This window comes from Kocuria sp. (assembly GCF_030530945.1).
Lineage (GTDB): Bacteria > Actinomycetota > Actinomycetes > Actinomycetales > Micrococcaceae > Kocuria.
The window spans coordinates 1-57,103 of the sequence record NZ_JAUMTZ010000008.1; the positions used below are offsets into that span (position 1 = coordinate 1).

The following is a 57,103-nucleotide window of genomic DNA, read 5'->3' on the forward strand; positions in this document are numbered from 1 at the left end:
TGACAAACAACACACCACATCCAGGCGCCCCTCACAGGACCACCACGATCGGTTGTCAGACCAGACCGTCTCCGGCTGATCACATCTTGTGGTCGCTCGCGGTCTTCACCGTTCCGGCTTCTTCCCGAAGCGACTCAGTAATCTTAGTTCCTGTCTCTTCGGCGTGTCAACTTGACTTCTCAAGCTGCCCGCGCCGTTCGAACGGGAACCAGGTAACCATAGCATGAACAAGGTCCGAACTTTCGGGCTGATCTTTGCCGGTCACCCTCGCGGCCTGCCACCTTCTCGGTGGCCCGCCGCGACGACTCGGAACACACTACACACGAGCCGGGAACGGCGCAAAGACCGCTCCCGGCTCGGGTGGCACGCGTGGATCGCATGGGCTGACTTACCCCGCCCTCCCTCAACCACCACCTGGCTCAAGGCCGGGCGGGGAGGTACTCGTCAGGCGGTGACGGTGACCGCCGCGAGGTTCTTCTTGCCCCGCCGGATAAGCGCGAAGCGACCGTGGAGCAGATCCGCGGCACTGAGCTCCGCATCCTCACCGGCGATCTTGCGGTTGTTGACCGACACCCCACCCTCCTTGAGAGTGCGCCGCGCAGCGGACTTCGACTCGGAGAGACCCGTGGCCACCAGCAGGTCCACCACGTCGAACGACGTGGCCGCCGGTACCTCCGTGCCGGGAAGTGCCTGAGCGACAGCCGCGAGCGTGGCCTCGTCCAGTTCCTCGAAGGAACCCCTGCCGAACACGGCGGCGGACGCTTCCGCCGCCTGCCGGGTGGCCGCCTCCCCATGGACGAGGGTGTTGACGTCCTCCGCCAGCACGCGCTGCGCCTGCCTGCGGTGCGGTTCCTCCTCCGTGAGCCGCCCCAGCTCTGCGATCTCCTCACGCGTGCGGAAGGTGAAGACCTTGAGCCGGTCCACCACGTCTGCATCGGCGGTGTTGAGCCAGAACTGGTAGAACGCGTACGGCGAGGTCAGCTCGGGATCCAGCCAGACGGCGTTGCCCTCCGACTTGCCGAACTTGGTCCCGTCCGAGTTGGTGATCAGCGGCGTGCCGATGGCGTGGACCGCCGCGCCCTCCGTCTTGCGCACGAGGTCCGTGCCGGAGGTGAGGTTTCCCCACTGGTCCGAACCACCGGTCTGGAGCACGCAGTTGTACTGGCGGTAGAGGTTCAGGAAGTCCAGGCCCTGCAGGATCTGGTAGCTGAACTCGGTGTAGGAGATCCCCTCCTCCGAGTTCAGGCGCTTGGCCACGATGTCCTTCTTGACCATGGTGCCCACGCGGAAGTTCTTGCCGATGTCCCGGAGGAAGTCGATGGCGGACAGCTGCGAGGTCCAGTCCAGGTTGTTGACCATCCGGGCGGGGTTGGCCCCTTCGAAGGAGAGGAAGCGCTCCACCTGCTCGCGCAGCAGGTCCACCCACTTCGCCACGGTCTCCCGGGGGTTGAGAACGCGCTCGGTGCTCTGGCGGGGGTCCCCGATCAGACCGGTGGAGCCGCCCACCAGGCCGATGGGGTGGTGGCCGGCGAGCTGGAGCCGGCGCAGTAGCAGCAGCTGCACCAGGTGCCCCAGGTGCAACGAGGACGCAGTGGGGTCGAAGCCGCAGTAGTAGGTGATGGGCTCACCGTCCAGCGCACGCTGCAACGCCTCCGGATCCGTGGAGACCTGGACCAGGCCCCGCCAGTTCAGCTCCTCCCACAGGGAGGAGAAGGACGGATCGTTGTGCTGGGCGCTGAGATCGGTGGTTGACACGCGCACCAATTTATCAGGCCGGTTCGCCGTCCAGGCCGTCCTGGACCGCCAGCCCTGCGGGCATGCCGTGGGCCGCCACCAGGTGCAGTCGCTGCGTGGGCCGGGTCATGGCCACGTAGAGGTTGCCCGCGCCGCCGGCGGGGTTCGCGGCCACCTCGGCGGGCTCCACCACCACCACGGAGTCGAACTCCAGACCCTTGGCGTCCCAGGGGGTGAGGACCATGATCCTGCGGTCCAGACTGCGCATTCCCGCCGCGACCAGGCCGGGGAACGCGCGGTCCAGCGCGGACCCGACCTCGCCGATGCGACGCCCCGGGCACACCACTCCCACGAGTCCTCCGGCCAGCCGGTCCAGCTCCCCGCCCACGCGGGCGACGACCTCGGCCACCGCCTCCGCGTCCGTGCCGACGACGGCGAGCGCGGGCGGCTCCCCGTCCCGCACGGCCGTGGGGTCCGAGACGCTGAGGCCCGCCGCGCGCGCGACCCGCACGGCGGCGTCGGCGATGGGCTGCGGCGTGCGGTAGTTGACGGTGAGCTCCTCGACCTCGAAGCGCTCCCCCACGAACGGCTCGAGCGCCTCACGCCAGGTGCGGGACGCACCGGCGTTGCCCGCCTGCGCGATGTCCCCCACCACGGTGAACGACTTCATGGGGCACCGGCGCATGAGCACGCGCCACTGCATGGCAGAGAGCTCCTGCGCCTCGTCCACCACCACGTGCCCGTACGCCCACGTGCGGTCCGACGACGCCGCCTCCGCCGCCGTCATGCGGTGCGGCGCCTCCGCGTTGAACGCCGTGAGCTGCTCGACCGTGACCACGCCCTGCGCCCCGATGTCCTCGAAACCCTCGGCCATGGCCTCCAGGGCCTTCTGCGCCGACTCCTGGGCCTTGCGCTCCTCCAGGTTGCGGTCCCCGCGCACCTTGATCCCGGCGGACTCGAAGTCACCCAGCAGCTCGGCGGCCTCGTCCAGCAGGGCGACGTCCGCCACGGTGAGCGGGGCGTCGACGGGCCGCAGGAGGCGGGCCACCTGGGCGTCGTCGAGCTCGGGCGCGGCGGAGCGCAGGTACCGCTCCTTGCCGAAGAGCTGGGAGACCAGCTGCTGCGGTGTGAGCGGCAGCCACAGGAGGTTGAGAGCCACCCGCACCTCGCGCGACTGACGGAGGTCCTCCTTGAGGTACGAGCGGTCCATGGTGGAGCCGGCCTTCTCGTTCAGCTCCTCCCCCAGCTTCTGGGCGAGCTCCTTGATGACCACCTTCACGAACGTCTCACGGGCCTCGTTGTGCGGCTTGCCCGTGGCGCGGGCCCGCTCGCGGGCTCGGCGGACCAGGGAGCGCGAGAGCTTGACCCTGTGGCCGTCCACCGTGAGCCACTGCGAGCGCTCCGGGACCTTCTGCCGGTCCGCGACCGCGCGGGCCACGACGTCCACCATGTGCAGCCCGGACTTCCAGCGGGTGACCCATGGATCCGTCTCCACGGCGCCGTGCACACCCGGGTAGAGGTCCGCGAGCGAGGACATGACCACCCCCGTCTCCCCGAGCGCGGGCAGGACCCGTTCGATGTACCAGAGGAAGGAGGACGAGGGCCCCACGATGAGCACCCCGGACTTCGCGAGCCGCTCACGGTGCTCGTAGAGCAGGAAGGCGGCACGGTGCAGGGCCACGGCGGTCTTGCCCGTGCCGGGTCCGCCCTGGACCACGCGCACGCCGGAGAGCGGGGCGCGGATGATGCGGTCCTGCTCGGCCTGGATGGTGGCGACGATGTCGGTCATGCGCCCGGTGCGCTCGGAGTTCAGCGCGGCGATCAGCGCGCCCTCGCCGTGGACCACGTCCGCGTCCGTGACGGCCTCGGGATCGAAGACGTCGTCCTCGAGGGCCGTGACCTCCCGCCCGTCCATGATCAGGTGGCGCCTGCGCACGAGGTCCATGGGAGTGGCGGCGGTCGCCTGGTAGAACGCGGCGGCCTCACGGGCACGCCAGTCCAGCACGAGCCGCCGGTGGTCCTCGGTGGCCAGCCCGAGCCGCCCCACGTAGTGGCGCTCGTCGCCCCGGGTGTCCAGGCGGCCGAACACGAGGCGCTCGTCCACGGAGTTCAGCTGCGCCAGGCGGTCCTCGTAGTGGGTGGCGAAGGCGTCACGCTCGGAGCGCGCCTGGTGGCCACCCCCGAACTGGGTGGTCCTGACCCTGCTCAGCTCACGGTCGCTGAGCGCTCGCAGCTCGTCCAGCCGGGCGTAGGCCCCGGCCACGTAGCGCCGCTCCAGCTCGAGCTGCCGGGACACTCCCACGGATGCGGAATCCTCCACGCACTTCACCTCATGCACACTGCCGACGGAGCCGGTCGCTCAACCGGCGATCGACCATCCTACCGGCCGCCCGGGACAGGCGGGTGCCTCAGACGCGCAGCAGCGCGCGGATCCGGTGCCCGCCCAGCTGGGCACGGCCCCGCAGCGCGGTGAGCTCCATGATCACGCCGAAGCCGGTGACGTTGTACCCGCCGCGGGTCAGCAGGGACGCGGCCGCCCCCAGGGTGCCGCCGGTGGCGAGGACGTCGTCCAGCACGAGCACGCGCGAACCCCGGGGGGCGTCGTCCGTGTGGATCTCCAGAGTCCCGGTCCCGTACTCCAGCGCGTAGGACTGCGAGATGGTCTCGCGAGGCAGCTTCCCGGCCTTGCGCACGGGGATGATGCCCGCGCCGGAGGCGTAGGCGACGGCCGCGGCGATCATGAAGCCCCGCGCCTCCACACCGGCCACGCAGTCGTACTGGCCGTCGAAGGCGTCCACGAGGGCGTCCACGGTGCGCCGGAAGCCCGGCCCGTCCGCGAAGAGCGGTGTGAGGTCACGGAACAGCACCCCCGGTTCGGGGTGGTCGGGGATCTTGGCGCACAACCGGTCGATCATCTGTTCCACGGATTCAGTCACCCACCCATGGTATCCGCCGCGCCACGAGCCGGGCTCCGCGGCGCTACCGCGTGCGACGCCGCTTCACGGCCGCCCTGCGGTACGGCGAGACCGTGGGCTCCCCGCACAGCGCGAAGCGCCACGGGAACGCGTCCGTGCCGCCCTCCCCCGAGACACCGGTGCGCGGGGTCGCGAGCAGCTCTTTCGGGGCCTGCTCCGCCAGCACCAGACCCGTCCAGGGTGCGGGCCCCCGCGCCGCGACCTCCTCGCGTGCCCGGGCCACCGGATCGGGTGCGGTCCCGAGGTCGGCGAGCGCGGCGCCGTCGTCCCCCCGGTCCAGGCCGAGGGCCTGCGCGAGGTTGCCGGGACCGCGCGCCAGGGCCGCGGCGGTGGGTTCCGAGCTGCGGTGCGCGAGCCGACGGCGCACGGCCGCCTCGGCGCCCAGCACCACCTCGCCCGAGCGCAGCAGGATCCCCCCGCCCGTGCCCTCGGGCCGGCACACGAAGTTCACCGCGTGGTGCAGCCCGTAGGTGAAGTAGACGTAGAGGTGGCCCGGCGGGCCGAACATGGAGGCGTTGCGCGCCGTGCGGCCCCGGTAGGTGTGCGCGCCGGGGTCCGGGAGGTCCGAGTCCGCCGGCCCGCCGTAGGCCTCCACCTCCGTGAGGCGCAGCGCCACCGTGCCCCCGGGCCGGTTGCAGACCAGCACGGCCCCGAGGAGCCGGGGAGCGACGTCGGGCGCGGGGGCCAGGAGCAGCTCCGTCAGGGGTGCCGTCACGAGACGACGGGCTCGCGGTCCGCGAAGGCGCGCACCTCCGCGAGCCGGTCCTCGAGCTCCTCCAGCTGACGGGCGACGGCCTCGGGGGCGGTGCCGCCCTGGGAGCTGCGGGAGGCCAGCGAACCGGCCACGGTGAGCACCTCGCGCACCCCCGGCGTGAGGTGGGCCGAGATGGCGGCGAACTGCTCGTCGGTGAGGTCCCACAGCTCGATCCCCCGCTCCTCGCAGACCCGCACGGCCTCGCCCGAGATCTCGTGCGCCTCGCGGAAGGGCACGCCCTGGCGAACGAGCCACTCGGCCACGTCCGTGGCGAGCGCGAAGCCCTGCGGGGCGAGCTCGGCCAGGCGCTCCGTGTGGAACTGCAGGGTGGCCATCATCCCCGCCACGGCGGGCAGCAGCACCTCGAGCTGGTCGATCGCGTCGAAGACCGGCTCCTTGTCCTCCTGCAGGTCCCGGTTGTACGCGAGCGGCAGTCCCTTGAGCGTGGCGAGCAGGCCCGTGAGGTCCCCGATGAGCCGACCCGCCTTGCCGCGCGCGAGCTCCGCGACGTCCGGGTTCTTCTTCTGGGGCATGATCGAGGAGCCCGTGGAGAAGGCGTCGTCCAGGGTGACGAACGAGAACTCCTTGGTGGCCCACGTGGTCACCTCCTCGCTCATGCGGGAGACGTCCACCGCGGCCATCGCGCACACCCACGCGAACTCGGCGTAGACGTCGCGGGACGCGGTGCCGTCGATCGAGTTGAACACCGCCGAGTCGAAGCCGAGCTCCGCCGCCACCGCGTTCGGGTCCAGGCACAGGGAGGAGCCGGCGAGCGCGCCGGAGCCGTACGGCGAGACCGCTGCACGCCGGTCCCAGTCCACGAACCGCTGCACGTCCCGCAGCACCGCCCACGCGTGCGCGAGCAGGTGGTGGGACAGCAGCACGGGCTGCGCGTGCTGGAGGTGGGTCCGCCCCGGCATGGGGGCGTCCGGGTGCCGGCGCGCCTGGGCCACGAGCGCGGCCACGACCTCCAGCAGGTTGCGGGCGATGACCGAGGCGTGGTCGCGCAGGTACATGCGGCCCAGCGTGGCGATCTGGTCGTTGCGGGAGCGGCCCGCGCGCAGCTTCCCGCCCAACTGGGCACCGGCGCGCTCGATGAGTCCGCGCTCGAGGCACCCGTGGACGTCCTCGTCCGACGGTGCGGGCGCGTAGGCTCCGCTGCGCACGTCCGCCTCAAGGCGGTCCAGGGCGTCCAGCATGCCCGCGAGCTCGGTCTCGTCCAGCAGCCCCGCGGTGTGCAGGACCCTCGCGTGGGCGCGGGAACCCGCGATGTCGTACGGCGCGAGCCGCCAGTCGAACTGGGTGGAGCGGCTCAGCTCCGCGAGCGCGTCCGCCGGTCCCCCGGCGAAGCGGCCGCCCCAGAGGGCACCCTCGTTGGTTCCGTGCTGTGCGTGCTGGGCCATGGTGCTCCTCGGTGACGTGTGCTGGGTGGTGCGCGCGGCCGGTGACGACGGCGCCCGGCGCAGTGGACGGCCGGGCCCCAGTCTAGGAGCCCGGCCGTCGTGGTCCGCCGCGGGGGCGGTGTGGCCGCGGTGCGCCGCAGCCGTGGGTGCTCAGTTCCCGGCGAGCCCCTGCTCCCGGCGGGAGGCGACCTTCGAGGACATCCCGAACAGCTCGATGAAGCCGCGGGCGTTGGACTGGTCGAAGGAGTCCCCCTCGTCATAGGTGGCGAGGTTGAAGTCGTACAGCCCGGTGTCCGAGCGCCGCCCGGTGACGGTGGCCCGCCCGGCGTGCAGCTCCATGCGGATGTCGCCGTTGACGTAGGTCTGGGTGTCCTCGATGAAGACGTCCAGGGACTTCTTCAGCGGGGAGAACCACTGGCCGTCGTACACGAGCTCGGTCCAGCGCTGGCCCACGGTCCGCTTGAAGCGTGCCTGCTCGCGCTCGATCGTGACGTTCTCCAGCTCCCGGTGCGCGGCGATCAGGGCCATGGCACCCGGGGCCTCGTAGATCTCGCGGGACTTGATGCCCACGAGCCGGTCCTCCACGATGTCGATCCGGCCCACGCCCTGGGCGCCCGCGCGGCGGTTCATCTCCTGGATGGCCTGCAGCGGGGTCACGGGGGCGCCGTCCAGCGCCACGGGGACGCCCTTCTCGAACGTGATCACGACCTCGTCCGCGGCGGGCGGGAACGTGGGGTCGTCGGTGTAGTCGTAGACGTCCTTGGTGGGCCCGTTCCAGATGTTCTCCAGGAAGCCGGTCTCCACGGCGCGACCCCACACGTTCTGGTCGATCGAGAAGGGGTTCTTCTTGGTGGTCACGATGGGAAGGTCGTTCTTCTCCGCGTAGGAGATGGCCTTCTCCCGGGTCAGCGCGAGGTCCCGGACCGGTGCGATGCACTTGAGGTCCGGGCCGAGCGTCTGGATGCCCACCTCGAAGCGGACCTGGTCGTTGCCCTTGCCCGTGCAGCCGTGCGCCACGGTGGTGGCGCCGAACTGCTGCGCGGCCGCCACCAGGTGCTTGACGATCACCGGGCGGGACACCGCCGAGACGAGAGGGTACGAGTCCATGTAGAGGCCGTTGGCCTTGAGCGCGGGCATGCAGTACTCGCTCGCGAACTCGTCCCGCGCGTCCGCCACGTATGCCTCCACGGCACCGCAGTCCAGCGCGCGCTGGCGGATGGTCTCCAGATCCTCCCCGCCCTGCCCGACGTCCACCGCCACGGCGATGACCTCGGCACCGGTGGCCTCACCGATCCAGCCGATGGCCACGGACGTGTCCAGTCCGCCCGAGTAGGCCAATACAACGCGATCACTCACGGCGCTCTCCTCACACACTGCTCAACGACGACACTGCCTGCGCGGGTCGTGCCCGCGCCTCATGCATGACTATACACAACTGTCAGTATTTATGCATCGAGGGTGAGCTCGCGCTTGAGGATCTTGCCCGTGGGCCCCTTGGGCAGCTCGTCCACCAGGCGGTAGATGCGGGGGTACTTGTACTTGGCCACCCGCTCCTGCACGAAGGCGTCCAGCTCTCGCGTGAGCTCCTCCCGGTCCCGGGAGTCCAGCACACCCGACTCGAAGACGACGACGGCGCCCACCTCCTCACCGTGCTTCTCGCTCGGTGCGCCCACCACGGCGGCCTCCACCACGCCCGGGAACTGGTAGATGACCTCCTCGATCTCCCGCGGGTACACGTTGTACCCGCCGCGCAGGATCATGTCCTTCTTGCGGTCCACGATGAAGAAGGCGCCGTCCTCGTCCTGGCGCGCCATGTCACCGGTGTGGAACCAGCCGCCGCGCATGGCCTCCTCCGTGGCCTCCGGCTTGTTCCAGTACCCCTTCATGACGTACTGCCCGCGCACCACGAGCTCCCCGACCTCACCCGTGGGCACCTCACGGTCCTCGCCGTCCACGACCCGCAGCTCGGCGCCGCGCACGGCCGTGCCGATCGAGCCGGGCTTGCGCGGCGTCCCGGGCTGGTTGAAACACACCACCGGGGACGTCTCCGACAGGCCGTAGCCCTCGAAGACCGTGGTGTGGAAAACCTTCTCGAACGTGGCCATGACCTCCACGGGCATGGCGGACCCGCCCGAGACACCGGCTCGCAGATCGATCCCCGCCGCGGCGTCCTCCCCCCTGCCCACCTGGTGCAGCAGGGCCACGTACATGGTGGGCACACCCGCGAAGATGTTCACGCGGTCCCGGCGCAGGACCTCCAGCGCCTCGGCCGGGTGGAAGCGCGGCAGCAGAGTGACCGCGGCACCGCGGCCCACCACCCCGTTGAGGGCCACGGTCTGGCCGAACACGTGGAAGAACGGCAGCCCGCCGAACATCACGTCCCCGTTCTTCAGGTCGAACAGCTCACCGGCGATCTCCGCGTTGGTGCGCAGGTTGCTGTGGGTCAGCTCCGCCCCCTTGGGACGCCCCGTGGTCCCGGAGGTGTAGAGCAGCACCGCCGTGTCCGAGTCCTGGCGCTCGGCCACCTCGGTGCGCGGCTCGACGGACTGCAGGTGCTCCACCGTGCCGCGGGCACTGATGGGCAGCACGCTCAGGCCCTCGACGTCCGCCGCGGCCCGGCGACTGGCCTCCGCCATGTCCTCCCACGCGAGCACGAACGAGACACCCGCGTCCTGGAAGTGGTAGCTCAGCTCGCGGGGGGTCAGCAGCGGGTTCAGCGGCACCACGATGCCCCCGGCGCGCAGCACGGCGTAGTAGAGCACGGCCATGTGCGGCACGTTCGGCAGCACCAGGGCCACACGGTCCCCCGGACGGATGCCGTTGGATGCGAGCAGCGCACAGGCCCGGGCGGAGAGGTCGTCCAGCTGCGCGTAGCTCAGGTGGAGATCGCCCAGGATGACAGCGGGGTCCGAGCCGTACTTCGCGGCCGACGAGGTGAGCAGGGTGGCCAGGTTGGTCATGGGTCCTCCGGGAGAAGTGTGAGTTCTACCACGTGATACTGCCCGTATCGGATATCCCAGTCAAACGTCCCGGCGGGCCCCGGCGGAGCGTGGGAGACTGGAGGGCGCCCGTCCGCGCGCCCCCACCGCGGGACCCGGATCGGCGCCCTCTCACCCCGCATCCGGGCCACGGGAGCGTGGCCCACACGTGTCGAAGGACGTTCCGTGACCAATCCGCAGCACGAAGCCCAGACCCCCCGGTTCACCGACGAGGAGCTCGCCTACGTGGCCTCCCTGTTCGACGCCGCCCGCAGCGGCGACACGCAGCTGTTGAGCTCCGCGATCGACGCCGGCGTGCCGGTGAACCTCACCAACGACAGGGGCGACACCCTGCTGAACCTCGCCGCGTACCTGGAGCAGGAGGAGACGGTGGCCATGCTGCTGGCCCGGGGGGCGGACACCGAGCGCGTGAGCGACATGGGCTTCACCGCGCTGGTCTGCGCCGTGTTCCGCGGCAACGAGACGATCACCCGCGCCCTGCTGGAGGCGGGCGCCGGGCAGGCGAGCGGCCACCAGCACGCGCAGGACGTGGCCCGGGTCTTCGGGCGGGAGCACCTGCTGCCCCTGCTCGAGGAGTACGAGGCGCGTCAGGCCTGACGCCCGGGCCGCTCAGCGGGCGAGGTCGAGGAACCGCCGGGCGAGCTCCTCGCCGCCCCGCGGATCGCGGCTGACCACCATGATGGTGTCGTCCCCGGCAATGGTCCCCAGGATCTCGGGGGTGACCGAGCGGTCGATCGCGGAGGCGAAGTACTGGGCGGCTCCCGGCGGTGTCCGCAGGATCACGAGGTTCGCGCTGCCCTCGGCCGTGACCAGCAGCTCCCGGCACAGGGCCGCGAGCTTGGCCTCCGAGCTCTCGCTCGTGATTCCGCTCGCCGGGGACCTGTCCGCCCCGGCCCGGGGCATCGCGTAGACTGTTCCACCGCGCGCGGAGCGCACCCGGACGGCCTCCAGCTCCACGAGGTCCCGGGACAGCGTGGCCTGCGTCACCTGGATGCCGTCCGCGGCGAGCAGCTCCGCGAGCTCCGCCTGCGAGTGGACGTCTCCACCGGTCACGAGCTCCAGGATCCGCGCCTGCCGGGCCGTCTTGGTGGTGGGGATGCCGCTCACCGGGTCTCCTCCCTCCGCAGGGCGGCGGGCAGATCCGCGGAGAGCCCCGAGGAGTCCAGCAGGAACGTGAGCAGGGCCTTCTGGGCGTGCAGCCGGTTCTCGGCCTCGTCCCACACCAGGGAGGCGGGCCCGTCGATGACCTCCGCGGCGACCTCCAGGCCGCGGTACGCCGGCAGGCAGTGCAGGAACACCGCGTGCTCCGCCGCGAGCGCCATGGCGTCGGCGGTCACGGCGTAGGGCCGGAAGATCTCCGCGCGCTCGGCCTTCTCGGCCTCCTGCCCCATGGACACCCAGGTGTCGGTGACGACGGCGTCCGCACCCGCGAGCGCCTCCGGGGCGTCCGCGGTGACCAGCACGGAGCCGCCCGTGCGCGCGGCGCGCTCGCGGGCCGCGCGCACCACGTCCTCCCTGGGCAGGTACCCCTGCGGTCCTGCCACGCGCACGTGCATCCCTGCGGTGGCGCACCCCAGCAGGTAGGAGTTCGCCATGTTGTTGGCGGCGTCCCCCACGTAGGTGAGGGTGCGCCCGGCCAGCTCCCCGAAGTGCTCGCGCAGCGTGAGCAGGTCCGCGAGGATCTGGCACGGGTGGTAGTCGTCGGACAGGGCGTTGACCACGGGCACCGTGCTGTGCTCGGCCATCTCCTCGAGCCCGGACTGCGCGTAGGTGCGCCACACCACGGCGGCCAGCATCCGGGAGAGCACGCGCGCGCTGTCCGCGACGCTCTCCTTGTGCCCCAGCTGGGACTCGCCGGGGTTGATGATCAGCGGGTTGCCGCCGAGGTCCGCCACGCCGGTGGCGAAGGACACCCGGGTGCGTGTGGAGGTCTTGTCGAAGACGACGCCCACCGTGCGGGGCCCGGCCAGCGGACGGCGTGAGAACCTGTCCGCCTTCAGGGCGAGGGCGAGGTCCAGCACCTCCGCCTGCTCCTCGGGGGTGAGATCGGTGTCGACCAGGAAGTGACGCAGCACGCGGGGTTCTCCTTCGGTGGCGGGGCCGGTTTCGGCGGGAACGGACGGTGGACAGGGTGGGTGGGCTCAGGTGGCCTGGACCTCGGACAGCAGCCCCGGCAGTGCCGCGGTGAAGGTGTCGGTCTCCTGCGCGGTGATGATCAGCGGCGGGGCGAGCCGCACGGTCGCGGGGCCGGTGGCGTTGACGATGAACCCCGCGCGGCGGGCGGCGGCCACGAGACGCGGGGCCACGGCGTCGTCGGGGTCGCGCTGGACGAGGTCCACGCCGAGCAGCAGCCCGTGCTGGCGCACCCCGGTGACCCCGGGGACCTCGCGCAGCTGCCCGGCGAGCCGGGAGCCGACCCGGCGCGCGTTGCCGAGCAGGTCCTCGTCCCGGATGGTCGTGACGGTGGCGAGCGCCGCCGCCATGGCCAGGGGGTTGCCGCCGAACGTGGTGCCGTGCTGGCCGGCGGTGAGCAGTCCCGAGACCTCGGGGCCCGCGGTGAGCAGCGCTCCCACCGGGAAGCCGCCGCCGAGGCCCTTGGCCAGGGTCACCGCGTCCGGGAACTCCCCGGCCGGCAGCTGCGCGGTGGCAGCGAGCCAGGCGCCGGTGCGGCCCATCCCGGACTGCACCTCGTCCACGACCAGCAGAGCGCCGCGCTCACGGGTCAGCTGCCGGGCGCGGGCGAGGAAGCCCTCCGGCAGCCCGCGCACGCCGGCCTCCCCCTGGACGGGTTCCACGAAGACGGCGGACACGGTGTCGTCCAGGGCGGCGTCGAGCGCCTCGACCGTGGCCGGGACGTGAGAGACGCCTGCGGGCAGCGGCTCGAAGGGCTCACGGTAGGCGGGCTTGGCCGTGAGCGCGAGGGAGCCCATGGTGCGGCCGTGGAACGCGTTTTCCAGGGCGATCACGCGCTCGCGCGGGCGGCCGCGGGAGTCGGGGTGGGCGAGGCCGTGGCGGCGCGCCAGCTTGAACGCCGCCTCGTTCGCCTCGGAGCCCGAGTTGGCGAAGAACACGTGCGAGCCCTCCGGGGCACCCGTGACCTCCGTGAGCAGCCGGGCGAGCTCCACGCCCCCGGGGGACGTGAACAGGTTCGAGATGTGCGCGAGCGTGCCCGCCTGCTCCGAGACCGCACGCACCCAGGCCGGGTGGGCGTGGCCCAGGGCGTTGACCGCGATGCCCGCCAGCAGGTCCAGGTAGCGGGTGCCGTTCGCGTCCGTGACGTGGCACCCCTCCCCCGAGACGAGCACGAGCGCGGGGTCCCCGAACACCCCCAGCAGGTTCTCCCGGTACTGCTGCAGCAGATCGTCCTGGTGGCTCATGCGTCCTCTCCGTCCGGTGTGACTTCCGTGCCGATGCCCGTGTCAGTGAAGATCTCCAGCAGCGACGAGTGCGGCGAGCGCCCGTCCACGATGCTCGCGCGCGGCACGCCGCCCTCCACGGCGCGCAGGGCCGCGCGCATCTTGGGGATCATCCCCGATTCCAGCGTGGGGAGCATCTCCCGCAGCTCGGACGCGCTGAGCGAGGAGATCAGCGAGAACCGGTCCGGCCAGTCCGCGTAGAGACCCTCCACGTCCGTGAGGGCCACGAACTTCTCCGCCCCCAGGGCCACCGCGACCTCCGCGGCCGCGGTGTCCGCGTTCACGTTGAGCACCTGGCCCGTGAGCGCACCCGGGCCGGCGGCGGCGTCCTCCTCCGGGTCCACGAGCTCCGGGGCGATCGAGGCGATCACGGGGATCTTGCCGATGTCCAGCAGCTGTTCCACCGCGGCCGTGTTGACCCGCGTGACCGTGCCCACCAGACCCAGGTCCAGCGGGGCGCCGTCCGAACCGGTGCGCACGCGCCGGGCCTGCAGCAGCCCGGCGTCCTCCCCGGACATGCCCACCGCGTACGGGCCGTGGGCATTGAGCAGTCCCACGAGCTCCCGGCCCACCTGGCCCGTGAGCACCATGCGGATCACGGTCATGGCCTCCTCGGAGGTCACGCGCAGCCCGTCCCGGAACTCGGAGGCGATGCCCAGGGAGTCGAGCATGGTGCTGATCTGGGGGCCGCCGCCGTGGACCACCACGGGACGGATGCCCACGTGGCGCAGGAAGACGATGTCCTCCGCGAACGCCCGGCGCAGCTCGTCGCTGACCATGGCGTTGCCGCCGTACTTGAAGACCATGGTGGATCCCGCGTAGCGCTGGATCCACGGGAGGGCCTCCATGAGGGTCTCCGCCTTGGCGCGGGCGGTCCGGTACCTGGTGTCGTCGCTGAGTCGTGTCATGGTGGGGCGCGCTAGCTCGAGTAGGCGCTGTTCTCCTCGACGTAGTCGTGGGTGAGGTCGTTGGTCCACACGGTGGCCCGCTGGTCCCCGGTCTTCAGGTCGACCACGATGTCCACGGCGCGCGACGCCGCCAGGTCCACGCCCTCGCGCGGGTCGCCGATGCTGCCGTTGCGGCACACCGTCACCCCGTTGATGGTGACGTCCAGGCGGTCCGGGTCGAACTGGGCGCGGGTGGTGCCCACCGCGGAGAGCACCCGGCCCCAGTTCGGGTCGTTGCCGTAGACCGCGGTCTTGAGCAGGTTGGAGCGGGCCACCGTGCGCGAGACCTCCTCGGCCTCGGTCTCGGTGGCCGCCCCCACGGTGGTGACGGCGATGTCGTGGGACGCGCCCTCCGCGTCCGTGATCAGCTGCTGCGCGAGGCTGTGGCAGACCGCGGTCAGCGCACGGGTGAACTCCGCCTGCCCGGGCACGCGCCCGGACGCCCCGGAGGCCATGAGCACCACGGTGTCGTTGGTGGACATGCAGCCGTCCGAGTCCGTGCGGTTGAAGGTGACCCGGCAGGCCTCCCGCAGTGCCGCGGACAGGGCGTCCCCGGTCAGCAGCGCGTCCGTGGTGAGCACCACGAGCATGGTAGCCAGCCCCGGGGCGAGCATTCCCGCGCCCTTGGCCATGCCGCCCACGGTCCACCCGGAACCAGTGGCGCACGCCTGCTTGGGCACCGTGTCCGTGGTCATGATGGCCTCCGCCGCCCGCAGCCCGGCGTCCCGGCCCGGGCCGAGCTGCGCGACGACGGCCGGCACGCCCGCGCGCACCGCGTCCATGGGCAGCTGCTCACCGATCAGCCCGGTGGAGCACACGACGACCTCCCCTGCTCCGACGCCCAGGCCCTGCGCCACGAGCTCGGCGGTGGTGTGGGTGTTCTGGAAGCCCTGCGGCCCCGTGCACGCGTTGGCGCCACCGGAGTTCAGGACCACGGCGCGCGCCGTGCCCTGCCGGAGGACCTCGCGGGACCAGTGCACCGGGGCGGCCGCCACGCGGTTGGAGGTGAACTGCGCCGCGGCGGCGTGCTCCGGGCCGTTGTTCACCACGAGGGCGAGATCGGCACCGCCGGACGCCTTGAACCCGGCCGCCACACCGGCCGCGGTGAAGCCCGCGGCGGCGCACACACCGGCGGCCGTGGAGACGGTCACGGCGTCGTCCGGGGCCGCGGAACCCGCACCGGCGTCCGGGTGCGTGCCGAGGGGCCCGGCACCGGTCGGGTCGAGTGGGTGGGACTCTGTCATGACTGCTCCTGATCCGTGTCTCTTCCTGATGCGCACGGCCCCCCGGGGCGCGCCACGCCGCTCACGGGGCCACGCCCTGAGCCGTGAGGCCCGTGGTCTCGGGCAGCCCCAGAGCCAGGTTCAGCGACTGCACCGCGGCACCCGCCGTGCCCTTGGTGAGGTTGTCGATGACGGTGCTGACCACGAGCCGCCCGGCGTGCGGGTCCACGGCCAGCTGCAGGGCCACGTGGTTGGACGCCTGCACCGCCTTGGTGGTGGGCCACTGCCCCTGCGGCAGCACGTGCACGAAGGGCTCGTCCGCGTAGGCGAGCTCGTACGCGGCGCGCACGCGGGCGTCGTCGACCCCGGGGCGCAGCACGGCCGTGGCCGTGGTGAGGATCCCGCGGGGCATGGGGGCCAGGGTGGGAGTGAACGAGACAGTGACGTCCTCGCCGCACGCGGCGGCGAGCCCCTGCTCGATCTCCGGGGTGTGGCGGTGGCCGCCGCCCACGCCGTACGGGGACATCCCGCCCATGGTCTCCGCGCCGAGCAGGTGCGGCTTCGGCGACTTGCCCGCCCCGGAGGTGCCTGAGGCGGAGACCACCACGATGTCCCGTGGCGACACGAGTCCCGCGGCCAGCGCCGGGGCCAGGGCCAGCAGGGAGCCCGTGGGGTAGCAGCCCGGCACCGCGACCCGGGTGGCCCCGCGCAGCGCGTCCCGCTGCTTGCGGCCCGCGGGGTCCACGACGAGCTCGGGCAGCCCGTACGGCCAGGAGCCGGCGTGCTCGGTGCCGTAGAAGCGCTCCCACGCGGCGGCCGAGCTCAGGCGGTGGTCCGCGCCGGCGTCGACCACCACGGTCTGCGGGGGCAGCTGGGCGGCCACGGCGGCGGACTCGCCGTGGGGCAGGGCCAGGAAGACGACGTCGTGGCCCGCGAGGTTCTCGGGCGTGGTCTCCACGACGGTCCGCTCCGCGAGCGCGTGCAGGTGGGGCTGCAGCCGCCCGAGGCGCTCCCCCGCGGTGGAGTGCCCGGTCACCGTGGTGATTTCGATGTCGGGGTGCCCGCACAGCAGGCGGAGCACCTCCCCGCCCGCGTACCCGGTGGCCCCGGAGATGGCTGCGCTGTAGGTCATGCCCCCACCATAGCGTATTTCTATGCACCGCACTCAATATTATTCATCATGCGTACCCGCACCTTGAAGGGGCGCACCCCGGGACGGGACACTGGAGGGAGCAGCCCGCCCGGACCCACGAAGGAGCTCCCCATGACCACGAGCATGCAGACCGTCACCGCCGCGCAGGCCGGCGGGCCGGAGGTGCTGCGCCCGGACGAGCGCGAGGTGCCCGCGCCGGGGCCCCACGAGGCAATGGTGCGCACCGTGGCCACGGGCGTGAACTTCATCGAGACCTACCAGCGCTCCGGCGTCTACCCCGTGGACTACCCGTTCACCCCGGGCGCGGAGGGGTGCGGGGAGGTCGTCGCCGTGGGTGAGGAGGTCACGGGAATGGCCCCCGGGCAGCTCGTGGCCACCGCCGAGGCGTCCCGCACCTACGCCGAGTACTTCACGGTGGACGCGGCGAAGCTGCTGCCCGTTCCGCCGGGCATGGACCCATGGATCGCCGCGGCCCTGCCCCTGCAGGGGCTCACCGCCCACTACCTGGTGCGCTCCACCGTGGCGCTGGGCCCCGGGGACACCGCGGTGGTCACCGCGGCCTCCGGCGGGGTGGGCGGCCTCGTGGTCCAGCTCGCCCGGCGCGCAGGGGCCACCGTGGTGGCGCTGACCTCCACACCGGAGAAGGCGGAGACCGCGCGCGGGCTCGGCGCGGACCACGTGCTGGGCTACGACGGCTTCGCGGCGCGGGTCCGGGAGCTCACCGACGGCGCCGGCGCTGACGTGGTCTACGACTCCGTGGGAGCCGCCACCTTCGACGAGTCCCTCGCGGCCACCAGCGTCCGCGGGACCACGGTGCTCTTCGGGGGCTCCTCGGGGCAGGTGCCGCCGTTCGACCTGCAACGGCTCAACAGCTCGGGCGCGCTGTACGTCACGCGCCCGTCCCTGGCCTACTACCTGCGCGACGCCGAGGAGCGCCGGTGGCGGTGGCGCGAGCTCACGGACGCGGTGGCCGACGGCGCCCTGACCGTCCGCGTGGGCGGCACCTACCCGCTCGCGGAGGCCTCCGCCGCCCACCGGGACCTGGAGTCCCGCGCCACGCAGGGCAAGCTGCTGCTCGTGCCCTGAGCGGAGGAGCTCACACGTCCGCGCGGACCCCGCCGCGGTGGACTCGCCGCACACCCCACACCGTGAGGCCGGCGCACACCAGCGCGCCGAGGGCCCAGCCCCCGGCGCGCAGCCGCTGGCCCGTGACGGTCTCCTGCGTGACCCCGTCCGCACCCCAGGTTCCGGGCTCGTCCGTCTCCACCACGGTGAGCTTGCCGTCCCGCACCGCGAGCAGCGCGTCCACCTCGTGGGGGAAGTCGGAGTCCTGGGCACCGGTCTGGGTGCCCCGGAAGGTGATCTGGTCCCCCGCCGCCTTCTTCACCGGGTCGTTGAGCCGGTTGTCGAAGGGGTACTTGCCCACGAGGTCGTTCTTGGGCATGGCGCCCGAGTAGATCCCGTTGTAGTCCCTGGTGTCCAGGTCGTTGGTGAGGGTCTGGTAGGTCCCGGAGACCACCATGGACTCCCCCGCCCACTCCTGCAGGTGCGAGGCCCTGGCAAAGGACAGCGCGGAGACCAGCCCCAGTGCCACGGTGGCCACCACCCCCACCAGCACCACGAGGACGATCGCCCAGCCCCTCGGGGCGGGGCCGCGTTCGTGCTGGTCCTCGGTGAAGGCGATCAGGTCTTCGGGGTTCTGCGTCACGGTGCTCCTCGGGGTGGGGGAAGGATCAGGAGCGGAGCTCGGCGCCGTGCTCCCGGTGGGCGGCGGCCACCGCGGCCTGGCGGGCCTCGGACGCCTCGTCCGCGGTGAGCGTGCGGTCCGGGGCGCGGAAGCGCAGGGCGATGGCCACGGACTTGCTGCCCTCGGGGATGCCCGTGCCGGAGTACACGTCGAACACCTCCGCGGTCTCCAGCAGCTCGCCGGCACCCCGGCGGACCGTCTCCAGCAGCCGCGCCGCCGGGACGTCCTCGGCCACGACCAGCGCCACGTCCTGCGTGGCCGCCGGGTAGCCGGAGATCGGCCGGGCGGCCACGGCGGCGCTCTCGTGGTCCAGCAGCGCGGAGAGGTCCAGCTCCACGGCGCACGTGCGCTCCGGCAGCCCCTGCGTCGCCACGAGCTTGGGGTGCAGCTCTCCGGCCACACCGATCACCGCACCGTCGGAGGTGCTCAGCTGCGCGGTGCGCCCGGGGTGGAACGCGGCGTGCTGGCCCTGGGTGACCCGCAGCTCCACACCCACGCTGCGCGCGGCCAGGTGGGCCACGTCCAGGGCGTCCTGCCAGTCCAGGGCGCGGGGGGTGACCCAGGGCCCGGGGACGGTGTCGTTGCCGGTGAGCACGGCCGCGAGCTTGCGCGGCTGGGCCGGGACGGCGGCGTCGAGCCGCTCCAGGTCCTGCTCCCCCGGACGCGCACCCAGCGGGGGAACGGGCTGGGTGTCCGGGGTGTGGCCGTCCGCGAGGAACACGTGACCGATCTCGTAGAGCGCGAGGTCCCGGAACCCGCGGGAGTGGTTGCGCCGCAGCACCTCCAGCAGCCCGGGCAGCACGCTGACGCGCAGCAGGGGCTGCGCCTCGCTGATGGGGTTGACGAGCCTGATCGACGGCACGTGGGAGCCGTCCGCGCTGCCCCAGAGGTCGTTGTCCGCCTGGGAGACGAACGGGTAGCTGAGCACCTCGGTGAGACCGGCCGCCGCCAGGGTGTTGGCCACGCGGCGGCGGGCCGCCTGCGAGCGCGTGAAGCCGCGCCCCGGGGGTGCCACCGGAAGGCGGTCGGGGATGCGGTCGTAGCCGTCCAGACGGGCGACCTCTTCGACCAGGTCCTCCTTGTCGGTGAGGTCCGGGCGCCAGGACGGCGGGGTCACGGTCCAGCCGTCGGCGGTCTCCGTGACCTCCGCGCCGATTGCCGCGAGAGTGCCCACGACGACCTCCGGGGAGTAGTCCACGCCCACGCGTGCCGCGGGGTACCCGGCCGGCAGCTCGATGCTGGCGGGGGCGGTCGTGTGGTCCACGTCCGTGACCCGTCCGGTGTCCGACCCGCCGGCCAGCTCCACGAGCAGGTCGACGACGCGCTGCGCGGCCACGGGGGCCAGCTGCGGGTCCACGCCACGCTCGTAGCGCTTGGACGCCTCCGAGGGCAGCTTGTGGCGGCGGGCGGTGCGGGCGATCGAGACCTCGTCGAAGCGCGCGGCCTCCACGAGGACACGTGTGGTGGAGCCGCCGACCTCGGTGGCCTCCCCGCCCATGACGCCGGCCAGCCCGATGGGACCGGACTCGTCGGTGATCAGCAGGTCCTCGGGGTCCAGGGCGCGGTCCTTGCCGTCCAGGGTGGTGAGGTGCTCCCCCTGACGGGCGCGGCGCACGGTGATCCCGCCGCGCAGTGTGTCCGCGTCGTAGGTGTGGATGGGCTGGCCGTACTCGAGCATCACGTAGTTGGAGATGTCCACGGGCAGGCTCACGGAGCGGATGCCCGCCAGGCGCAGCCGGGAGGCCAGCCACGGCGGGGTGGGGCGGGACGGGTCCACGCCCTCCACCACGCGCACCGCGAACCGGTTGCTCCCCGCACGTCCGCGGATGGGGGCGTCGTCCGCGATCGTGACCGGGAAGCCGTCCTGGGTGGGTGCGGGCACCGTGTGAGCAAGCTGCTCGACCGGGTCCGTGAAGGGCGCGCGCACGGCGTTGCAGTACTCGCGGGCGATCCCGCGGATGGAGAACGCGTAGCCGCGGTCCGGGGTCACGTTGACCTCCGCGGCGGAGTCGTACAGTCCCAGCAGCTCCATGGCGTCGGAGCCCACCTCGGGGTCCAGGCCCAGGCGGGAGAGCACCAGGATGCCGTCGTGGTCCTCGCCGATGCCGAGCTCGCGCACGGAGGCGATCATGCCCGCGGAGGTGTGCCCGTAGGTCTTGCGCGCGGAGATGCGGAAGTCGCCGGGCAGCACGGCGCCGGGGAGGGTGACCACCACCTTGTCCCCCACGGAGAAGTTGTGGGCGCCGCAGATGATGCCCTGCACACCGGACGGGTCGATGCCCTTGCCCGTGAGCGTCTGCTCCCGGCCCTCGGGGACCACGCGCACTGAGCACCAGTTGACGGTCTTGCCGTTCGAGTGGGTCTCCGGCTCCATGGTGAGCACCTGGCCCACCACCACGGGCCCGGAGAGGGAGTCGGTGGGACGGTGGACGTCCTCCTCCTCCAGTCCCACCCGGACCAGGGTGGCCAGGACGTCCTCGGCGGTGGCGTCCTCGGGGACGGGCGCGTACTCGCGCAGCCATGACAGGGGAATACGCATGCTCTAGATCTCCATCCCGAAGTGCTCGCTGAAGCGGACGTCGCCCTCGACCATGTCGTGCATGTCCGGGACGTTGTTGCGGAACATCAGGGTCCGCTCGATGCCCATGCCGAACGCGAAGCCGGAGTAGCGCTCGGGGTCGATGCCCGCGGCCCGCAGGACGTTGGGGTGCATCATCCCGCAGCCGCCCCACTCGATCCAGCGGGGCCCGCCCTTGGCCGTGGGGTGCCACACGTCCAGCTCCGCGGACGGCTCCGTGAACGGGAAGTAGTTGGGGCGCAGCCGGATGGCGGCCTCGGGGCCGAACATGGTGCGCGCGAAGTGCGTGAGCGTGCCCTTGAGGTCCGCCATGGACAGCCCCTCGTCCACCGCGATGCCCTCCACCTGGTGGAACACGGGGGTGTGCGTGGCGTCCAGCTCATCCGTGCGGTAAGTCTTGCCGGGGCACACCACGTACACGGGAAGCTCCCGCTCCAGCAGAGAGCGCATCTGCACAGGCGAGGTGTGGGTGCGCAGGACCAGGTGCGAGGACGGCGGGTCCACGAAGAACGTGTCCTGCAGCTGCCGCGCGGGGTGGTCCGGCTGGAAGTTCAGGGCGTCGAAGTTGAACCACTCGTGCTCGAGCTCCGGGCCCTCGGCGACCTCCCAGCCCATGCCCACGAAGATGTCCCCGATGTGCTCCATGAGGGTGTTCAGCGGTTGCCGCCCGCCCAGCCGACGACGCCGCGTGGCCGCGGTGACGTCCACGGCCTCCTCCACCAGGATCCGGGCGTCCCGCTCTGCCTCGAGCTCGGCGGTGCGCGCGGCCAGGGCCTTGTTCACGCGGCCGCGGGCCTGCCCCACGAGCTTGCCCGCGACGGCCTTCTCGGCCTTGTCCAGGCCGCCGATGGCACGGTTGGCAAGGGCCAGCGGGGACTTCTCCCCGGTGTGCGCCAGGCGCACGCCTTTCAGCTCCGCGAGGTCGGCGGCCGCGCCGATCTCCTCCAGGGCCGTCTCGACGGCGGCGGTGACGCCCGCCTCGTCGGTGGGGTCCACCGCGGTCGGTGTGCTCTCGGACATGGTTTCTCGCGTTCCTGCTCGCGGACGGGGTCTCACGCAGCGCCCCGCGTGCTGCGGCGCGGTGGCGTGTGGGCCCGTGGCCGGGGGCCGGACGGGCAGAGCCAGTCTAGTGGATGGCGGTGCGACCGCCGTCGCCGCCGTTCTCGACGGGGCCGCCCGTGGGGCGCCACTCGTCCGGGCAGGACGCGGTCAGGGCGTGCGCAGCGCCTCCAGCAGCGCCGCCACGATGGGCAGGTCCGCGGGGATCCACGGCAGCCCCAGCACGGCGGCCGGTTCCCGCAGCTGCAACCAGCGCACGGCGAGGTGGTCCGCCCCGGAGGCGACGGAGCGTTCGAGGCGCGCGGGAGCGTCGTCGGGGTCCACGGCCACGGCGGTGAACACGCGCATCACCGCGGAGTCCGAGAGCGGCCAGCCCTCGGGGTCGGGTGGGGTGACCTCCCGCAGCACGTCCACCGCGATGCCCAGCTCCTCCCGGCACTCGCGGCGCAGCGCGTCCCGCGGGGACTCCCCCGCCTCCTGCTTGCCGCCGGGGAACTCCCACAGCCCGCGCAGCGCGGGCGGGTAGGCACGCTGGGCCGCGAGCACCCGCGTGGGGGCCGTGACCGCGTCCAGCAGGGCGGCACCCACCACGCGCGTGGGCCCGGCAGCCGTCACGCCGTGGCCCCGTTCGCGGGGACGACGCCGCCCGCGGACTCCCGCGCCGCGGTGGTCTCCCCCGCCCGGCGCCGCTGGGCGCGCGCGGAGGCGTAGAGGCACACGGTGGCGGCGGTGCCCACGTTGAGGGACTCGGCGCGCCCGTGCAGGGGCACAGCCACGGCCAGGTCCGCGAGAGCCCGCTCGTCGTCGCTGAGCCCCTGCGCCTCGTTGCCGAACAGCCAGGCCGTGGGGTCCTCCAGCCGGGGCGGGCGGGCGGCGACCGCGAAGCCCTCCCCTGGATCGGCCCGTGGAGCCGCGCCCCCGGACGGCGGCAGGTCCGCCCAGCGCAGCAGGGCGGCGTCGGCGAGCTCGTCCACGGACACCTCGGCGCGACCGTCCGCGGCGAGCAGCCTGAGCCCCCGGTCCCGCGCGGAGGCGGCGAGGTCGGGCAGGTCCACTCCCGTGAGCACGGGCAGGTGGAACAGGGAGCCCGCGGTGGAGCGCACGGCCTTGGGGTTGAAGGGGTCCACGCTGCCGCTGGTGAGCACCACGGCGCCCGCACCGGCGGCGTCCGCCGCGCGGATCACGGTGCCCGCGTTTCCTGGGTCCTGCACCCGGACCAGCACGCAGAGCAGGTCCGTGGCGGTCAGCGCGGTGACGTCCGTGTCCGGCACCCGGCACACCGCGAGCATCCCCTGAGGCGAGACCGCGTCCGTCATGGCACCCAGGACCTCGGGTGTCACGGCGCGCAGGAACACCCCGCCGCGCCCGTCCAGGGTCTCGAGGTCCGCGGCGATCTCCGGGTGGCGCTCGAGCGCCTGGCGCGTCACGTAGACGGCGTCCAGGGCGGGCAGCGCCGGGTCCCCGTGGGGGTCGAGGGCGCAGCGCACGGCCTCCCGCACGTTCTGCGGACCCTCCGCGCGGAACAGACCGCGCTTGGAACGCGTCGAGCGCCCGGTCAACGCGGCCACGTCCCGCACCCGATCAGCTCGGGGGTTGGACAGCAGCCGGTCTTCCAGGCGCTCGACGAACGTCACGGCAGCGCTCAGGCGGCGGTGCGCGGCGCGGAGGTGTCCTCCGGCAGGGCGTCCTTGGCCACCTGGACCAGGGCCGCGAAGGCGTGCTCGTCGCTCACGGCCAGCTCGGCCAGCATGCGACGGTCCACCTCGACCTCAGCGGCCTTCAGGCCCTGGATGAAGCGGTTGTAGGTCAGGCCGTTCGCACGGGACGCGGCGTTGATGCGCTGGATCCACAGCCGACGGAAGTCACCCTTCTTCTTCCGGCGGTCGTTGTAGGAGTAGGTGTACGAGTGGAGCATCTGCTCCTTGGCCTTGCGGTACAGGCGCGAACGCTGCCCGCGGTAACCCGACGCCTTCTCCAGGACTTCCCGACGCTTCTTGTGGGCGTTGACTGCCCGCTTCACACGTGCCACGTGTGTACTCCTAACGATCTGGTCCCGGTGCGTCCCGGGACATGTCTACCCGCCGCTGACGAGCGGCGAACTGCTGAGTGGACGGCGAGAAGGGCTTACTTGCCCAGCATCCGCTTGATGGCCTTGGCCTCACCCGGGGTGGCGACGATCTGGTCGCCCGCGAGCCGGCGGGTCAGGCGGGAGGACTTGTGCTCCAGGTAGTGGCGGCGGTTCGCCTGCTGGCGCTTGACCTTGCCCGAGCCGGTGAGCTTGAAGCGCTTCTTGGCTCCGCTGTGGGTCTTCATCTTCGGCATGGTGGCCGTCTCCTTCTACGTCAACCGGTGGGGCACACCGGTGGGTCGCGGCACTCGGCCGCGACCACGCTGGTACCGGGCGATTGCACGCCCGGCGCTGTCAGTTCTGGTGCCGCGCTACTTCTTCGCCGGACCGGGCTTGGGAGCCCCGGGCTTGGGCGCCGAAGGCTTCGCGGCGGCCGGCTTGGGCGCGGGCTTGCTCGCAGCGGGCGTGGCCTCGGCCGGGGTCTCCGCCGGAGCCGCCTCAGGTGCGGTCTCGGCCACCTCGGCCTCGGGCGCGGTCTGCTCCGTAGCGGGGGTCTCGACCTGCGCGGTCTCACTGGCCGGCGCCACCGTGGCGGTGACCTCGTCCTCGGCGGCCAGCGGAGCGCTCTCCACGGGTGCCTCGGGAGCGGGGGTCTCGGCCTCGGGCGCGGACGCCGCACGGCGCAGCTCCTCGGGGAATGCATCCCCGATGGACTGGTTCACGGCCTCCGGCTCGGAGGTGTTCACCCGCTGCCTGCGCTCGTTGTCCGCCTGGGACTTCTCACGCTGCGCCTGCTTGCGGGCCTCCGCGCGGGCCTCGGCCTTGTTCTTCAGGGGGCCGATCACCATGACCATGTTGCGCCCGTCCACGCGGGGCTTGGTCTCCACGGCGCCCACCTCGGCGACGTCGTTCGCGAGCCGCTCGAGCAGACGCACACCCATCTCGGGGCGCTGCTGCTCGCGACCGCGGAACTGGATCATGGCCTTGACCTTGTCCCCCGCGCCGAGGAAGCGCTTGGCGTGGCCCACCTTGGTCTCGTAGTCGTGCGTGTCGATCTTCAGGCGGAAGCGCACTTCCTTGAGCACGGTGTTGGCCTGGTTCTTGCGGGACTCGCGGGCCTTGACGGCGGCCTCGTACTTGTACTTGCCGAAGTCCATGAGCTTGGCCACCGGGGGCTTGGCATTGGGAGCGACCTCGACCAGATCGAGATCCGATTCACGGGCCAGCCGCAGCGCGTCCTGAACGCGCACGATGCCGACCTGCTCGCCGCCAGGTCCGACCAGACGGACTTCCGGGACGCGGATTCTGTCATTGATGCGTGGCTCGCTAATGCCGATCTCCTGGTGTTCGTGGGTTTCCCCGTGCTGAGGTCCTGTCCCGCAACGAAAAAACCTCCGCTGCGGCACGCGCGAGCGGAGGTGGAAACCACACCAGGACCGACAGAACTGCACACACCGTTGCCGGTGGTGCGACCCTTCGGTCACGAGACCCGGACATCCGATTCCCGGACATCACGTTCCGGGCCGATGGCGGGTGGGAGTCGCCTCCGCTTGCACATTGCCATCCATGCTACCCCACGGTGGACCGCGGGCGCCAGCCACCCCTGAGGGTTCCCCGTCCGCCGCCTGTTCTACAGTGGAGCCATGTGCGATCAGCCGCGCCCCGAGCGCTTCGAATTCACCGCCTCCCAGCCCGCGGACGACGCCGCGGCGCGCGCCGCCGTCGAGCCCGGCGACCTGCCCCAGGAGACCGTCGAGCAGGTCACCGCGCAGATGCGGGACATCGCCGAGGTCCCCGCCGTGGAGGTCATCACCACCGCCGCGGTCCACCTCATGAGCGCGGCCGCCGTGAAGTGCGGCCTCGCCGCGGGAGAGGACGCCGAGGAGCTCAAGGATCTGGACGAGGCCCGGAAGCTCATCATCGCCCTGGCCGGATTCGTCACGGCCGCGGCGCCGGAGATCGGCTCCCAGCACGCCGGACCCCTGCGCGACGGCCTGAAGTCGCTGCAGCTCGCATTCCGCGAGGCCTCCGCGTTCCCCGACGCCCCGGGTGCGGGCCCCGGGGAGAAGTTCACGGGCCCCGTCTACGGCTGAGTCCGACTCACCTGCCCATGGGCAAATTCCGCGCCGGGCGACGGGTTCCAGCCTCAGGAGGTGAGCCGCACCTGAACGGAGTCCACGTTCTCGGCCACGACCTCCTGTGCGGCCAGCCGCTCCTGGAATGCCTGCACGGCGGCGGCCACGGCTTCCCGGGAAAGACCCGAGCGCAGCTGCAGTGACACCGTCAGCTCTGGCCCTTCGGCGCCGCCGCGGAGCACACCGCCGTCCCGCCGGACGGCGTCCAGCCCCTCCCCCGGGCCGGTGAGGGCCGACACCACGCCGGGCGCCCCCAGGGCAGCCCGGGTGACGGCGTCGTCCACCGCGAAGTCACGGTAGGACGGTGTCCAGGCGCGCCCCTGGGCCACGGCCCACAGGGCGGGGCGCCGGAGCACGAACGCCGGGTCCGAGCCCGGATCCACCACCAGCAGCGCGGAACCGTCCTGGACCGCGGACAGCGCCGCTCGCCGGATGTCCGCGGCCACCGGACGCGCCTCGGGGTTCCAGGTGCGCAACGCCTCCGTGGAGGTGAACACCGGCAGGGCCTTGCGGCCGTCGGATGCCTGCAGCCCCACCAGGGCCATGTCCGCCTCCTTGTCCGCGACCAGTCCCCCCTCGGTGATGTGCGAGCGGGACACCTGCGCCACGATCGGCACGAACACGCGGACCCCCACGAGCGCCGCCACCACCTCCTGCTCCCCTGCTTGCGCCGCTCGCCACGCGGTCAGCGCCGAGTCCAGATCGGGATCCGCGTGCCCGGGGTCGTCCGGGAACTGGTGGGTCTGGCTCGTGCCCTCCCCCAGGTTCCGGCCCGCCCACGCCTGGCCACCGGTGTCCTCGGTGCCGCCGGCGGAGCGCAGCTGGGCGGCGATGTGCGCCGGGAGCGGGCGGGCGGCGTCGTCCTCAGGCACTCGGGCGCCCGGCGACGTCGAGGGCCTCGGTCAGGGTGAACCTGCCCGCGTACAGGGCCTTGCCCACGATCGCGCCCTCCACCCCGGACGGAACCAGCGCGCGCAGCGCCTCGATGTCCTGCAGGGACGAGATGCCGCCGGAGGCCACCACGGGCTTCTCGGTGCGCCGGGCCACCTCCGCGAGCAGCTCGGTGTTGGGTCCGCGCAGCGTGCCGTCCTTGGTGACGTCCGTGACCACGTACCGCGCGCAGCCGTCGGCCTCCAGGCGCGCCAGCACGTCCCACAGGTCGCCGCCGTCACGGGTCCAGCCGCGCGCGGCGAGCGTGGTGCCGCGGACGTCGAGACCCACCGCGATCAGGTCACCGTGCTCGGCGATCACGCGGTGGGTCCACTCGGGGTTCTCCAGCGCGGCGGTCCCGAGGTTGATCCGCGCCGGGTTCAGGGACAGCACCCGCTCCAGGGATTCGTCGTCCCGGATCCCCCCGGACATCTCGATCTTCAGGTCCAGGTTCCGGGTGACGCCGCGCAGCACGTCGATGTTGTCCCCGCGCCCGAACGCGGCATCCAGGTCCACGAGGTGCAGCCACTCGGCCCCCGCCTCCTGCCAGGCGCGCGCAGCCTCGAGCGGATCGCCGTAGCCGGTCTCCGAACCGGCCTCGCCCTGCACCAGGCGCACGGCCTGTCCGTCCTGCACGTCGACGGCGGGCAGCAGCTCCAGCCGACGGTCGGTGGTCTCGTTCATGTCTCTCCTCGTGTGGGCGCCGGAGGCGCCGGGGTGGTCGGGCGGGGTGGGGTGGTTCACACGCTGGTGAACCACGAGTAGGCGCCGTAGAGGATCAGCGCCGCGCTCACGAGCCCGAGCAGGAGCACGGACCACCGTGGTTTGTGCTGCTGCGCGAACGAGATGGCCCCGCCCGCGAAGAAGGCTCCGGCCACGAGGACCAGGACGGACGCGGTCATGCCCCTCCCTCCCCCGGGGCCGCGGCGGCGGACGTGGCCAGGCGGCCGGTGCGCGGCAGCGTGGCAATCCAGTTGCGCAGCAGGGCGATCCCGGCGTGCGAGGACTTCTCCGGGTGGAACTGCGTGGCCGTGAGCGGCCCGTTCTCCACGGCCGCGACGAACGGAGCACCGTGCTCCGCCCAGGTCACGGCGGGCGGGGACATCTGCGGGATGCTCTGGTCGAAGGCCCAGTCCTGGACACCGTAGGAGTGCACGAAGTAGAACCTCTCGTCCTCGATCCCGCGGAACAGGCTGGAACCCTCGGGCGGGCGCACCGTGTTCCAGCCCATGTGCGGCACCACGGGGGCCGCCAGGCGCTCCACGGTGCCGGGCCACTGGCCGAGCCCCTCGGACTCGTGCCCGTGCTCCACGCCGCGCTCGAACATGACCTGCAGTCCCACGCAGATGCCGAGCACCGGCCGGTTGCCGCTGATGCGGCGGTCGATCAGCCGGGGCGCATCCACCGCGCGCAGACCGTCCATGACGGCTTCGAAGGCTCCCACGCCAGGCACCACCAGACCGTCCGCGTCCAGCACCTCCCGGGGATCCGCACTCAGTCGCACCCGGGCCCCCGCTTCCTCCAGGGCGCGCACGGCGGAGCGCACGTTGCCGGCGCCGTAGTCCAGCACCACCACCTGGGCCGCGTCCGACGCCGCCGCCTCCCCGGGCCTCACAGGGCACCCTTGGTGGAGGGGATGGCGTCCGCCGCGCGGGGGTCACGTTCCACTGCCTCGCGCAGGGCCCGTGCCAGGGCCTTGAACTGCGCTTCCACGATGTGGTGCGGGTCCCTGCCGCGGATCAGCTCCACGTGCAGGCACAGGTCCGCGTGGTGCGCCAGGGACTCGAGGACGTGCCGGGTCATGGAGCCCGTGAAGTGGCCGCCGATCAGGTGGTACTGCTGCCCCTCGGGCTCGCCCGTGTGCACCACGTAGGGCCGCCCGGAGACGTCCACCACGGCGGAGGCGAGCGACTCGTCCAGCGGAACCGTGGCCTGGCCGAACCTGCGGATGCCGCGCTTGTCCCCCAGCGCCGCCTTGAGCGCCTCCCCGAGGACGATCGCGGTGTCCTCCACCGTGTGGTGGACGTCGATGTCCGTGTCGCCGCTGGCCTCGACCTGGAGGTCGATCAGCGAGTGCTTGGACAGTGCGGTCAGCATGTGGTCGTAGAAGGGAACCGTGGTGCGGATGCTGGAGGTCCCGGTGCCGTCCAGGTCCAGGTGCACCCGGACCGTGGACTCGCTCGTGGTGCGCTCCACCGTGGCGGTGCGTGGTGTCTGGAAGGCACTCATGTGTGCTGGCAACTCCTCGTCTCGCGTGGCCGCCCGCGGCTCGGTGGCCCTGCTCAGTCTAGGACGGGCCCGCGCGCCGCTGACGCTCCCGGGCTCGGGGCGGAGGAATCAGCTCCGGCCCAGGTACGCGCGGACCGCGTCGAGGAACGCGGTGGTCTCCGCGTCTGTCCCTGCGGTCACCCGCAGGTGCCCGGGGATGCCCACGTCCCGGACCAGGACCCCGCGCTCCAGCAGCCCCTCCCACATGGCGTGGGCGTCCGTGCCGCACGCGAAGAAGACGAAGTTGGAGTCCGAGGCGGCCGGGGTCAGGCCCAACCCGTCCAGCTCGCGCACGATGCGGTCACGCTGCTCCTTGACGTCCGCCACGGTGGCCAGGAGGGTCCCGTGGTGCCCGAGGGCCGCAAGCGCGGTGGCCTGGGTGACGGTGGAGAGGTGGTAGGGCAGCCGCACCAGCCGCATCGCGTCCGCCACGTGGGGCGCGGCGGCGAAGTATCCCAGCCGCGCACCGGCCAGCGCGAAGGCCTTGCTCATGGTGCGGGAGACGATGAGCCGGGGGCGCCCCGGCAGCAGGGTCAGCGCCGAGGGGGTCCCCTCTCGGGCGAACTCGGCGTAGGCCTCGTCCACGACCACCACGGTGTCGTGGGCCTCTCCCGCCCGGTACACGGCCTCGACCACGTCCAGCCCCAGAGCGGTCCCGGTGGGGTTGTTGGGAGAGCACAGGAACACGACGTCCGGAGCGTGCTCGGTGACCTGGCGGGCCGCCGCCTGCGCGGTGAGCGAGAAGTCCGCCTCCCTCTGCCCGGCGATGAACTCCGTACCGGTTCCCAGGGCGAGCAGCGGGTACATGGAGTAGGTGGGGACAAAGCTCAGCAGGGAGCGCCCGGGGCCGCCGAATGCCTGCAGGATCTGCTGGAGGATCTCGTTGGAGCCGTTGGCGGCCCAGATGTTCTCGGGGGCCAGTCCGTGCCCGAGGTACCCGGCCAGTGCCGTGCGCAGCTGCGTGAAGTCGCGGTCCGGATACCTGTTGAGCGAGGCGGCCACACGGTGGACGCGCTGCGTGATGGCCTCGACCACGTCGGCGGGCACCGGATGGGTGTTCTCGTTGGTGTTCAGCGCCACCTCCACCTCGAGCTGGGGCGCGCCGTAGGGTGACATGCCCCGGAGGTCGTCACGCAGCGGGAGGGAGGCGAGGGGTTCGGCGGGTGAATTCACCGGTCCAGTCTAGCGGGCGGGCACCTCGAGGACCTGGCCCGCGCGCAGTCCCGGGGAGGTGAGCCCGTTGAGCTCCGCGATGTCCCCCATGACCTCCCGGGTGTCGCGCTCGGGGTCCGCGGCGAGGGCCACGTCCCACAGACCCTGGCCGGCCTGCACGGTGACGCTTTGGGTGACGGGTTCGGGGACGGAGTCGGTGGAGGCCTTGACGGTGGCGGGGAGGAGGAAGACGGCGGCGACCACGAGCAGTGCGGCGGCCCCGGTGACGAACGGCAGGCCCACCAGGACCAGCCGACCCCGGCGCGTGAGGCGCATCCGGCGCGGTGCCGCCGTCCGCCCGGTTGCTGCCCGGACTGGCGCTGCCGTGGTGGGCCCGGAGGCCGCCGCGCGGGGCAGGACGCTCGCGGCGCGACCGCTCACGGAGCGGACCCCGCGGCGCAGCGCCGGGGCGACGGTGCGGACGGACCTCGGCATGATGAGTGCGGTCATGGCTGCCTCCTGGTGGTCTGACGGGGAGCCGCCCACGGGGCGGCGGTGTTCGAAAAGTGCCCCATTCCTAGAACACACGTTCGAACGACTGCCGTCATTTCTAGCACGGATGTACGAAGGGTGTCGAGAGCTGTTTCGAACACATATTTGAACGCGTGCGTACCCACGGGTTAAGCTCGAGGTCACACAGGTGATTAGTCGACCCCATGTCTCCGACACGCATAAGCGGACCCCGGTCCGCGGCCCGACCCCCGGGCCCGCGCTGTGCGGCACGGCGAAAGGACCCCGCACGTGAGCACCACTTCCCCGCAGCACACGCCCGCCCCTCGCGCCCGTCCCCTCACCGCCCGCCAGGCGAAGATCCTCGGCGCGGTGCAGCGCTCCATCGTCACGCGCGGCTACCCGCCCTCGATGCGCGAGATCGGGGACATCGTGGGCCTCGCCTCGCTCTCCAGCGTGACCCACCAGCTGGGCCAGCTCGAGAAGTGGGGGTACCTGCGCAGGGACCCTCGTCGGCCGCGGGCCATGGAGGTGCTGCGTCCCCTGAGCGCCGAAGAGCTGGACCGGCACCTGGGACCCGCCGCCGATGCGGAGGAGACCACCCCGCCGTTCGTCCACACCATGGGCGACCTCCCGGCCGCCGGGGACGACGCCGCCATGGTTCCCGTGCCGCTCGTGGGCCGCATCGCGGCCGGCGGTCCGATCACCGCGGAGCAGTCGGTGGAGGAGGTCTACTCCCTGCCGCGCCAGTTCGTGGGCCACGGCCAGCTCTTCATGCTGCGGGTCTCGGGAGACTCCATGATCGACGCCGCCATCTGCGATGGTGACTGGGTGGTGGTGCGCCAGCAGAACTCCGCCGAGAACGGGGACGTGGTCGCCGCACTCCTGGACGACGAGGCCACCGTGAAGACCTTCCGTCAGCGCGACGGCCACACATGGCTCCTGCCCCAGAACACGCGCTACGAGCCGATCCTGGGGGACCACGCCACGGTGATGGGCAAGGTCGTCTCCGTGTTCCGCTCCCTCTGAGGCAGCGGCTGCCCGCGTGACCGGGCCGCCCGGAGCTTGCCCGGGTTCCGGGGCCCCGGGGCCTCCGGGTCTCCGGTCCGGCTCAGCCGCGACTGAGCCGCGAGAGCGCCCCGAGCACCGTGTCCCGGTCCGTGGTGGGCCACAGCGGTGGCAGGGAACGGGCCAGGAAGGAGCCGTAGCGGGCCGTGGCCAGGCGCGAGTCCAGGACCGCGACCACCCCGCGGTCACCGCTCGCGCGGATGAGCCGCCCGGCCCCCTGCGCCAGCCGCACCGCCGCGTGGGACGCGGAGACCGACATGAACCCGTTTCCCCCCGCGCGCTCGGCGGCCCGGGTGCGAGCCGTGCCGAGGGGATCGTCGGGGCGGGGGAACGGGATGCGGTCCATGACCACCAGCCGGCACGACTGACCGGGCACGTCGACGCCCTGCCACAGGCTCATGGTGCCGAACAAACTCGCTGCGGGGTCGTCCGTGAATTCCTTCACCAGTGACGGCAGGGAGGCGTCTCCCTGGCACAGGATGGGCAGCTCGGTGCGCTCTCGCAGCGTCTCCGCGGCTTCCTCGGCCGCCCGGCGGGACGAGAACAGTCCGAGAGCTCCCCCTCCCGAGGCCTCGAGCAGGGCGAGCAGCTCGTCCAGCTGCTCCGGGGACACGCCCCGGCCGGGTTTGCTGAGGTGCTTGGCCACGTAGAGGATGCCCTGCCTGCGGTAGTCGAAGGGGCTGCCCACGTCCACACCGCGCCAGGGTGGCGCTCCCGGGCCCTGCAGTCCCAGCGACCCCGCCACACTCGTGAACGACGAGCCCACGGCGAGGGTGGCCGAGGTCAGCACCACGGTGCGCCCGTCGAACAGGCCCTCGCGCAGAGCCCCCGCCACGCTCAGCGGAGCGATGTTCAGCGAGGCCGGTTCTCCCGCGGCGGTGCCCACGTACCCCTCGGTGGGGCTCCAGCGCCCCGTGCGGGAGATCCACAGGACGTCGTGGGCGGTGTCGGCTCCGAGCATCCGCTCCGCGGTGTCCAGCAGCTCGGAGAGCCGGGAGCGGGCGGCGTGGCGGCCGGCGTCCTCGCCCTTGCTCTCCCCCTTGGTGTCGCTCAGGCCGGTGCGGGCGGCGTCCTGCACGCCGCGCACCGCGTAGACCTGCTCCTCCGTGAAGCCGCGGGGCAGCAGACCGGACTCCTCGCCGTCGAAGGCAGAGTCGAACGCCTGGGCCGCGCGCTCGAGGGCGTCGCTGGACGCGGCGGTGTGCTTGCGCACCGCGGTGCTCGCGGCGCGCACGGCGGCCGCCGACAGCGACGCCGTGACCGCGCCGGTCACGCGGTCCCGCAGCTCGTGGGCCTCGTCCACCACCACGACGTCGTGCTCGGGCAGCACCGCGAGGCCCTCGAAGGCGTTGATGGCCAGCAGGGCGTGGTTGGTGATCACCACGTCCGCCTCGCCTGCCTGTGCGCGGGCCCGCTCCGCGAAGCACTCCTCGACGAGGGGGCACTTGCGGCCCAGGCACTCCTTGGCGGTGACGGAGACCTGGCGCCAGGCCGCGTCCGAGACCCCGGGCTGGACGTCGTCCCGGTCCCCCGTGTCCGTGGTCTCCACCCACTCGCGCAGCCGCACCACCTGCTGGGCCAGGCCGCCCAGGGGACGCTCGCTCCCCGCACTGCTCCCGCCCGTGCTCCCGACGACTGGGAACAGGGCGGCGTCCTCGTCCTCGGGGTACCCGCCCTCCACCTTGTGCAGGCAGGCGTAGTTGGAACGGCCCTTGAGCAGGGCCACCGCAGGGCGCTCCTCCAGCTCGTCCTCGAGGGCGTCCAGCAGCCGGGGGACGTCCCGGCCGGTGATCTGGTTCTGCAGGGCGAGGGTGGCGGTGGCCACGACCACCGGCTTGTCCGAGCTCCGGGCGTGCAGCAGGGCGGGCACGAGGTAGGCCAGGGACTTGCCCGTGCCCGTGCCCGCCTGCACCAGCAGGTGCCGCCCGGTCTCCAGCGCCTCCGCCACCTTGGCGGCCATGAACCGCTGGCCGTCGCGGCGCTGGCCACCCAGTGCGGCCACCGCCGCGTCCAGCAGCTCCAGTGCGTCGGCCCCTCCCGGGAGCGACTCCGGGCGAACGTCCGAGACGTCCCTGCCGGTCTCGTCGATGAAGGCCGTGCTCATGCGCTGGGCTGGTCCTCCGACGACGGCGCCCCGGCCGGGTGCTCCGCGGCCGTCGCCTCCCGGGCGGGGTCACCATGGTCCGGCACGCCGCGCTCCGGTGCGTCCTGACCAGGCTCGTCCCGACCCGCGGCGGTGTCGCAGCGGTACGCCTCGAGGTCCGCCAGGAGGTCCTGGCGCACCCGGACGTGCAGCCGGGTGCCCTCCGGGGTGTGCTCGGTGCTGAGGATCTCGGCGTCCTGGGCGTGCAGCCGTGACACCACCTCGCCGTGGACGTAGGGGATCAGCAGGTCCAGCTCGTGGTCCGGGCGCGGAATGGCGGCGGAGATCAGCCGCTGCAGCTCCTCGATGCCCTCCCCCGTGCGGGCGGAGACCGCCACCGAGGGGTGCTCGTGGTTGCGCAGCCGGGCCAGCACCACGAGGTCCGCGATGTCGGCCTTGTTCAGCGCCACGATCTCCGGGATGTCGTTCGCGCCCACGTCCGTGAGGACGTCGCGGACGGCCTTGAGCTGGCCCTCGGGGTCCGGGTGGGAGGCGTCCACCACGTGCACGATCACGTCGGAGTCCGCCACCTCCTCCAGCGTGGAGCGGAACGCCTCCACGAGCTGGGTGGGCAGGGAGCGCACGAAGCCCACCGTGTCCGCCAGCGTGTAGCCGATCCCGTCCGGCGTCTGCGCCTTGCGCACCGTGGGGTCGAGGGTGGCGAACAGGGCGTTCTCCACCAGCACCCCGGCATCGGTGAGTCGGTTCAGCAGCGAGGACTTCCCGGCGTTCGTGTACCCGGCGATCGCCACGGAGGGAACGGCGTTGCGACGGCGGTTCAGCCGCTTGGTCTCGCGGGCGGGCTTCATGGCCGCGATCTCACGGCGCAGCTTGGCCATGCGCTGGCGGATGCGGCGGCGGTCCAGCTCGATCTTGGTCTCGCCGGGACCGCGGCTGCCGATGCCCTCGCCGGAGGCCGCCCGACCACCGGCCTGGCGGGACAGGGACTCGCCCCAGCCCCGCAGCCGGGGAAGCATGTACTCGAGCTGGGCGAGCTCCACCTGCGCCTTGCCCTCCTTGGACTTGGCGTGCTGGGCGAAGATGTCCAGGATCAGCCCGGTGCGGTCGATGACCTTGACCTTCACCACGTCCTCCAGGGCACGGCGCTGGGAGGGCGCGAGCTCGGCGTCCACGATCACGGTGTCCGCGCCCGTGGCCGCCACCACGTCCTTGAGCTCGAGCGCCTTGCCCGAGCCCAGGTACGTGCCCGGGTCCGGGTTCACCCGGCGCTGCAGCATGCCGTCCATGACCTCGGAGCCCGCGGTCTCGGCGAGCGCGGCGAGCTCCCGCAGGCTGTTCTCCGCGTCCGCGAGGGTCCCGCTGGAGTACAGCCCGGCGAGTACCACCCGCTCCAGGCGCAGCTGGCGGTACTCGACCTCGGTGACGTCCTCGAGTTCGGTGGACAGCCCCGCCACCCGGCGCAGGGCGTGGCGCTCCGCGAGGTCCTGCTGGTCCCCGTCGGAGGGGACGTGGGTCTCGTCCTCGGGCGCGAGCTCGCGCGCCCGGCCGAGGTGGTCGTGGCCCGCGCGCGGCACGGGGGCGGCGGGGTCCGCGGCAGGGGCGTCCGCGCGGGAACGGGCACGGGCGAGGACGCGCGAGACGACGTCCTCGAGCTCGGCGCCGGAGAGGTCCCCGGTGTGCTCCGCGTGCTCGGACGCGGGCTTCCGGTGGGAGAAAGAGTCAGTCATGGTTCCTTGATCTGCGCTGTTCATGGGACGGCCCAGTCTAGCGCCGGGCCCGGACACGCTCTCGGCGGGCACTAGCATGTGGAGCCATGGCCCTCGAACCTCCCGCGCAGCACTACTTCGTCACCGACCCCGACCTCCCGGAGCGGCCGCGCCGGATCCGTGTGACGCTGCGGGGCCGCGAGGTGGAGGTGGGCACGGCCGCGGGTGTCTTCTCCCCCGCGGACCTGGACAGGGGCACCGCGGCCCTGCTGCGCCACGTGCCGGACCCGGCGGGCACGTCCCTGCTGGACGTCGGCTGCGGCTGGGGACCACTGAGCATCGCCCTCGCGCAGGCGGCGCCGGAGGCCACGGTCACGGCCGTGGACGTCAACGAGCGCAGCCTCCGGCTGACCGCCGCCAACGCCCGGGACCTGGGCCTCTCCGGCGTCGAGACGCACCTGCCGGAGGACGTCCCGCCCGGACGCACCTTCGACACCATCTGGTCAAATCCCCCCATCCGGGTGGGCAAGAACGCCCTGCACGAGATCCTCACCACGTGGCTCCCCCGGCTCGCCCCCGGGGGCACCGCGTGGCTCGTGGTCCAGAAGAACCTCGGCGGGGACAGCCTGCAGCGGTGGCTCGCCGACACCCTCGGCCCGGACTTCACCGTGGCGCGCGCCGCCACGGACAAGGGCTTCCGGGTCATCACGGTGCGGCGGGACTGACCCGCCGCACGCGACGGACGACGGCGCCCGGTACCGTGCGGTGTCGGCCGCGGCTCAGACCAGCCGGGCCTCGGCGACCACCCGCACGGGACCCGCGAGCACCACGTGCTCGGTGCCGTCCGGAGCGGGGGCGAAGGTCACGGACAGCACCCCGCCGGGAACGCGCACGAACCAGCGGTCGGGCGAGTCCGGGCCGCCCCAGAAGCGGGTGGCCGCGGCGGCCGCGCACGCTCCGGTGCCGCACGAGAAGGTCTCCCCCACGCCGCGCTCGTGCACGCGCATCTCCAGGCGCCCCACGTCGGAGTCCTCGTGCTCCAGGGGCACCACGAACTCCACGTTCGTGCCCTGCGCGGGTGCGGGCTCCACCACCGGCGCCGTGTGCAGATCCAGACCGTCCAGCTTCTCACCCTCGGAGAGGGCCACGACGGTGTGCGGGTTGCCCATGTCGATCGACACACCCGGGCGCGGCACCGTGAGCCCCGCGGCGGTGACCACGCAGTCGGAACCGCGCTCGCGGGCCTCGTCCCCGTGGGTGAAGCTCCAGGGACCCATGTCCACGGCGTAGCCGTCCGAGGTGCGGGCCACCGTGCGCACGCCCGCCCGGGTGCCGATCCGCAGCCGGGCCCCGCGCGGCAGGGACACCAGCCCCTCGCGGACCAGGTGGTCCACGAACACGCGCACACCGTTGCCGCACATCTGGGCCACCGAGCCGTCCGCGTTGCGGTAGTCCATGAACCACTCCGCACGGGGCTCGGTGCGCAGCAGCTCACGGCCCTCGGGCACGTGCTCACTGGGCACCGCCCGGATCAGGCCGTCCCCGCCCAGGCCCATGTGGCGGTCGCAGACCGCGCGCACGGTCTCCGGGGACACGTCCCTGCCGCCGTCCGCGTCCGTGAACACCACGAAGTCGTTGCCCGTCCCGTGCGCCTTGACCACCCGCGCACCCGTCAGCTCGTGCCTGGACACCCCGTGTGCCGTCCCCTCGGTCGATTCACTCATGCGCGTCATCATACTGAGCACGCACCAGCCGCACCGCGCGGTCCACGACGGCGTCCGGTCCCGCCGCGTCCCCGGCGTGCAGCCAGTGCACCCGGGGGTCCGCACCGAACCACGTGCGCTGGCGCTTGGTGAACCGGCGCGTGGCCACGACCGTCTCCTCCCGGGCCTGCGCAAGAGTGCTGCGGCCGTCCAGCACAGCCAGCAGCTGCGGGTAGCCGAGCGCCTTGCCTGCGGTGGGGCTCTCCCGCAGTCCCACTGCCGCCAGCTCACGGACCTCGTCCAGCCACCCCCGCTCGAGCATGATGTCCACACGGTTGGCCAGGCGGTCGTTGAGCACCTCGCGATCCATGTGCAGCCCCACCTGCACCGTGGGCACCACGTAGCGCCGCCGCGGCATGAACGAGGTGAACGGCCGCCCCGTCACGTCGTGGACCTCCAGGGCCCGCACCAGGCGGCGGTCGTCCTTCACGCGGGCCGCGGACTCCGGATCCACCGCCGCGAGCTCCGCGAGCAGCTGCCCCCTGCCCCGCTCGCGCAGCTGCTCCTCCCGGGCCGCCCGCACCGCGGGATCCGTGCCGGGGAACTCGATGTCGTCCACGACCGCCCGCACGTACAGGCCGGAGCCGCCCACGAGCACGGGGACGCGACCGCGGTCCGTGATCTCGCGCACGATCCGCCGCGCCTCCCGCTGGAACGCGGCCACGGACGCCTCCTGGTGGATGTCGAGCACGTCCAGCAGGTGGTGGGGCACGCCCCCGCGCTCCTGAGGCGGCACCTTGGCGGTGCCGATGTCCAGGCCGCGGTAGAGCTGCAGGGCATCCGCGTTGACCACCTCACCGCCCAGCCGCTGCGCCAGTGCGATCCCGAGGTCCGACTTGCCGGTCCCGGTGGGCCCCACCACGGCCACGAGCGGGGGGCGCCACCGGGCGCTGATGCCGGGCACCCCCTCAGGGCTTCCGCAGCGTGGGCATTCCGAGCCCCACGGCCCCGGATGCTCCGGGGGCTCCGGCGGACGACGGCGCGCCGCACGACTCCGCCTGCGCCGCCTCCCAGGCGTCCCCGCCGCGCGAACGCCGCAGGGCGTACTCGGAGGCGTCGCGCGGGTCCGCCAGCAGGTGGTAGGCGGCGGCACCGGTCACGGGCACCGTCACCAGGTCACCCGGACGGGGCGTCTCGCACCCCTCGGGGACGCTGAAGTGGACGAGCCGCTGGTCACGGTCTCGGCCGGAGAGACGGTGGGTGCTCTCCGCCTTGCGTCCGGCCTGCGCACTGACCAGCACCTCCGCCGCGGTGCCCACCCGCTCACGGTTGAGCTTCGCGCTGATCGAGTCCTGCAGGGCCGTGAGCCGCTCGAAGCGCTCCTGCACCACCGCGGCGGGGACCTGGTCGGTCATCTCTCCCGCGGGCGTCCCCGGGCGGATCGAGTACTGGAAGGTGAAGGCCGAGGAGAACTCGGAGGCCGCGACGACGTCGAGCGTGTCCTGGAAGTCCTGCTCCGTCTCCCCGGGGAAGCCCACGATGATGTCCGTGGTGATCGCCGCGTGCGGGATGCGCTCGCGGACCCGCTCGAGGATGCCCAGGAAACGGGTGGACCGGTACGAACGGCGCATCCGCTTGAGGACGGCGTCCGAGCCCGACTGCAGGGGCATGTGCAGCTGCGGCATCACGTTGGGGGTCTCCGCCATGGCATCGATCACGTCGTCCGTGAAGGCCGCGGGGTGGGGACTCGTGAAGCGCACCCGTTCCAGGCCGTCGATGTCACCGCACGCGCGCAGGAGCTTGGCGAACGCACCCCGGTCCCCGAACTCCACGCCGTAGGAGTTCACGTTCTGACCGAGCAGGGTGACCTCCACGGCACCCGAGTCCACCAGGGCCTGCACCTCCGCCAGGATGTCCCCGGGGCGGCGATCCTTCTCCTTGCCGCGCAGCTGGGGCACGATGCAGAACGTGCAGGTGTTGTTGCAGCCCACGGAGATGGAGACCCACCCCGCGTATGCCTGCTCGCGCTTGGTGGGCAGCGCGGAGGGGAAGGTCTCGAGCGCCTCCAGAATCTCCACCTGGGCCCGCTCGTTGTGGCGGGCACGCTCCAGCAGCACGGGCAGCGAGCCGATGTTGTGGGTGCCGAAGACCACGTCCACCCAGGGGGCGCGCTCCACGATGGTGGAGCGGTCCTTCTGTGCGAGGCACCCGCCCACGGCGATCTGCATCCTGTCGTTGCGCCGCTTCACCGGCGCCAGCTGACCGAGCTGGCCGTAGAGCTTGTTGTCCGCGTTCTCCCGGACGGCGCAGGTGTTGAACACCACGAGGTCCGGGTCCCGGTCCACGGCGGGGACGTAGCCCGCACTCTCCAGCAGACCCGTGATCCGCTCGGAGTCGTGGGCGTTCATCTGGCACCCCAGGGTGCGCACTTCGTACGCGGGCGCGGTACCGGATGAGGGGACGGTCTCGAGGTCCTGGACGGCGGAGGGCATCTGGGTCATCCCCTCATGGTAGGGAGGGGGTCAAATCGTCCCGGTGCCCCGACGGAGAGCGTCCCGGGCCCAGTGGCAGAGCCGGTCACGGGGTGTCCCAGACCTCGGCACCTGCCGGGTCCGAGGAGTCGTCGTCCCCGGCTCCCAGCTGGGCGAGCTCCTCCTTCACGACGCCGAACGCGATCCCGGGCGGATACCCCTTGCGCCCCAGCATGCTCACGAGCCGGCGGGTGAGCCGGTCCTGCTCGCGGCGGTCCGTGAGGTCCACCCGGGCCGGCAGCTTCTTCCGGACGAGGGCGTGGGCGTCCCGCGTCTCGTCCTCGTCCGTTCGCTGCTCCAGGGCCTCGTCCGCGAGGGAGCCGGTGATGCCGCGCTGCGCCAGTTCGCGTCGCAGCGCCGAACGCGACAGCTTGCGGGTCTCCGCCCGGGAGCGGACGAACATCTCGGCGAAGGCGCGGTCGTCCACGAGGTTCACGTCCTCGAAGCGGTCCAGGACCTCTTCGGCGATGTCTTCCGGGATGTCGCGGTCCGCGAGCTTGTCCTCGAGCTGCCGCCGCGACTTGGCGGACGCGGCGAGCTGGCGCAGCACGATGGCCCGGGCCACCTCACGGGGATCCGTCGGGGACTCCGCCGTGGTCCCGACGTCGCCGGGGCCACCGACGGAGGACGCCGCGCCGCCCCGACGGGAGGTCGAGGCGGCGCGGCGCCGGGCACCACGAGGTGCGGAGTGCTCCATGCCGGATCAGCCCTAGAACGCGGGCAGCTCGGAATCGTCCGACTGCGGTGAGAATGCCGCGTCCGGATCGATCTCACCGGTCTGGGCGTCGAGACCCTGGGGATCCTGCGAGGCCTGGTCCGGGTCCTCGGTGATCCCGAGCTTCACCAGGATCTTGCGCTCGATCTCCTGCGCCAGCTCCGGGTTGTCCTTGAGGAAGCGCCGGGAGTTCTCCTTGCCCTGCCCCAGCTGGTCCCCCTCGTAGGTGAACCAGGCACCCGACTTCTTGACGATGCCGTGCTCCACGCCCATGTCGATGAGCCCGCCCTCGATGGAGATGCCCTGGCCGTAGAGGATGTCGAACTCGGCCTGCTTGAAGGGCGGGGCCATCTTGTTCTTCACGATCTTGGCGCGGGTGCGGTTGCCCACGGGGTTCGCGCCGTCCTTGAGGGTCTCGATGCGGCGGACGTCCACACGGACCGAGGCGTAGAACTTCAGCGCCTTGCCACCGGTGGTGGTTTCCGGGGAACCGAAGAACACGCCGATCTTCTCGCGCAGCTGGTTGATGAAGATGGCGGTGGTGTTGGTGTGGGAGAGCCGCCCGGTGATCTTGCGCAGCGCCTGCGACATCAGGCGGGCCTGCAGACCCACGTGGCTGTCGCCCATCTCCCCCTCGATCTCCGCCTTGGGCACGAGTGCGGCCACCGAGTCGATCACGATGATGTCGATGGACCCGGAGCCCACCAGCATGTCCATGATCTCCAGGGCCTGCTCACCGGTGTCCGGCTGCGAGACCAGGAGGTTGTCGGTGTCCACGCCCAGCTTCTCGGCGTAGGCGGGATCCAGCGCGTGCTCGGCGTCGATGAAGGCGGCGATCCCACCGGCCTTCTGAACGCTGGCGACGGCGTGCAGGGCCACGGTGGTCTTGCCCGAGGACTCCGGGCCGTAGATCTCCACCACGCGTCCGCGGGGGAAGCCGCCGATGCCCAGGGCCACGTCCAGCGCGATGGACCCGGTGGGGATGGTCTCGATCTTGGAGGCAGGGCGGTCGCCCAGCCGCATGACCGAGCCCTTGCCGTAGTTCTTGTCGATCTGGGAGAGCACCGTGTCGAGTGCCTTCTGACGATCGGAGCCCGCCACCTGAGAGGGCGCGGGAGCGGATGCGCCCTTGGACTTGGCTGCCATGATTCACCTCGGATCTCGGGGGCCCGGGTCACGGGCCAGTCGTTGTCGTCGCGGTCCACGGTATCCAGGGGGTCCGACACCCATAAGGGATGGCCCGACCTGTGGAGTGCGCGTGACGCCCTTCGAATATACCTTCGAACCGGCCCCGGCGCATCCGGCTCGTGCACCCGGCCCGGAGCACCCCTGAACAGGGTGGGAACGGCCCGGGGAGCTCGGGCGTCGGAGGGTGCCCCTCAGGGGCGCGGCGGCTGGTCCGGCCCCCACCACCGCGACTCCGGGACCTCCTGGGCGCGGCACACGGCGAACCACACGGCCCTGGGGTCCACCCCCGCCTCGAGTGCCTCCAGGGCAGTGCGGTCACCGACCTCGGTGAGCACGAGATCCCCGGCCAGCACCCGGCAGTAGCCGGTTCCGAACTCGTGGGCCATCAGCTCCCAGAACGCGCTGACTCGCATGGGCATCGTCTCCTCGGGGCACGGAAGGTGGGCGGTGGTTCGGGCCTCTTGCGGGGTGCGGCACGGAACCAGGGACACGCAAGCAGGAGCGCGGCAGCAACGGCACCGCACGGCGTGAGCCGCACAGTGGCATGGACTGCCACGGTCGGCACGGCGCACCGCAGCCGTGCAGTGCGACCGAGCCGGGCAGTGCTACGGACCCGCCCAGAGGACGGGTCCGCTCGTGGGGTGCCAGGGGCACGTGCGGTGGACTGCTGGTCCACCACCCGGCAGGCCCTGGTGTGAGCCCGCCGGCCAGCCCCAGGATTCGGCTCAGGCGCTCAGCGCGCCCCGGCGGAGGTGCCGCCTCGCAGCTGACGCACCTCGCGGGTGAACTCCTCGGTCAGCTCGGAGGGAACGGTGTCGGGGATGAAGTTGCCCTCCGCGTACGCGAGCCGGTCCGCGACCTCGCGCAGCATCTGGGACATGGGGACCTCCAGGGCGGCGCAGATGGACGCCAGCAGCTCGCTGGACGCCTCCTTCTGGCCCCGCTCCACCTCGCTCAGGTAGCCCAGGGAGACACGCGCGCTGTGGGAGACCTCCCGCAGGGTGCGTCCCTGGCGCTGCCGGACGCTGCGCAGCACCTCCCCGATCTCCTGGCGCAGGACGCCCACCTTGGGTTCGTGGGTCTCCGCGGTGACGTCATCTGCCATACCCACGTCCTTCCAACGGACGACACCATTGACGGACACGGGTTGCTTCGTCATGTGAATTGCCTACTCCTCGTATCAACGAACGGGGCTCGGCACGCTGTGGTCAGCGCGACGATCTCGCAGTTCCTGAGCCGTTGCAGCTCAAGTTCTGTCTGTCATAACGTGCTTGCAGTTTCAATTGTTCCCGCTCACGGGGTGAATTGCACTAGGCGTGCCCTGGGAATGGCATTTGAGTCGCCAGTGTGTCGAGGGCCCGGCGCACGGTGAGCTGCCGGATCCGGGCGCGGTCCCCGTTCAGCTGCAGGCGCTCCACGTGCTCGCAACCGGGACCGCTCACCCCGATGAAGACGGTGCCCACGGCGTGGCCGTCGTGGGGCTCGGGTCCCGCCACACCGGTGGTCGAGACGGCCCAGTCCACGCCGAGCGCGGCACGGGCGCCGCGCGCCATGGCGAGGGCGACGTCCGGGTCCACGGCCCCACGCTCCGCCAGCAGTTCGCGGGGCACGCCCAGCACGCGCTCCTTGACGGCGTGGGAGTAGCTGACCACGCTCCCCTCGAAGCACGCCGAGGCACCCGGGACCGTCACGATCTCGGATGCCACTGCACCGCCGGTGAGCGACTCCGCGGTTCCCAGTGTGACTCCCCGGTGCGCGGCGCGCCGTACGAGCGAGGCGGCGTCGTGCTCGGAGCGGCGCTCGGCGGCGTCGCCGGCCGGGGTGGGTCCGGGCGACGCCGTCACACCGCCCTCCCACCCAGGGCGCGGCGGCGCAGCTGCACGGCCTTGACCACGTAGTCGACGCCCGTGACCACCGTGGCGATGAGGGCCAGGGCGGTGAGCAGCCACGCGAACCACAGCCACCACTGGCCCACCAGGGGGGCGAGAGGCAGCAGGAGGGCGATCAGCGCGGCGGTCTGGAGCACGGTCTTGGTCTTGCCACCCTTCGAGGCGGCCATCACGCCGTAGCGGATGACCACGAAGCGCATCACGGTGATGCCCCACTCGCGCACCAGGATCACGATGGTGACCCACCACCACAGCTCCCCCAGCACGGAGAGCACCACGAAGGCGGCACCGGTGAGCAGCTTGTCCGCAATGGGATCCGCGATCTTGCCGAAGCTCGTGATGAGGTTTCGCGCACGGGCGATGTCCCCGTCCAGCTTGTCCGTGAGCATGGCGAGGCCGAAGGTGACCACCGCCGCCCACCGCATGCCCGGTGACTCCTGGCCCAGCGGACCGCCGGCCACCAGGAACCACACGAAGAACGGCACCATCACGATGCGCAGCGCCGTGAGGGCGTTCGGCAGGTTCCAGTTCGAGCCGTTCGGGGCCGGCTCCCGCGGTGCTGTGGTGGTCTCGGGTGAGCTCATCGTCCAGTCAACTCCCATGCGTCTTCGGACTCGTCGGAACCGTCGTGGTAGTCGTGGGCCACGTCCGCGAGGGACGCCTCCACGGGGTCCGCGCCGTAGTCCACGGAACCGCCCGCGGGCGCGGGGTGCGCCCCGGTGGAGGGGGCCGGAGGAGCGGGCGGCTCCTCCCCGCGGATCAGCGCCAGGGTGGCGGCGAGGTCGTCGGGCTTGACCAGCACGTCGCGCGCCTTGGAGCCCTCCGAGGCGGCCACCACGCCGCGGGACTCGAGCAGGTCCATCAGCCGGCCCGCCTTGGCGAAGCCCACCCGCAGCTTGCGCTGGAGCATGGACGTGGAGCCGAACTGCGAGGTGATGATGAGCTCCGCGGCCTGCAGCAGGACGTCGAGGTCGTCCCCGATGTCCTCGTCGATGGTCTTCTGGGGGGCATCCTGGACCACGTCCTCGCGGTAGTGCACCGCCATCTGGGACTTCACGTGCTCCACGACCTTGTGGATCTCCGACTCGGAGACCCACGCGCCCTGCACGCGCATGGGCTTGGAGGCGCCCATGGGCAGGAAGAGGGCGTCGCCCTGTCCGATGAGCTTCTCCGCGCCGGCCTGGTCCAGGACCACCCGCGAGTCCGTGACGGAGGAGGTGGCGAACGCCATGCGGGAGGGCACGTTGGCCTTGATCAGTCCCGTCACCACGTCCACGGACGGCCGCTGGGTGGCGAGCACCAGGTGGATGCCTGCCGCACGCGCCAGCTGGGTGATGCGCACGATGGCGTCCTCCACGTCCCGGGGCGCCACCATCATGAGGTCCGCGAGCTCGTCCACGATCACCAGCAGGTACGGGTACGGGCGGATGGTGCGCTTGGAGCCCGGTTCGGGCTGCACCTTGCCGTTGCGCACCGCCTTGTTGAAGTCGTCGATGTGCTTGTAGCCGAAGTGCGAGAGGTCGTCGTAGCGCGCGTCCATCTCCCGCACCACCCACTGCAGGGCCTCGGCCGCCTTCTTGGGGTTCGTGATGATCGGGGTGATCAGGTGCGGCACGCCCTCGTACGCGGTGAGCTCCACGCGTTTGGGGTCCACCATCACCAGGCGCACCTCGTCCGGCGTGGAGCGCATGAGGATGGAGACGATCATGGAGTTCACGAACGAGGACTTGCCTGCGCCCGTGGCGCCGGCCACGAGCATGTGGGGCATCTTGGCGAGGTTGGCCAGCACGAAGCCGCCCTCCACGTCCTTGCCCACCCCCATGACCATCGGGTGCTCGGAGGCGCGCGCCTTCTGCGAGCGCAGCACGTCGCCGAGCGCCACGGTCTCGCGGTCGGAGTTGGGGATCTCGATGCCGATCGCGGACTTGCCCGGGATGGGCGAGAGGATGCGGACGTCCGCGGAGGCCACGGCGTAGGCGATGTTCTTGGACAGCGCCGTGACGCGCTCCACCTTGGTCCCGGAGCCCAGTTCGATCTCGTACCGGGTGACCGTGGGGCCGCGGGAGAAGCCCGTGACCTCGGCGTCCACCTTGAACTGGTCCAGCACGCTGGTGAGAGCGGCCACCACCTGGTCGTTCGCCTCGGAGCGCTCCTTCGCGGGCGGTCCCTGCACGAGGTCCGCGGCGGGCGGGAGGGTGTAGGCGACGTCGCCCTGCAGCTTCAGCTGCTCCGAGCGGGCCGGGATGGGAGTGCTCGGGGTGTGCGTGCGCGTGGGGGCAGCCTCCGCCGTGACGTCCAGGGCGGGGGCGTCCGACGCCGCGGCCGTGTCCGCCGCGGGGGCGATCCCCTGGTCCTCGCGCAGCTTCTGTGCCTCCTGCTGGGACCTGGTGGGTCGCTTCTGGCCGGGCCGGGGCCCGGGGTCCGCGCGGGGGATGTCCTCGGTGACCTGCACCTCTGCGGCCGCCGAGCGTGCGGCGGAGGAGCCTGCGCCCCGCTCGGAACGCGGGGTGTGGGAGCCCACGTCGAACACGCCAGACGACGCCGCCCCGCGCGCCTCCCGCCGGTTGGCCTCGTCCACCACGGCGCGCTCGAAGGCCTCGTCGCCGTCGTAGCGGTCGAGGTCCTGGCGCTGCTTCCGGCGCTCCGCCTTGCCGGCGCGCTTGGCGTTCTTGGGGACGACGGGGTCGAGGTAGGAGCGGTCGTGCTCGGGGGCCGAGAGGTCGGCTCCGCGCGGCTCCGTCTGCCCCGTGAGGCGACGGTAGAGCTCACCCAGGCGCGGCCCGATCTCCCCCACGGGCGTGGCCGTCATGACGAGCAGGGCCAGCACGGCGAGGAGGGCGAAGACCACCAGTGCGCCCCACCGGGTGATGAGCGCGGACAGGGGATCCGCGGCGAGGAAGCCCACGAAGCCGCCGGCACGCCAGACGGCCTCGAAGCCCTCGCCCAGACCGGGTGCGCCGCCGAGGACGTGGGCCGCGCCGGAGCCCGCCACGGTGAGGGCGAGCAGTCCGATGGCCACGCGGTTGTTCGCCTGCGTGGGTTCGGGGTGGCGGAAGACCCGCACGGCGAAGCAGAAGCAGAAGATGGGCAGCACGAGCGCCATGAAGCCGAACGTGCCACCGGCCACCGCGTGCACCCAGGAGGCGGGGACGGCCACGGGGGCGAAGCCCGCTCCGCGCAGGTTCCACCACTCCACTGCGGCGAGCACCACCGCAAGGACGAGCCACACCAGGGCCCCGCCGTCGCGACGCTCCTCGGGGGCGATGTCCGTGCGGACGGTGCCCACCCGGCGAACGGCGGCTCCCACCACGTGCCCGGCCCCCGACCACGCGCGGACCACGCCCTGCAGCGCGGTGGTGCCGGCGGAGGGCCCGGTGGAGGTGGAGCGTGCGGGGGTCTTCGTGCCGTTGCGGGGGGCGCGCGCCGTGGTCTTGGACCGGGATGTGGTCTTCGACGAGCGCGCGGGGGAGGTTCGTGGAGCCATTGCTCCAGGGTACCCGGACGTGCATCGGCCCGTCCGGAACGGGTTCCGGACGGGCCGATGCACGGTGTGCGGGGGCTCAGGCCTCCACGACCACCGGGACGATCATGGGCTTGCGCCGCAGCTTGCGGGCCACCCAGGAGCCCACCGTGCGGCGCACGATCTGCTGCAGCTGGTGGGAGTTGTGGTTCTTGCCGCTCTCCCCCAGCGCCTCCTCGAGCGCGGCCGCGATCTTCGGACGGATCTCGTTGAAGACCTTGTCCTCCTCCGCCACGCCACGGGCGTGGATGTCCGGACCGGAGACGATCTTGCCGGTGTCCCGGTTGACCACGGTGACCACGGAGATGAAGCCCTCCTCGCCCAGGGTCATGCGGTCCTTGAGGTCCGCGTCCGTGATCTCGCCCACGGAGGAGCCGTCCACGTAGATGAACCCGCACTCCACCTGGCCCACGATGCGGACCTTGCCGGCGTGCATGTCCACCACGGTGCCGTTCTCCGCGAGGATCACGTGGTCCTCGGGAACACCGGTCTCGCGGGCGAGCTCGCCGTTGGCGATCAGGTGGCGGATCTCGCCGTGGACCGGCATCACGTACTCGGGCTCCACGATGTTGTAGCAGTACAGCAGCTCACCGGCGCCTGCGTGGCCCGAGACGTGGACCTTCGCGTTGCCCTTGTGCACCACGTGGGCGCCCAGGCGCATGAGCCCGTTGATCACGCGGAACACTGAGTTCTCGTTGCCCGGGATCAGGGAGGACGCGAGGATCACGGTGTCCCCCGCGTTGACCTGGACCTTGTGGTCCCCGTTGGCCATGCGGGACAGCGCGGCCATCGGCTCGCCCTGGGACCCGGTGCACATGATCACGAGCTTGTCGTCCGGGTAGTCCCCGACCTTCTTCTGGTCCACCAGCACGTTCGGCGGGACGTCCAGGTACCCGAGCTTCTCCGCGATCGTCATGTTGCGGATCATGGAGCGGCCCATGAGGACCACCTTGCGCCCGTTGGCCACGGCGGCGTCGAGCACCTGCTGCACGCGGTGCACGTGCGAGGAGAACGACGCCACGATCACACGCTGCTTGGCGCGGGAGACCACGTCCGTGAGCACGGGGCCGATGGCCTTCTCCGAGGCGATGAACCCCGGGACCTCGGCGTTGGTGGAGTCCGTGAGGAACAGGTCCACGCCCTCCTCGCCGAGGCGGGCGAAGTGGCGCAGGTCCGTGATGCGCCCGTCCAGGGGCAGCTGGTCCATCTTGAAGTCGCCGGTGTGCAGCACGGTGCCGGCCTTGGTCCGCAGGAACACGGCCAGGGCGTCCGGGATGGAGTGGTTCACGGCCACGAACTCGCACTCGAACTCGCCGAGCTTCTCCACCTGACCCTCGCGCACGGCCATGGTGAACGGCTTGATGCGGTGCTCCTGGAGCTTGGCCTCGATCAGGGCCAGGGTGAGCTGCGAGCCGATGATGGGGATGTCCGGGCGGCGCTTGAGCAGGTACGGCACCGCGCCGATGTGGTCCTCGTGGCCGTGGGTGAGCACGATGGCCACGATGTCGTCCAGGCGGTCCCGGATGTTGTTGATGTCCGGCAGGATCAGGTCCACACCGGGCTGCGTCTCCTCGGGGAAGAGCACACCGCAGTCCACCACGAGCAGCTGCCCGTTGATCTCGAACACGGTCATGTTCCGTCCGACCTCACCCAGCCCGCCCAGGGGCGTGACGCGGAGGGTGTCCTTCGCGAGTGCCGGCGGCTTGGCGAGGTCGGTGGTGTTCCACTGGGTCATGAGACCCCTTTCGTCTTTAGTTGATCAGAGTGTCCGCAACGACCGACGTGCTCAGATCCGCTCGGATCTGCTCCAGCTCGGCCTGCGTGGGTGTCACGTGCGGCAGGCGCACCGTGTTGTTCGGCAGGCGGTCCTGCCACTGAAGAATGGTCTTGGCGGCCACCGCACCGGGCACGCGCATCATGGTGGCGCGCACCACGGGCAGCAGCTCGGCGTTCAGCCGGCGCGCGGTCTCGAGGTCCGAGGCCAGGACGGCATCCACGAGCCGACGGTAGCGGGGGGTGTCCACGTGCGTGGTCACGCCCACCAGCCCGGCGGCGCCGAGCGCCATCCACGGAAGGGTGAGGGCGTCGTCGCCGGAGTAGAACAGCAGGTCGGTCTCCGCCATGACGCGCGCCGCGGCCACGAAGTCCGCCTTGGCGTCCTTCACGGCCACGATGTTCGGGTGGGACGCGAGCGAGATCATGGTCTCCGGCTCGATCGGGATCCCCGAGCGCCCGGGGATGTCGTAGACCATCACGGGAGTGTCCACGGAGTCCGCGAGTGAGCGGAAGTGCGCCTCCACGCCCGCCTGGGTGGGCTTGTTGTAGTACGGGGTGACCACGAGCAGGCCGTCCATGCCGATCTTCTGGGCCTCGAGGCACAGGTACCGGGAGTGCTCGGTGTCGTTGGAGCCCGTGCCCGCCAGCAGGGGCACCCGGCCTCCCACGGCGTCCTTGACGGCCCGGAAGACGGAGAGGTTCTCCTCGTCCGTCATGGTGGAGTACTCGCCGGTGGTCCCGCACACCACCAGGCCGTCGCAGCCGTCGTCCACGAGCTCCTCGGCCAGCCGACCGGTGGCCTCCAGGTCCACTGACCCGTCCTCGCGGAACACGGTGATCATGGCCGTCAGCAGGGTCCCGAACAGCGGGGCAGGGCGGTCCTTCGGCGCAGGGGTGCTCTCGAGTGTCATGTCCACAGGTTACCGTCCCGACCCGGCGAGGACGGTCTCGGGGTCCGCGCCCCGGTGCAGGGCGATCGCCGTGCGCATGGCGCCGCGCGCCCGCCGGCCATCCCCGCTGGCCGAGTAGGCCAGGCTCAGGCGGTACCAGCCGCCCCACCGCGCGGGGTCCGCCTCGACCTCCCGGCGGACGACGTCGAAGCGCTCGTCCGCGGCGGAGCGCACGTACCGTCCGGAGGGGGTGCGCGGCAGGTCGTCCGCGGGCAGCTCACCGCGCGCGGCGAGCTCCCGGCCCAGCTGCTGGGTGCGGGCCCCGAAGAGGACCTCCCGGACCATGGCCCACGCTCCCACGGCGGGAATCACCAGCATGGCCACGCCCAGCAGCTTGGCGATCCACCCCGGGCTGAGCAGCAGCAGGACCGCGCGCTGGAACGAGAGCCCCAGGTACACGGTGAGCAGGGCCACCATCAGTGCCGCCAGCACACGACCGGCTGAACCGGCCTCGAGCACCGTGAACACCGCGGCGAACACGAGCACCGCGATGATCCAGGTCTTCGAGCCCGCGGAGATGGGCAGCAGCAGCACCGTCAGGACGAGCAGCGCGATCGCACCCGCGGCCCACCAGCGCAGTCCGCCGCGGCCGGTCCCCCGGGTCACAGCCCGAGGTCCATGTAGCCGTCCAGCCCGTGCGTGAGCCCCGGGTGCCCGGCCACCGACCGGACACCGAGGAGCACGCCGGTCATGAAGGAGGCGCGGTCGAAGGAGTCGTGACGGATGGTGAGCTGCTCCCCGGTGTTCCCGAGCAGCGTCTCCTGGTGCGCCACGAGCCCCTGCAGGCGCACCGAGTGCACGTGCACGCCCCCCAGGTCCGCTCCGCGCGCACCGTGCGGGTCCGACTCCGTGGCGTCCGGCGAGGGCGCCACACCCGCGGCCTCCCGGGCCGCGGCCACCAGTGCCGCGGTGCGGGCGGCCGTGCCCGACGGCGCGTCGAGCTTGCGCGGGTGGTGCAGCTCCACGACCTCCACCGACTCGAAGAACGCCGCGGCGAGTTCCGAGAACTTCATGGCGAGCACCGCACCCACCGCGAAGTTCGGGGCGATCAGCACCCCGGTCCCCGGCGAGTCGGCGAGCTGCGCCTCCAGCTGCGCCAGGGCGGCGTCGTCCCACCCCGTGGTGCCCACCACGGCGTGCATGCCGTGGGAGACCGCGAAGCGCACGTTCTCCTGCGTGGCGGCCGGGACCGTGAGGTCCACGACCACCTGTGCCTCCGCCCGGACCAGCTCCTCCAGCTCGTCCTGGCGCCCGAGCGCGGCCACGAGCTCGAGGTCCGGCGCGTCCGTGACGGCGCGCACCGCCTCGGAGCCCATGCGGCCGTCGCGGCCCAGCACGGCCACCCTGGTCTTCTGCTGCATCGTCCTCCGCCTCACTCCTGTGTCTCTCCGGCCCCGGGGCCCACCACCGTGCGCACGGTGGCGTCCCCGGACAACCGGGCCGCCAGGTCCTGCACGTCCTGGGAGGTCACCGCGCGGATCCGCCGCAGCGACTCGTCCACGTCCATGAACTTGCCCGTCTTCAGCTCCGCCGAGCCCAGGCGCGACATGCGCGATCCCGTGTCCTCGAGCGCGAGCACGGTGGCACCGCTGAGCTGGCCCTCGACCTTCGCCAGCTCCGCGGCGTCCATTCCGTCCTGGGCCAGACGGTCGAGCTCCGCGCGCATCAGCTCGCTCACCCGGTCCACCCGCTCCGCGGTGCACCCGGCGTACATGCCGAAGAACCCCGCGTCCGAGTAGGAGCCCGAGAACGAGAACGTGGAGTACGCGAGCCCCTTCTGCTCCCGGATGGTGTGGAACAGCCGCGAGGACATCCCACCGCCCAGAGCGGCGTTGAGCACCGTCATCGCGAAGCGCCGCTCGTCCCCGGAACGCAGCCCGGACCCGCCCAGCACCACGTTCGCCTGCTCCACCGGCCGGTCGTGGAACCGGGTGCCCGTCACCGGACGCAGCACCGCCGGAGCGGTGGGGCGCCGTGCACCCGGGCGGCCCGGGGCGTCCGGGTCCCAGCCTGCGCGCGCCAGCGACTCGCGGACCAGGGACACCACGGCCTCGTGCTCCAGCCCGCCGGCCACCGTGACCACCAGGTTCTCCGGCCGGTAGGCCTCCCGGTAGTGGCGCCACACGGCGTCCCGTGCCACCCCGCGGATCTCCTCCGAGGTGCCCGCGATGGGACGCGCGAGCGCCGAGCCGTTGAACACCTGCGCCGTGAACTGCTCGAACGCGAAGTCCGTGGGGTCGTCCCGGTCCATCGCGATCTCCTCGAGGATCACGCCGCGCTCGCGGTCGAACTCCTCGGGGTCCAGGACGGCTCCCGTGACCATGTCCGTGAGCACGTCCACGGCCATGGGCAGCGCCTCCGAGAGCACCCGCGCGTGGTAGCACGTGTGCTCGTGGGAGGTGAACGCGTTGGACTCCCCGCCCACGCGGTCGAAGGCCTCCGCGATCTCCAGGGCGCTGCGCCGGGCCGTGCCCTTGAACAGCAGGTGCTCCAGGAAGTGGGTGGAACCGAGCATGCCAGGCGCCTCGTCGCGGGAGCCCAGGCTGACCCAGAAGCCCACGGACACCGAGCGCTGGCCCGGCATCCGCTCGGTGAGCACGCGCGTGCCGCACGGGAGCACGGTGCGCGTGACGACGGCGCCGTCGGCGTCGTCATGGACCACGTGGGTGAAGCCCCGACCGCGGTCAGGATCTCCAGACGCCCGAAGGCGGGCGTCCGCCTCGGAGCCGTGCTCCGCGGGAACGCCCGCCTCCAGGGGAAGGTCGACGAATGTCATCGATGCGTGAAGACCCTCTGCTCAGTTCTCGTCGTCGGCCGCGGCGTCGGACTCGGCCACCACCGGGGCGAGCGACAGCTTCCCGCGGTCGTCCACCTTGGTGATCTCCACCTGGACCTTCTGGCCCACGGAGAGGACGTCGTCCACCTCGTTGACGCGCTTGTCGTCGTTGAGCTTGCGCATCTCGGAGATGTGCAGCAGACCGTCCTTGCCCGGAGTCAGGGACACGAACGCACCGAACGTGGTGGTCTTGACCACGGTGCCCAGGTAGCGCTCACCCACCTCGGGGACCTGCGGGTTCGCGATCGCGTTGATCGCGGAGCGCGCGGCCTCGGCGGAGGGGCCGTCCGTGGCACCGATGTACACGGTGCCGTCGTCCTCGATGGAGATGTCCGTGCCGGTGTCCTCCTGGATCTGGTTGATCATCTTGCCCTTGGGGCCGATGACCTCGCCGATCTTGGAGACGGGAACCGTCACGGAGATCACGCGCGGGGCGAACTCGCTCATCTCGTCCGGGGCGTCGATGACCGAGGTCAGCACGTCCAGGATGTAGAGGCGGGCCTCACGGGCCTGGGTCAGTGCGGACGCCAGCACGGAGGCGGGGATGCCGTCGAGCTTGGTGTCCAGCTGGATGGCCGTGACGAACTCGGAGGTGCCGGCCACCTTGAAGTCCATGTCGCCCAGGGCGTCCTCGGCACCGAGGATGTCGGTCAGGGCCGCGTACTGGACCTCGCCGTCCACGGTGTCCGAGACCAGGCCCATGGCGATGCCCGCCACGGGGGCCCGCAACGGCACACCGGCGTTGTACAGGGACAGCGTGGACGCGCACACCGAGCCCATGGACGTGGAGCCGTTGGAGCCCAGCGCCTCGGAGACCTGGCGGATGGCGTACGGGAACTCCTCGCGCGTGGGCAGCACGGGGGTGATCGCACGCTCGGCGAGGGCGCCGTGGCCGATCTCGCGGCGCTTGGGCGACCCCACGCGGCCGGTCTCGCCCGTGGAGTACGGCGGGAAGTTGTAGTGGTGGATGTAGCGCTTGTTCTTCACCGGGGACAGCGAGTCGATCTGCTGCTCCAGCTTCAGCATGTTCAGCGTGGTGACGCCCAGGATCTGGGTCTCGCCGCGCTCGAACAGCGCGGAGCCGTGCACGCGCGGGAGCACGTCCACCTCGGCGCTGAGCTGGCGGATGTCCGTGAGGCCACGGCCGTCGATGCGCACCTTGTCCTTGAGGATGCGCTGGCGCACGGTCTGCTTGGTCAGCGCCTGGTACGCGCCGTTGACCTCGTCGGCACGGCCCTCGAAGGGCTTGCCCTCGCCGGTGAGCTCGGCCAGCGTGGACTGGTGCAGCTCGTCCGTGGCGGCCTCGCGCTCCTGCTTGCCGGCGATCGAGTAGACCTGGGCCATGCGCTCGCCCGCGAAGTCCTTCACGGCCTCGGCGGCGTCGTCGCCGAAGCCCCCGAAGCGGGGCAGGTCCAGCTCGGGCTTGGGGTTGCGGGCCGCGAGGTCCGCCTGGGCGTCGCACAGCGCCTTGATGAAGGGCTTGGACGCCTCGAGGCCCTCGGCCACGAGCTCCTCGGAGGGGGCCACGGCGCCCTGGCCCTTGATGAGCTCCCAGGCGTTGTCGGTGGCCTCGGCCTCGACCATCATGATGGCCACGTCCTGGCCGCCGTCCTTGGTGGTCACCACACGCCCGGCCACGGCCATGTCGAACACGGCGTTCTCCAGCTGGGAGTGCTTCGGGAAGGCGATCCACTGGTGGCCGCCGTCCTCCTGGGCCATGAGGGCCATGCGCACGCCGCCCACGGGCCCCTGGAAGGGCATCCCGGACAGGGTGGTGGACATGGAGGCGGCGTTGATGGCCACGGTGTTGTAGATCTCGTCCGGGGCAATCGACATGACGGTGACGACCACCTGCACCTCGTTGCGCAGGCCCTTGCCGAACGCGGGGCGCAGGGGGCGGTCGATCAGGCGGCACGTGAGGATCGCATCCGTGGACGGACGGCCCTCGCGGCGGAAGAACGAGCCGGGGATGCGGCCCGCGGCGTACATGCGCTCCTCGACGTCCACCGTGAGGGGGAAGAAGTCGAAGCCCTCGCGGGGGTGCTTGCCCACCGCGGTGGCGGAGAGCATCGAGGTCTCCTCGTCGATGTACACCATGGCCGAGCCTGCGGCCTGACGGGCGAGACGCCCGGTTTCGAAGCGCACGACGCGCTTTCCGTAGGAGCCGTTGTCGATGACGGCTTCTGCACTCTGGATCTCGGGACCCTCCACGGGTCACCTCCATTTCTTCGTGGTGCGCAACACGCGCGACACACCGGTCTTCGATCGAGGCGCTCGCACCGCTCTCGCGTTGCGAAAGCCACTGTCGAGGACCGCGACATGCGGCGCGGCTGCACAGCTGCTGGGGTTCTTCGGTGTGCTCCCGCGGGTCTCTGCCCGCGGGCGGCCCGCTGCTGCGGGCCCGGGCGGTGCTCGTCACGAGCAGCGCCGGGTGTGGCGATTCCCCGCGCTCCGGTGCGGAGCGCGGGGAATCCCCGGGACTCACATCACTTGCGCAGGCCGAGGCGCTCAATGAGCGCACGGTAGCGGGCGATGTCAGTGCGACGCAGGTAGTCAAGCATGCGACGACGGCGTCCCACCAGGGCCATGAGGCCGCGACGGGTGTGGTGGTCGTGCTTGTGCATCTTCAGGTGCTCGGTCAGGTCGGAGATCCGACGGGACAGAACGGCGATCTGCACCTCGGGCGAACCGGTGTCGCCCTCGTGCGTCGCGTACTCGGTGATGATCTGGTTCTTGATCGCGGCATCCAGTGCCATGGGTAACTCCTCGAGTTAGTACCGTGACCGCCCGGTGCGTTCGATTCCCGCCCGGGGTCCGGGACGTGCCCGGGGCCCGACCGCCACGGACCGCAGTCAGACCACTGACCAGTCTAACGGATGCGGTCCGCGGGCACCTCACCGGGACGCCGCACCGTCCCGGGCGCGGACCTGGGACAATGGGCGGCATGCAGACGACGAACGCCGAATCCCCCACGTCGGCCACCTCCGTGGCCCACGACGACGCCGCCCTGTTCGCCTCGTGCGTGGGCGCACCAGCCGTGCTGGTGGCCATGCCGGAGGAGGCCGCCCCGTTCCTGGACTCCGCCACCGCCCGCTGCGCGCACCCGCAGCGGGTGGGGACGGCACGGCTGCACGCCCTGGAGTTCGCGGGACGTCCCGTGCTGCTGGTGTGCACGGGCATCGGACTGGTCAACGCGGCGTCGGCCGCCACCGCGGTGCTGGAGCGGTTCGAGCCGAGCGCGGTGGTCTCCGCCGGCTCCTGCGGCGGGCTCCGGGCGGACGTGAACGTGGGAGACCTGGTGGTCGGCACCGAGTTCCGGTACACGGACGCGGACGCCACGGCCTTCGGCTACGCGCCCGGTCAGGTTCCGGGAATGCCCGAGGCGTTCGGCGCCTCCCCCGCCCTCGCGGCCGCCGCGAGCACCCTGGTGCCGGCCGAAGGCCACGCCCTGTGGCGCGGGAGCATGCTCGCGGGGGGTTCGTTCGTGACCGCCGAGAACGTGGGTGGCACCCGGCAGACCTTCCCCGAGGCCCTGAGCACCGACATGGAGAGCACCGCCCTGGCGCAGGTGTGCGAGACCCGCGGGGTGGACTTCCTGGCCGTGCGCGGCGTCTCGGACCTGTGCGGGCCCGCCGCGGACCAGCAGTTCCACATGGAGCTGGACCTCGTGGCGCGCATCAGCGCGGACGCCGTGACCGCACTGCTCGGCGCGCTGCCGGGTCGCTCCCGCGACGACTGAGCCGCCCCCAGCGGCGCTACCCTCCTGGAGAACGCCCCAGAACCGTCCACCCACACGTCGAGGAGAACAGAGGAACCCATGAGTGACGAGAAGACCAAGGACCTGCGGGACGCGGTCCCGGACGCGGCCGCCCACGTGCTGCGCGACGGCCACGAGATCCCCCAGCTGGGATTCGGGACCTACCCCATGGACGACGCCGAGGCGGAGGCCCTGATCCCCGAGGCGCTGTGGCGGGGCTACCGGCTCGTCGACACCGCGGTGAACTACGGCAACGAGCGCGGCGTGGGCCGCGGGATCCGCAGCAGCGGGATCCCCCGCGACGAGGTG

Annotated in this window: 54 protein-coding genes (1 of these 54 cut by a window edge); 7 read left to right on the top strand and 47 right to left on the bottom strand. The window is 72.1% G+C overall.

The genetic code is table 11. The features are described 5' to 3' along the window. Positions 1-444: 444 nt before the first annotated feature. The 7 genes from tyrS to Q4A22_RS08250 all read right to left on the bottom strand — a co-directional run bounded on the left by tyrS (position 445) and on the right by Q4A22_RS08250 (position 9,826). Positions 445-1,755, bottom strand: a complete 1,311-nt coding sequence (gene tyrS / locus Q4A22_RS08220; RefSeq protein WP_303178462.1) for a tyrosine--tRNA ligase — start codon at positions 1,753-1,755, stop codon at positions 445-447. Positions 1,756-1,768: 13 nt separating this feature from the next. Further along, positions 1,769-4,054, bottom strand: coding sequence for an AAA family ATPase (locus Q4A22_RS08225; RefSeq protein ID WP_368410624.1), 2,286 nt, complete (start codon positions 4,052-4,054; stop codon positions 1,769-1,771). An 88-nt stretch (positions 4,055-4,142) separates the two neighbouring features. Continuing rightward, complete coding sequence (locus Q4A22_RS08230; RefSeq protein WP_303178464.1) at positions 4,143-4,670, bottom strand: adenine phosphoribosyltransferase; 528 nt, start codon at positions 4,668-4,670, stop codon at positions 4,143-4,145. 43 nt (positions 4,671-4,713) lie between these two features. Next, a complete protein-coding gene (locus Q4A22_RS08235) occupies positions 4,714-5,424 on the bottom strand; it encodes a DNA-3-methyladenine glycosylase (protein WP_303178465.1) in 711 nt (236 codons plus the stop codon). Continuing rightward, on the bottom strand, positions 5,421-6,866 hold the full coding sequence (argH, locus tag Q4A22_RS08240) for an argininosuccinate lyase (RefSeq protein ID WP_303178466.1): 1,446 nt from the start codon (positions 6,864-6,866) through the stop codon (positions 5,421-5,423). Before argH ends, Q4A22_RS08235 begins: the two co-directional genes overlap by 4 nt. A gap of 150 nt (positions 6,867-7,016) precedes the next feature. Continuing rightward, on the bottom strand, positions 7,017-8,222 hold the full coding sequence (locus Q4A22_RS08245; RefSeq protein ID WP_303178467.1) for an argininosuccinate synthase: 1,206 nt from the start codon (positions 8,220-8,222) through the stop codon (positions 7,017-7,019). 89 nt (positions 8,223-8,311) lie between these two features. After that, positions 8,312-9,826 (bottom strand): long-chain fatty acid--CoA ligase, encoded by a 1,515-nt coding sequence (locus Q4A22_RS08250; protein WP_303178468.1) that lies wholly within the window; start codon positions 9,824-9,826, stop codon positions 8,312-8,314. Between the two features lie 204 nt (positions 9,827-10,030). On the opposite strand from Q4A22_RS08250, the gene Q4A22_RS08255 reads away from it, so the two are divergent. Beyond that, positions 10,031-10,462: an ankyrin repeat domain-containing protein gene (locus Q4A22_RS08255; protein ID WP_303178470.1), complete on the top strand. Its 432-nt coding sequence runs from the start codon at positions 10,031-10,033 to the stop codon at positions 10,460-10,462. 12 nt (positions 10,463-10,474) lie between these two features. Here Q4A22_RS08255 and Q4A22_RS08260 read toward each other — a convergent pair whose 3' ends face one another. From Q4A22_RS08260 to argC, 6 genes are all read right to left on the bottom strand, one after another. Further along, positions 10,475-10,972: an arginine repressor gene (locus Q4A22_RS08260; protein WP_303178472.1), complete on the bottom strand. Its 498-nt coding sequence runs from the start codon at positions 10,970-10,972 to the stop codon at positions 10,475-10,477. Further along, positions 10,969-11,940, bottom strand: coding sequence for an ornithine carbamoyltransferase (gene argF / locus Q4A22_RS08265; protein ID WP_303178473.1), 972 nt, complete (start codon positions 11,938-11,940; stop codon positions 10,969-10,971). The genes Q4A22_RS08260 and argF overlap by 4 nt, the downstream gene beginning before the upstream one ends. 66 nt (positions 11,941-12,006) lie before the next feature. Continuing rightward, positions 12,007-13,242, bottom strand: coding sequence for an acetylornithine transaminase (locus Q4A22_RS08270; RefSeq protein ID WP_303178474.1), 1,236 nt, complete (start codon positions 13,240-13,242; stop codon positions 12,007-12,009). Continuing rightward, the gene (gene argB, locus Q4A22_RS08275; RefSeq protein ID WP_303178475.1) at positions 13,239-14,189 is read right to left on the bottom strand and encodes an acetylglutamate kinase; all 951 of its coding nucleotides are present in this window, start codon (positions 14,187-14,189) and stop codon (positions 13,239-13,241) included. The genes Q4A22_RS08270 and argB overlap by 4 nt, the downstream gene beginning before the upstream one ends. An 11-nt stretch (positions 14,190-14,200) precedes the next feature. Then, on the bottom strand, positions 14,201-15,472 hold the full coding sequence (gene argJ / locus Q4A22_RS08280) for a bifunctional glutamate N-acetyltransferase/amino-acid acetyltransferase ArgJ (RefSeq protein ID WP_303178477.1): 1,272 nt from the start codon (positions 15,470-15,472) through the stop codon (positions 14,201-14,203). 61 nt (positions 15,473-15,533) lie between these two features. Beyond that, complete coding sequence (gene argC / locus Q4A22_RS08285; protein ID WP_303178479.1) at positions 15,534-16,583, bottom strand: N-acetyl-gamma-glutamyl-phosphate reductase; 1,050 nt, start codon at positions 16,581-16,583, stop codon at positions 15,534-15,536. 132 nt (positions 16,584-16,715) lie between these two features. Between argC and Q4A22_RS08290 the strand changes: the two genes are divergently transcribed. Then, positions 16,716-17,690, top strand: coding sequence for a quinone oxidoreductase (locus Q4A22_RS08290; RefSeq protein WP_303178481.1), 975 nt, complete (start codon positions 16,716-16,718; stop codon positions 17,688-17,690). Positions 17,691-17,700: 10 nt separating this feature from the next. Here Q4A22_RS08290 and Q4A22_RS08295 read toward each other — a convergent pair whose 3' ends face one another. The 8 genes from Q4A22_RS08295 to infC form a co-directional block, all read right to left on the bottom strand. Further along, positions 17,701-18,312: a hypothetical protein gene (locus tag Q4A22_RS08295; RefSeq protein ID WP_303178482.1), complete on the bottom strand. Its 612-nt coding sequence runs from the start codon at positions 18,310-18,312 to the stop codon at positions 17,701-17,703. A gap of 25 nt (positions 18,313-18,337) precedes the next feature. Next, a complete protein-coding gene (gene pheT / locus Q4A22_RS08300; protein ID WP_303178483.1) occupies positions 18,338-20,890 on the bottom strand; it encodes a phenylalanine--tRNA ligase subunit beta in 2,553 nt (850 codons plus the stop codon). A 3-nt stretch (positions 20,891-20,893) separates the two neighbouring features. Then, a complete protein-coding gene (pheS, locus tag Q4A22_RS08305; RefSeq protein WP_303178484.1) occupies positions 20,894-21,949 on the bottom strand; it encodes a phenylalanine--tRNA ligase subunit alpha in 1,056 nt (351 codons plus the stop codon). A gap of 189 nt (positions 21,950-22,138) precedes the next feature. Beyond that, complete coding sequence (locus Q4A22_RS08310) at positions 22,139-22,603, bottom strand: (deoxy)nucleoside triphosphate pyrophosphohydrolase (RefSeq protein WP_303178485.1); 465 nt, start codon at positions 22,601-22,603, stop codon at positions 22,139-22,141. Further along, positions 22,600-23,622, bottom strand: coding sequence for an RNA methyltransferase (locus tag Q4A22_RS08315; protein ID WP_303178486.1), 1,023 nt, complete (start codon positions 23,620-23,622; stop codon positions 22,600-22,602). The genes Q4A22_RS08310 and Q4A22_RS08315 overlap by 4 nt, the downstream gene beginning before the upstream one ends. Positions 23,623-23,630: 8 nt before the next feature. Then, entirely contained in the window at positions 23,631-24,017 is a 387-nt protein-coding gene (gene rplT, locus Q4A22_RS08320) for a 50S ribosomal protein L20 (protein ID WP_303178487.1), read from the bottom strand. A 95-nt stretch (positions 24,018-24,112) separates the two neighbouring features. Next, on the bottom strand, positions 24,113-24,310 hold the full coding sequence (rpmI, locus tag Q4A22_RS08325) for a 50S ribosomal protein L35 (protein WP_303178489.1): 198 nt from the start codon (positions 24,308-24,310) through the stop codon (positions 24,113-24,115). A gap of 117 nt (positions 24,311-24,427) precedes the next feature. Beyond that, positions 24,428-25,462: a translation initiation factor IF-3 gene (gene infC, locus Q4A22_RS08330; protein ID WP_303178492.1), complete on the bottom strand. Its 1,035-nt coding sequence runs from the start codon at positions 25,460-25,462 to the stop codon at positions 24,428-24,430. Between the two features lie 237 nt (positions 25,463-25,699). Here infC and Q4A22_RS08335 point away from each other — a divergent pair, with 237 nt between their 5' ends. After that, positions 25,700-26,149 (top strand): DUF1844 domain-containing protein, encoded by a 450-nt coding sequence (locus Q4A22_RS08335; protein WP_303178494.1) that lies wholly within the window; start codon positions 25,700-25,702, stop codon positions 26,147-26,149. A gap of 53 nt (positions 26,150-26,202) precedes the next feature. On the opposite strand, the gene Q4A22_RS08340 is transcribed toward Q4A22_RS08335, so the two are convergent. The 7 genes from Q4A22_RS08340 to Q4A22_RS08370 all read right to left on the bottom strand — a co-directional run bounded on the left by Q4A22_RS08340 (position 26,203) and on the right by Q4A22_RS08370 (position 31,051). Further along, entirely contained in the window at positions 26,203-27,063 is an 861-nt protein-coding gene (locus Q4A22_RS08340; protein ID WP_303178496.1) for an SseB family protein, read from the bottom strand. Beyond that, positions 27,056-27,805 (bottom strand): bifunctional 1-(5-phosphoribosyl)-5-((5-phosphoribosylamino)methylideneamino)imidazole-4-carboxamide isomerase/phosphoribosylanthranilate isomerase PriA, encoded by a 750-nt coding sequence (gene priA / locus Q4A22_RS08345; protein WP_303178498.1) that lies wholly within the window; start codon positions 27,803-27,805, stop codon positions 27,056-27,058. The genes Q4A22_RS08340 and priA overlap by 8 nt, the downstream gene beginning before the upstream one ends. Positions 27,806-27,861: 56 nt before the next feature. Further along, positions 27,862-28,023, bottom strand: coding sequence for a hypothetical protein (locus Q4A22_RS08350; protein WP_303178500.1), 162 nt, complete (start codon positions 28,021-28,023; stop codon positions 27,862-27,864). Beyond that, positions 28,020-28,736, bottom strand: coding sequence for an imidazole glycerol phosphate synthase subunit HisH (hisH, locus tag Q4A22_RS08355; protein WP_303178502.1), 717 nt, complete (start codon positions 28,734-28,736; stop codon positions 28,020-28,022). The genes Q4A22_RS08350 and hisH overlap by 4 nt, the downstream gene beginning before the upstream one ends. Beyond that, positions 28,733-29,350, bottom strand: coding sequence for an imidazoleglycerol-phosphate dehydratase HisB (hisB, locus tag Q4A22_RS08360; protein ID WP_303178504.1), 618 nt, complete (start codon positions 29,348-29,350; stop codon positions 28,733-28,735). The genes hisH and hisB overlap by 4 nt, the downstream gene beginning before the upstream one ends. 108 nt (positions 29,351-29,458) lie before the next feature. Continuing rightward, on the bottom strand, positions 29,459-30,562 hold the full coding sequence (locus Q4A22_RS08365; RefSeq protein WP_303178506.1) for a histidinol-phosphate transaminase: 1,104 nt from the start codon (positions 30,560-30,562) through the stop codon (positions 29,459-29,461). A gap of 9 nt (positions 30,563-30,571) precedes the next feature. Then, the gene (locus Q4A22_RS08370; protein ID WP_303178509.1) at positions 30,572-31,051 is read right to left on the bottom strand and encodes a LysM peptidoglycan-binding domain-containing protein; all 480 of its coding nucleotides are present in this window, start codon (positions 31,049-31,051) and stop codon (positions 30,572-30,574) included. A gap of 291 nt (positions 31,052-31,342) precedes the next feature. Between Q4A22_RS08370 and lexA the strand changes: the two genes are divergently transcribed. After that, positions 31,343-32,080 carry a transcriptional repressor LexA gene (gene lexA / locus Q4A22_RS08375; protein WP_303178512.1) on the top strand — a complete coding sequence of 246 codons (738 nt, stop codon included), beginning with the start codon at positions 31,343-31,345 and terminating at the stop codon, positions 32,078-32,080. 82 nt (positions 32,081-32,162) lie between these two features. Here lexA and Q4A22_RS08380 read toward each other — a convergent pair whose 3' ends face one another. Continuing rightward, positions 32,163-34,223 carry an ATP-dependent DNA helicase gene (locus tag Q4A22_RS08380; protein WP_303178515.1) on the bottom strand — a complete coding sequence of 687 codons (2,061 nt, stop codon included), beginning with the start codon at positions 34,221-34,223 and terminating at the stop codon, positions 32,163-32,165. Beyond that, on the bottom strand, positions 34,220-35,950 hold the full coding sequence (hflX, locus tag Q4A22_RS08385) for a GTPase HflX (RefSeq protein ID WP_303178517.1): 1,731 nt from the start codon (positions 35,948-35,950) through the stop codon (positions 34,220-34,222). Before hflX ends, Q4A22_RS08380 begins: the two co-directional genes overlap by 4 nt. Before the next feature lie 86 nt (positions 35,951-36,036). On the opposite strand from hflX, the gene Q4A22_RS08390 reads away from it, so the two are divergent. Next, a complete protein-coding gene (locus Q4A22_RS08390) occupies positions 36,037-36,654 on the top strand; it encodes a class I SAM-dependent methyltransferase (RefSeq protein ID WP_303178519.1) in 618 nt (205 codons plus the stop codon). A 54-nt stretch (positions 36,655-36,708) separates the two neighbouring features. On the opposite strand, the gene dapF is transcribed toward Q4A22_RS08390, so the two are convergent. The 17 genes from dapF to rpsO form a co-directional block, all read right to left on the bottom strand. Continuing rightward, a complete protein-coding gene (dapF, locus tag Q4A22_RS08395) occupies positions 36,709-37,653 on the bottom strand; it encodes a diaminopimelate epimerase (RefSeq protein ID WP_303178522.1) in 945 nt (314 codons plus the stop codon). Then, complete coding sequence (miaA, locus tag Q4A22_RS08400; protein WP_303178655.1) at positions 37,646-38,587, bottom strand: tRNA (adenosine(37)-N6)-dimethylallyltransferase MiaA; 942 nt, start codon at positions 38,585-38,587, stop codon at positions 37,646-37,648. Before miaA ends, dapF begins: the two co-directional genes overlap by 8 nt. Positions 38,588-38,600: 13 nt before the next feature. Then, entirely contained in the window at positions 38,601-40,124 is a 1,524-nt protein-coding gene (gene miaB / locus Q4A22_RS08405) for a tRNA (N6-isopentenyl adenosine(37)-C2)-methylthiotransferase MiaB (RefSeq protein ID WP_303178658.1), read from the bottom strand. Positions 40,125-40,209: 85 nt separating this feature from the next. After that, positions 40,210-40,728 carry a regulatory protein RecX gene (locus Q4A22_RS08410; protein ID WP_303178524.1) on the bottom strand — a complete coding sequence of 173 codons (519 nt, stop codon included), beginning with the start codon at positions 40,726-40,728 and terminating at the stop codon, positions 40,210-40,212. A gap of 144 nt (positions 40,729-40,872) precedes the next feature. Next, positions 40,873-42,024: a recombinase RecA gene (recA, locus tag Q4A22_RS08415; protein ID WP_303178526.1), complete on the bottom strand. Its 1,152-nt coding sequence runs from the start codon at positions 42,022-42,024 to the stop codon at positions 40,873-40,875. A 233-nt stretch (positions 42,025-42,257) separates the two neighbouring features. Further along, the gene (locus Q4A22_RS08420) at positions 42,258-42,479 is read right to left on the bottom strand and encodes a DUF3046 domain-containing protein (protein WP_303178528.1); all 222 of its coding nucleotides are present in this window, start codon (positions 42,477-42,479) and stop codon (positions 42,258-42,260) included. Between the two features lie 320 nt (positions 42,480-42,799). After that, a complete protein-coding gene (locus Q4A22_RS08425; protein WP_303178530.1) occupies positions 42,800-43,225 on the bottom strand; it encodes a helix-turn-helix domain-containing protein in 426 nt (141 codons plus the stop codon). Between the two features lie 151 nt (positions 43,226-43,376). Next, a complete protein-coding gene (locus tag Q4A22_RS08430) occupies positions 43,377-43,910 on the bottom strand; it encodes a CinA family protein (protein WP_303178532.1) in 534 nt (177 codons plus the stop codon). Continuing rightward, entirely contained in the window at positions 43,907-44,539 is a 633-nt protein-coding gene (pgsA, locus tag Q4A22_RS08435) for a CDP-diacylglycerol--glycerol-3-phosphate 3-phosphatidyltransferase (protein ID WP_303178533.1), read from the bottom strand. The genes Q4A22_RS08430 and pgsA overlap by 4 nt, the downstream gene beginning before the upstream one ends. After that, positions 44,536-47,439, bottom strand: coding sequence for a DNA translocase FtsK (locus Q4A22_RS08440; RefSeq protein WP_303178534.1), 2,904 nt, complete (start codon positions 47,437-47,439; stop codon positions 44,536-44,538). Before Q4A22_RS08440 ends, pgsA begins: the two co-directional genes overlap by 4 nt. 76 nt (positions 47,440-47,515) lie before the next feature. Next, positions 47,516-49,210: a ribonuclease J gene (locus tag Q4A22_RS08445; protein ID WP_303178535.1), complete on the bottom strand. Its 1,695-nt coding sequence runs from the start codon at positions 49,208-49,210 to the stop codon at positions 47,516-47,518. Between the two features lie 16 nt (positions 49,211-49,226). After that, positions 49,227-50,162 (bottom strand): 4-hydroxy-tetrahydrodipicolinate synthase, encoded by a 936-nt coding sequence (gene dapA, locus Q4A22_RS08450; protein WP_303178537.1) that lies wholly within the window; start codon positions 50,160-50,162, stop codon positions 49,227-49,229. Between the two features lie 9 nt (positions 50,163-50,171). Further along, on the bottom strand, positions 50,172-50,807 hold the full coding sequence (locus Q4A22_RS08455; protein ID WP_303178539.1) for a hypothetical protein: 636 nt from the start codon (positions 50,805-50,807) through the stop codon (positions 50,172-50,174). After that, complete coding sequence (gene dapB / locus Q4A22_RS08460; protein WP_303178541.1) at positions 50,804-51,562, bottom strand: 4-hydroxy-tetrahydrodipicolinate reductase; 759 nt, start codon at positions 51,560-51,562, stop codon at positions 50,804-50,806. The genes Q4A22_RS08455 and dapB overlap by 4 nt, the downstream gene beginning before the upstream one ends. A gap of 11 nt (positions 51,563-51,573) precedes the next feature. Beyond that, entirely contained in the window at positions 51,574-52,977 is a 1,404-nt protein-coding gene (locus Q4A22_RS08465; RefSeq protein ID WP_303178542.1) for a pitrilysin family protein, read from the bottom strand. A 21-nt stretch (positions 52,978-52,998) separates the two neighbouring features. After that, on the bottom strand, positions 52,999-55,248 hold the full coding sequence (locus Q4A22_RS08470) for a polyribonucleotide nucleotidyltransferase (RefSeq protein ID WP_303178544.1): 2,250 nt from the start codon (positions 55,246-55,248) through the stop codon (positions 52,999-53,001). Positions 55,249-55,523: 275 nt separating this feature from the next. Next, a complete protein-coding gene (rpsO, locus tag Q4A22_RS08475; RefSeq protein WP_012398664.1) occupies positions 55,524-55,793 on the bottom strand; it encodes a 30S ribosomal protein S15 in 270 nt (89 codons plus the stop codon). A gap of 188 nt (positions 55,794-55,981) precedes the next feature. Here rpsO and mtnN point away from each other — a divergent pair, with 188 nt between their 5' ends. After that, positions 55,982-56,776, top strand: coding sequence for a 5'-methylthioadenosine/S-adenosylhomocysteine nucleosidase (mtnN, locus tag Q4A22_RS08480; RefSeq protein WP_303178547.1), 795 nt, complete (start codon positions 55,982-55,984; stop codon positions 56,774-56,776). Between the two features lie 78 nt (positions 56,777-56,854). Then, positions 56,855-57,103 carry the 5' portion of an aldo/keto reductase gene (locus Q4A22_RS08485; protein ID WP_303178549.1) on the top strand. Its footprint extends 624 nt past the window's final position, so 249 of the gene's 873 nt are visible here — the first part of the coding sequence; its start codon is at positions 56,855-56,857; its stop codon lies beyond the right edge, outside the window.

Coding starts and splice junctions, on each gene's coding strand:
- argH (WP_303178466.1), bottom strand. CDS start 6,866: ATGGCCCAGCACGCACAGCACGGAACCAACGAGGGTGCCCTCTGGGGC.
- Q4A22_RS08250 (WP_303178468.1), bottom strand. CDS start 9,826: ATGACCAACCTGGCCACCCTGCTCACCTCGTCGGCCGCGAAGTACGGC.
- Q4A22_RS08270 (WP_303178474.1), bottom strand. CDS start 13,242: ATGAGCCACCAGGACGATCTGCTGCAGCAGTACCGGGAGAACCTGCTG.
- argB (WP_303178475.1), bottom strand. CDS start 14,189: ATGACACGACTCAGCGACGACACCAGGTACCGGACCGCCCGCGCCAAG.
- argJ (WP_303178477.1), bottom strand. CDS start 15,472: ATGACAGAGTCCCACCCACTCGACCCGACCGGTGCCGGGCCCCTCGGC.
- argC (WP_303178479.1), bottom strand. CDS start 16,583: ATGACCTACAGCGCAGCCATCTCCGGGGCCACCGGGTACGCGGGCGGG.
- Q4A22_RS08290 (WP_303178481.1), top strand. CDS start 16,716: ATGACCACGAGCATGCAGACCGTCACCGCCGCGCAGGCCGGCGGGCCG.
- pheT (WP_303178483.1), bottom strand. CDS start 20,890: ATGCGTATTCCCCTGTCATGGCTGCGCGAGTACGCGCCCGTCCCCGAG.
- pheS (WP_303178484.1), bottom strand. CDS start 21,949: ATGTCCGAGAGCACACCGACCGCGGTGGACCCCACCGACGAGGCGGGC.
- rpmI (WP_303178489.1), bottom strand. CDS start 24,310: ATGCCGAAGATGAAGACCCACAGCGGAGCCAAGAAGCGCTTCAAGCTC.
- Q4A22_RS08335 (WP_303178494.1), top strand. CDS start 25,700: ATGTGCGATCAGCCGCGCCCCGAGCGCTTCGAATTCACCGCCTCCCAG.
- priA (WP_303178498.1), bottom strand. CDS start 27,805: ATGAACGAGACCACCGACCGTCGGCTGGAGCTGCTGCCCGCCGTCGAC.
- Q4A22_RS08350 (WP_303178500.1), bottom strand. CDS start 28,023: ATGACCGCGTCCGTCCTGGTCCTCGTGGCCGGAGCCTTCTTCGCGGGC.
- hisB (WP_303178504.1), bottom strand. CDS start 29,350: ATGAGTGCCTTCCAGACACCACGCACCGCCACGGTGGAGCGCACCACG.
- Q4A22_RS08370 (WP_303178509.1), bottom strand. CDS start 31,051: ATGACCGCACTCATCATGCCGAGGTCCGTCCGCACCGTCGCCCCGGCG.
- Q4A22_RS08380 (WP_303178515.1), bottom strand. CDS start 34,223: ATGAGCACGGCCTTCATCGACGAGACCGGCAGGGACGTCTCGGACGTT.
- hflX (WP_303178517.1), bottom strand. CDS start 35,950: ATGACTGACTCTTTCTCCCACCGGAAGCCCGCGTCCGAGCACGCGGAG.
- Q4A22_RS08390 (WP_303178519.1), top strand. CDS start 36,037: ATGGCCCTCGAACCTCCCGCGCAGCACTACTTCGTCACCGACCCCGAC.
- dapF (WP_303178522.1), bottom strand. CDS start 37,653: ATGAGTGAATCGACCGAGGGGACGGCACACGGGGTGTCCAGGCACGAG.
- miaB (WP_303178658.1), bottom strand. CDS start 40,124: ATGCCCTCCGCCGTCCAGGACCTCGAGACCGTCCCCTCATCCGGTACC.
- recA (WP_303178526.1), bottom strand. CDS start 42,024: ATGGCAGCCAAGTCCAAGGGCGCATCCGCTCCCGCGCCCTCTCAGGTG.
- Q4A22_RS08420 (WP_303178528.1), bottom strand. CDS start 42,479: ATGCGAGTCAGCGCGTTCTGGGAGCTGATGGCCCACGAGTTCGGAACC.
- Q4A22_RS08425 (WP_303178530.1), bottom strand. CDS start 43,225: ATGACGAAGCAACCCGTGTCCGTCAATGGTGTCGTCCGTTGGAAGGAC.
- pgsA (WP_303178533.1), bottom strand. CDS start 44,539: ATGAGCTCACCCGAGACCACCACAGCACCGCGGGAGCCGGCCCCGAAC.
- Q4A22_RS08440 (WP_303178534.1), bottom strand. CDS start 47,439: ATGGCTCCACGAACCTCCCCCGCGCGCTCGTCGAAGACCACATCCCGG.
- Q4A22_RS08445 (WP_303178535.1), bottom strand. CDS start 49,210: ATGACCCAGTGGAACACCACCGACCTCGCCAAGCCGCCGGCACTCGCG.
- dapA (WP_303178537.1), bottom strand. CDS start 50,162: ATGACACTCGAGAGCACCCCTGCGCCGAAGGACCGCCCTGCCCCGCTG.
- dapB (WP_303178541.1), bottom strand. CDS start 51,562: ATGCAGCAGAAGACCAGGGTGGCCGTGCTGGGCCGCGACGGCCGCATG.
- Q4A22_RS08465 (WP_303178542.1), bottom strand. CDS start 52,977: ATGACATTCGTCGACCTTCCCCTGGAGGCGGGCGTTCCCGCGGAGCAC.
- rpsO (WP_012398664.1), bottom strand. CDS start 55,793: ATGGCACTGGATGCCGCGATCAAGAACCAGATCATCACCGAGTACGCG.
- mtnN (WP_303178547.1), top strand. CDS start 55,982: ATGCAGACGACGAACGCCGAATCCCCCACGTCGGCCACCTCCGTGGCC.